Origin of the sequence: Halomonas sp. LES1 (genome assembly GCF_031846005.1) — a bacterium.
GTDB lineage: Bacteria > Pseudomonadota > Gammaproteobacteria > Pseudomonadales > Halomonadaceae > Halomonas.
In genome coordinates, this window is record NZ_JAVRGC010000010.1 from 1 (window position 1) to 57,102 (window position 57,102).

The 57,102-nt window shown below is 66.0% G+C and carries 51 protein-coding genes (1 of these 51 only partly in view); 20 read left to right on the top strand and 31 right to left on the bottom strand.

What is annotated here, in order from left to right:
- Nucleotides 1–354 precede the first annotated feature (354 nt).
- The 6 genes from RM463_RS16450 to RM463_RS16475 form a co-directional block, all read right to left on the bottom strand.
- Nucleotides 355–1,836, bottom strand: coding sequence for a bifunctional 2-methylcitrate dehydratase/aconitate hydratase (locus RM463_RS16450; protein ID WP_409229179.1), 1,482 nt, complete (start codon nt 1,834–1,836; stop codon nt 355–357).
- Nucleotides 1,837–2,016: 180 nt separating this feature from the next.
- Nucleotides 2,017–3,207, bottom strand: a complete 1,191-nt coding sequence (prpF, locus tag RM463_RS16455) for a 2-methylaconitate cis-trans isomerase PrpF (protein WP_311430649.1) — start codon at nt 3,205–3,207, stop codon at nt 2,017–2,019.
- The gene (gene acnD / locus RM463_RS16460; protein ID WP_311430650.1) at nt 3,204–5,828 is read right to left on the bottom strand and encodes a Fe/S-dependent 2-methylisocitrate dehydratase AcnD; all 2,625 of its coding nucleotides are present in this window, start codon (nt 5,826–5,828) and stop codon (nt 3,204–3,206) included. Before acnD ends, prpF begins: the two co-directional genes overlap by 4 nt.
- A 90-nt stretch (nt 5,829–5,918) precedes the next feature.
- Nucleotides 5,919–7,046: a 2-methylcitrate synthase gene (prpC, locus tag RM463_RS16465; protein WP_311430651.1), complete on the bottom strand. Its 1,128-nt coding sequence runs from the start codon at nt 7,044–7,046 to the stop codon at nt 5,919–5,921.
- Between the two features lie 70 nt (nt 7,047–7,116).
- Nucleotides 7,117–8,022 (bottom strand): methylisocitrate lyase, encoded by a 906-nt coding sequence (gene prpB / locus RM463_RS16470; protein ID WP_311430652.1) that lies wholly within the window; start codon nt 8,020–8,022, stop codon nt 7,117–7,119.
- A 32-nt stretch (nt 8,023–8,054) separates the two neighbouring features.
- Nucleotides 8,055–8,765, bottom strand: coding sequence for a GntR family transcriptional regulator (locus RM463_RS16475; protein ID WP_195688361.1), 711 nt, complete (start codon nt 8,763–8,765; stop codon nt 8,055–8,057).
- A 226-nt stretch (nt 8,766–8,991) separates the two neighbouring features.
- Here RM463_RS16475 and pabB point away from each other — a divergent pair, with 226 nt between their 5' ends.
- Both pabB and RM463_RS16485 read left to right on the top strand, forming a co-directional pair.
- A complete protein-coding gene (gene pabB, locus RM463_RS16480) occupies nt 8,992–10,368 on the top strand; it encodes an aminodeoxychorismate synthase component I (protein WP_311430653.1) in 1,377 nt (458 codons plus the stop codon).
- A 110-nt stretch (nt 10,369–10,478) separates the two neighbouring features.
- Nucleotides 10,479–11,099, top strand: coding sequence for a phosphoadenosine phosphosulfate reductase family protein (locus RM463_RS16485; RefSeq protein ID WP_311430654.1), 621 nt, complete (start codon nt 10,479–10,481; stop codon nt 11,097–11,099).
- A gap of 24 nt (nt 11,100–11,123) precedes the next feature.
- Here RM463_RS16485 and cysB read toward each other — a convergent pair whose 3' ends face one another.
- On the bottom strand, nt 11,124–12,095 hold the full coding sequence (gene cysB, locus RM463_RS16490; RefSeq protein ID WP_195688364.1) for an HTH-type transcriptional regulator CysB: 972 nt from the start codon (nt 12,093–12,095) through the stop codon (nt 11,124–11,126).
- Nucleotides 12,096–12,335: 240 nt separating this feature from the next.
- On the opposite strand from cysB, the gene trxA reads away from it, so the two are divergent.
- Nucleotides 12,336–12,659 (top strand): thioredoxin, encoded by a 324-nt coding sequence (gene trxA / locus RM463_RS16495; protein WP_195688365.1) that lies wholly within the window; start codon nt 12,336–12,338, stop codon nt 12,657–12,659.
- A 78-nt stretch (nt 12,660–12,737) separates the two neighbouring features.
- Here trxA and RM463_RS16500 read toward each other — a convergent pair whose 3' ends face one another.
- Nucleotides 12,738–13,832, bottom strand: coding sequence for an AI-2E family transporter (locus RM463_RS16500; protein ID WP_195688366.1), 1,095 nt, complete (start codon nt 13,830–13,832; stop codon nt 12,738–12,740).
- A 131-nt stretch (nt 13,833–13,963) separates the two neighbouring features.
- A complete protein-coding gene (gene serS, locus RM463_RS16505; protein ID WP_311430655.1) occupies nt 13,964–15,241 on the bottom strand; it encodes a serine--tRNA ligase in 1,278 nt (425 codons plus the stop codon).
- Nucleotides 15,242–15,620: 379 nt separating this feature from the next.
- Here serS and RM463_RS16510 point away from each other — a divergent pair, with 379 nt between their 5' ends.
- On the top strand, nt 15,621–18,857 hold the full coding sequence (locus RM463_RS16510) for an FAD-binding and (Fe-S)-binding domain-containing protein (RefSeq protein ID WP_311430656.1): 3,237 nt from the start codon (nt 15,621–15,623) through the stop codon (nt 18,855–18,857).
- Between the two features lie 291 nt (nt 18,858–19,148).
- Nucleotides 19,149–21,224 carry a TonB-dependent receptor gene (locus RM463_RS16515; protein ID WP_311430657.1) on the top strand — a complete coding sequence of 692 codons (2,076 nt, stop codon included), beginning with the start codon at nt 19,149–19,151 and terminating at the stop codon, nt 21,222–21,224.
- A gap of 172 nt (nt 21,225–21,396) precedes the next feature.
- Here the strand turns inward: RM463_RS16515 and trpC are convergent, their stop codons facing one another.
- From trpC to gph, 5 genes are all read right to left on the bottom strand, one after another.
- On the bottom strand, nt 21,397–22,206 hold the full coding sequence (gene trpC / locus RM463_RS16520) for an indole-3-glycerol phosphate synthase TrpC (protein ID WP_195688370.1): 810 nt from the start codon (nt 22,204–22,206) through the stop codon (nt 21,397–21,399).
- 25 nt (nt 22,207–22,231) lie between these two features.
- On the bottom strand, nt 22,232–23,251 hold the full coding sequence (gene trpD, locus RM463_RS16525; protein WP_311430715.1) for an anthranilate phosphoribosyltransferase: 1,020 nt from the start codon (nt 23,249–23,251) through the stop codon (nt 22,232–22,234).
- A 16-nt stretch (nt 23,252–23,267) separates the two neighbouring features.
- On the bottom strand, nt 23,268–23,876 hold the full coding sequence (locus tag RM463_RS16530; RefSeq protein WP_311430658.1) for an aminodeoxychorismate/anthranilate synthase component II: 609 nt from the start codon (nt 23,874–23,876) through the stop codon (nt 23,268–23,270).
- Nucleotides 23,877–23,895: 19 nt separating this feature from the next.
- Nucleotides 23,896–25,392 (bottom strand): anthranilate synthase component I, encoded by a 1,497-nt coding sequence (gene trpE, locus RM463_RS16535; protein ID WP_311430716.1) that lies wholly within the window; start codon nt 25,390–25,392, stop codon nt 23,896–23,898.
- Nucleotides 25,393–25,648: 256 nt separating this feature from the next.
- On the bottom strand, nt 25,649–26,449 hold the full coding sequence (gph, locus tag RM463_RS16540; protein WP_311430659.1) for a phosphoglycolate phosphatase: 801 nt from the start codon (nt 26,447–26,449) through the stop codon (nt 25,649–25,651).
- A gap of 104 nt (nt 26,450–26,553) precedes the next feature.
- Between gph and RM463_RS16545 the strand changes: the two genes are divergently transcribed.
- Nucleotides 26,554–27,852, top strand: coding sequence for an NAD(P)/FAD-dependent oxidoreductase (locus RM463_RS16545; protein ID WP_311430660.1), 1,299 nt, complete (start codon nt 26,554–26,556; stop codon nt 27,850–27,852).
- On the opposite strand, the gene RM463_RS16550 is transcribed toward RM463_RS16545, so the two are convergent.
- Entirely contained in the window at nt 27,844–28,182 is a 339-nt protein-coding gene (locus RM463_RS16550; protein WP_409229171.1) for a GIY-YIG nuclease family protein, read from the bottom strand. The two genes, RM463_RS16545 and RM463_RS16550, sit on opposite strands and share 9 nt — an antisense overlap.
- Nucleotide 28,183: 1 nt before the next feature.
- Nucleotides 28,184–28,885, bottom strand: a complete 702-nt coding sequence (gene rpe, locus RM463_RS16555) for a ribulose-phosphate 3-epimerase (RefSeq protein WP_311430661.1) — start codon at nt 28,883–28,885, stop codon at nt 28,184–28,186.
- A 184-nt stretch (nt 28,886–29,069) separates the two neighbouring features.
- Here rpe and cysP point away from each other — a divergent pair, with 184 nt between their 5' ends.
- From cysP to msrQ, 6 genes are all read left to right on the top strand, one after another.
- Nucleotides 29,070–30,080 (top strand): thiosulfate ABC transporter substrate-binding protein CysP, encoded by a 1,011-nt coding sequence (gene cysP, locus RM463_RS16560; protein WP_311430662.1) that lies wholly within the window; start codon nt 29,070–29,072, stop codon nt 30,078–30,080.
- A gap of 17 nt (nt 30,081–30,097) precedes the next feature.
- Nucleotides 30,098–30,949: a sulfate ABC transporter permease subunit CysT gene (gene cysT, locus RM463_RS16565; RefSeq protein ID WP_311430663.1), complete on the top strand. Its 852-nt coding sequence runs from the start codon at nt 30,098–30,100 to the stop codon at nt 30,947–30,949.
- The gene (gene cysW, locus RM463_RS16570; protein ID WP_311430664.1) at nt 30,949–31,776 is read left to right on the top strand and encodes a sulfate ABC transporter permease subunit CysW; all 828 of its coding nucleotides are present in this window, start codon (nt 30,949–30,951) and stop codon (nt 31,774–31,776) included. Before cysT ends, cysW begins: the two co-directional genes overlap by 1 nt.
- The gene (locus RM463_RS16575; protein WP_311430665.1) at nt 31,773–32,891 is read left to right on the top strand and encodes a TOBE-like domain-containing protein; all 1,119 of its coding nucleotides are present in this window, start codon (nt 31,773–31,775) and stop codon (nt 32,889–32,891) included. Before cysW ends, RM463_RS16575 begins: the two co-directional genes overlap by 4 nt.
- Nucleotides 32,892–33,103: 212 nt before the next feature.
- Nucleotides 33,104–34,120, top strand: coding sequence for a protein-methionine-sulfoxide reductase catalytic subunit MsrP (gene msrP, locus RM463_RS16580; RefSeq protein ID WP_311430666.1), 1,017 nt, complete (start codon nt 33,104–33,106; stop codon nt 34,118–34,120).
- On the top strand, nt 34,120–34,764 hold the full coding sequence (gene msrQ / locus RM463_RS16585) for a protein-methionine-sulfoxide reductase heme-binding subunit MsrQ (RefSeq protein WP_311430667.1): 645 nt from the start codon (nt 34,120–34,122) through the stop codon (nt 34,762–34,764). Before msrP ends, msrQ begins: the two co-directional genes overlap by 1 nt.
- A gap of 137 nt (nt 34,765–34,901) precedes the next feature.
- On the opposite strand, the gene RM463_RS16590 is transcribed toward msrQ, so the two are convergent.
- The gene (locus RM463_RS16590) at nt 34,902–35,330 is read right to left on the bottom strand and encodes a GNAT family N-acetyltransferase (protein ID WP_195688380.1); all 429 of its coding nucleotides are present in this window, start codon (nt 35,328–35,330) and stop codon (nt 34,902–34,904) included.
- A 115-nt stretch (nt 35,331–35,445) separates the two neighbouring features.
- On the opposite strand from RM463_RS16590, the gene RM463_RS16595 reads away from it, so the two are divergent.
- Nucleotides 35,446–36,036, top strand: coding sequence for a YajG family lipoprotein (locus tag RM463_RS16595; RefSeq protein ID WP_311430668.1), 591 nt, complete (start codon nt 35,446–35,448; stop codon nt 36,034–36,036).
- A gap of 4 nt (nt 36,037–36,040) precedes the next feature.
- On the opposite strand, the gene RM463_RS16600 is transcribed toward RM463_RS16595, so the two are convergent.
- Nucleotides 36,041–36,682, bottom strand: a complete 642-nt coding sequence (locus RM463_RS16600) for a thiopurine S-methyltransferase (RefSeq protein WP_311430669.1) — start codon at nt 36,680–36,682, stop codon at nt 36,041–36,043.
- 6 nt (nt 36,683–36,688) lie between these two features.
- Nucleotides 36,689–37,327 (bottom strand): TIGR04211 family SH3 domain-containing protein, encoded by a 639-nt coding sequence (locus RM463_RS16605; protein ID WP_195688383.1) that lies wholly within the window; start codon nt 37,325–37,327, stop codon nt 36,689–36,691.
- Between the two features lie 724 nt (nt 37,328–38,051).
- On the opposite strand from RM463_RS16605, the gene miaB reads away from it, so the two are divergent.
- From miaB to lnt, 5 genes are all read left to right on the top strand, one after another.
- Nucleotides 38,052–39,395, top strand: a complete 1,344-nt coding sequence (miaB, locus tag RM463_RS16610) for a tRNA (N6-isopentenyl adenosine(37)-C2)-methylthiotransferase MiaB (protein WP_311430670.1) — start codon at nt 38,052–38,054, stop codon at nt 39,393–39,395.
- Nucleotides 39,396–39,487: 92 nt separating this feature from the next.
- Nucleotides 39,488–40,573, top strand: coding sequence for a PhoH family protein (locus RM463_RS16615; protein ID WP_311430671.1), 1,086 nt, complete (start codon nt 39,488–39,490; stop codon nt 40,571–40,573).
- Nucleotides 40,570–41,058: an rRNA maturation RNase YbeY gene (ybeY, locus tag RM463_RS16620; protein ID WP_311430672.1), complete on the top strand. Its 489-nt coding sequence runs from the start codon at nt 40,570–40,572 to the stop codon at nt 41,056–41,058. Before RM463_RS16615 ends, ybeY begins: the two co-directional genes overlap by 4 nt.
- Nucleotides 41,055–41,933: a transporter associated domain-containing protein gene (locus RM463_RS16625; protein WP_311430673.1), complete on the top strand. Its 879-nt coding sequence runs from the start codon at nt 41,055–41,057 to the stop codon at nt 41,931–41,933. The genes ybeY and RM463_RS16625 overlap by 4 nt, the downstream gene beginning before the upstream one ends.
- A gap of 23 nt (nt 41,934–41,956) precedes the next feature.
- On the top strand, nt 41,957–43,426 hold the full coding sequence (gene lnt / locus RM463_RS16630) for an apolipoprotein N-acyltransferase (protein ID WP_311430674.1): 1,470 nt from the start codon (nt 41,957–41,959) through the stop codon (nt 43,424–43,426).
- A gap of 107 nt (nt 43,427–43,533) precedes the next feature.
- On the opposite strand, the gene phaC is transcribed toward lnt, so the two are convergent.
- From phaC to prmB, 5 genes are all read right to left on the bottom strand, one after another.
- Nucleotides 43,534–45,372, bottom strand: coding sequence for a class I poly(R)-hydroxyalkanoic acid synthase (gene phaC, locus RM463_RS16635; RefSeq protein ID WP_311430675.1), 1,839 nt, complete (start codon nt 45,370–45,372; stop codon nt 43,534–43,536).
- Between the two features lie 137 nt (nt 45,373–45,509).
- Entirely contained in the window at nt 45,510–45,932 is a 423-nt protein-coding gene (locus tag RM463_RS16640; protein ID WP_311430676.1) for a phasin family protein, read from the bottom strand.
- Between the two features lie 175 nt (nt 45,933–46,107).
- Nucleotides 46,108–46,593 carry a hypothetical protein gene (locus RM463_RS16645; RefSeq protein WP_311430677.1) on the bottom strand — a complete coding sequence of 162 codons (486 nt, stop codon included), beginning with the start codon at nt 46,591–46,593 and terminating at the stop codon, nt 46,108–46,110.
- Between the two features lie 84 nt (nt 46,594–46,677).
- Nucleotides 46,678–47,763: a chorismate synthase gene (aroC, locus tag RM463_RS16650; RefSeq protein WP_311430678.1), complete on the bottom strand. Its 1,086-nt coding sequence runs from the start codon at nt 47,761–47,763 to the stop codon at nt 46,678–46,680.
- 32 nt (nt 47,764–47,795) lie between these two features.
- On the bottom strand, nt 47,796–48,749 hold the full coding sequence (gene prmB / locus RM463_RS16655) for a 50S ribosomal protein L3 N(5)-glutamine methyltransferase (RefSeq protein WP_311430679.1): 954 nt from the start codon (nt 48,747–48,749) through the stop codon (nt 47,796–47,798).
- A gap of 143 nt (nt 48,750–48,892) precedes the next feature.
- Here prmB and RM463_RS16660 point away from each other — a divergent pair, with 143 nt between their 5' ends.
- The gene (locus tag RM463_RS16660; protein ID WP_311430680.1) at nt 48,893–49,465 is read left to right on the top strand and encodes a Smr/MutS family protein; all 573 of its coding nucleotides are present in this window, start codon (nt 48,893–48,895) and stop codon (nt 49,463–49,465) included.
- Nucleotides 49,466–49,468: 3 nt separating this feature from the next.
- Here RM463_RS16660 and RM463_RS16665 read toward each other — a convergent pair whose 3' ends face one another.
- Genes RM463_RS16665 through RM463_RS16675 form a run of 3 tightly spaced genes read right to left on the bottom strand, consistent with a single transcriptional unit; the run spans nt 49,469 to nt 52,244 of the window.
- A complete protein-coding gene (locus RM463_RS16665) occupies nt 49,469–50,545 on the bottom strand; it encodes a patatin-like phospholipase family protein (protein WP_195687286.1) in 1,077 nt (358 codons plus the stop codon).
- 23 nt (nt 50,546–50,568) lie between these two features.
- On the bottom strand, nt 50,569–51,438 hold the full coding sequence (locus RM463_RS16670; RefSeq protein ID WP_311430681.1) for an alpha/beta hydrolase: 870 nt from the start codon (nt 51,436–51,438) through the stop codon (nt 50,569–50,571).
- The gene (locus RM463_RS16675) at nt 51,435–52,244 is read right to left on the bottom strand and encodes an alpha/beta hydrolase (RefSeq protein WP_311430682.1); all 810 of its coding nucleotides are present in this window, start codon (nt 52,242–52,244) and stop codon (nt 51,435–51,437) included. Before RM463_RS16675 ends, RM463_RS16670 begins: the two co-directional genes overlap by 4 nt.
- A gap of 200 nt (nt 52,245–52,444) precedes the next feature.
- On the opposite strand from RM463_RS16675, the gene RM463_RS16680 reads away from it, so the two are divergent.
- On the top strand, nt 52,445–53,392 hold the full coding sequence (locus RM463_RS16680) for an AEC family transporter (protein WP_311430718.1): 948 nt from the start codon (nt 52,445–52,447) through the stop codon (nt 53,390–53,392).
- A 99-nt stretch (nt 53,393–53,491) separates the two neighbouring features.
- Here RM463_RS16680 and sixA read toward each other — a convergent pair whose 3' ends face one another.
- From sixA to RM463_RS16700, 4 genes are all read right to left on the bottom strand, one after another.
- Nucleotides 53,492–53,980, bottom strand: coding sequence for a phosphohistidine phosphatase SixA (sixA, locus tag RM463_RS16685; protein ID WP_409229160.1), 489 nt, complete (start codon nt 53,978–53,980; stop codon nt 53,492–53,494).
- Nucleotides 53,961–55,058 carry an NAD(P)H-dependent glycerol-3-phosphate dehydrogenase gene (locus tag RM463_RS16690; protein WP_311430683.1) on the bottom strand — a complete coding sequence of 366 codons (1,098 nt, stop codon included), beginning with the start codon at nt 55,056–55,058 and terminating at the stop codon, nt 53,961–53,963. The genes sixA and RM463_RS16690 overlap by 20 nt, the downstream gene beginning before the upstream one ends.
- Nucleotides 55,059–55,175: 117 nt before the next feature.
- Nucleotides 55,176–56,618, bottom strand: coding sequence for an NAD(P)(+) transhydrogenase (Re/Si-specific) subunit beta (locus tag RM463_RS16695; protein WP_195687290.1), 1,443 nt, complete (start codon nt 56,616–56,618; stop codon nt 55,176–55,178).
- 16 nt (nt 56,619–56,634) lie between these two features.
- A protein-coding gene (locus RM463_RS16700; RefSeq protein ID WP_311430684.1) for a Re/Si-specific NAD(P)(+) transhydrogenase subunit alpha crosses the window boundary here: on the bottom strand, nt 56,635–57,102 show its 3' end. 1,104 nt of this gene lie beyond the right edge of the window; 468 of the gene's 1,572 nt are visible here — the last part of the coding sequence; the start codon falls outside the window, past its right edge; the stop codon is at nt 56,635–56,637.

The window sequence follows — 57,102 nt, forward strand, 5'->3', positions numbered from 1 at the left end:
TTGAAGGGTCGTTTCGAGAGGATCGCCGCGGAGGCCGTGAGGCCGCCGTCACGAGTGGCGCACATTCTAGCGAATCTGCCGCGACTGTCAACCGGTGATTTTCGAAGCCTTCCGAAAAAAACCATTGCAGAACAGCCACTTCTGCCACATCCACCGCCTGCAACGTTTGCCCGTTGCCGGCAGCGGATGCGTACTTTACGGCTTTACCGGCGGGTCCGCAAGGCCTTCCTGTAAAAAAGTTTAGCTCATCAAAACCCGGCGCGAGAGGGCTTAACTTTCCCCACGGTAATATCCCGCAATTCCAGAGGGTTGGGGCCATGCCTGGCACGCGAGCCCATGGCCCCTCCCCCACCGTCAGATCACCAGAAGATCCATGAAGCGATGAACCGGTGTCGCCTCCAGCCCCTGCTGGTCCTGACAGAGCGTGACTATCCTCTCGCTGTGTGCCCGCGGGAAGCGTGTCTCGAGATTGCGCCGGAACTTCTCCTCCAGCACCGGAATCCCCTCCTGGCGACGCCGGCGATGGCCGATGGGATACTCCACCGCGACCTGCTCGGTAGAGGTGCCGTCGGTAAAGAAGACCTGAATGGCATTGGCGATGGAGCGCTTGTCGGGGTCCAGATAGTCACGGGTGTAACGCGGCTCCTCCACGACCTCCATCTTGCCACGCAGCGTGTCGATCTCGGGATGTGCAACATGGAAGTCATCCTCGTAGTGCTCCGCGTTCAGCTCGCCAAGCATCAGCGGCACGGCCACCATGTACTGCAGACAGTGGTCTCGATCCGCCGGATTGGCCAGGTCGCCCTCCTTCGAAATGATGCGAATCGCCGACTCGTGGGTGGTGATCACGATTCGCTCGACCTCGTCGAGCCGCCCCTTGACCCGGGGGTGCAGGGTCACCGCCGCCTCGCAGGCGGTCTGGGCATGGAACTCGGCCGGGAAGGAGAGCTTGAAGAGGATATTCTCCATCACGTAGCTGCCGAACTCGCGCTGAAAGCGGAAACGCCGCTCCCCCTCGGGCTTGGTGGCCAGATCACGATTGGTGTGACTGAAAAGCACATCATAGAACCCCCACTGGGTGGCGGTGAGTGCCCCAGGGACACCCATCTCGCCCCGCAGGGCGATATCCGCCAGGCGTACCGCCCGGGACGTGGCATCCCCCGCCGCCCAGCTCTTGCGTGAACCGGCGTTGGGGGCGTGGCGGTAGGTACGCAGGCTCTGGCCATCCACCCAGGCATGGGACAGCGCCGCGAGCAGCTGCTCACGGTCGGCCCCGAGCAGTCGGGCCGCTACCGCCGTTGAGGCCACCTTGACCAGCACCACATGATCGAGCCCCACCCGGTTGAAGGAGTTCTCCAGCGCCAGCACGCCCTGAATCTCATGGGCCATGATCATCGCTTCGAGAACGTCTCGCATCACCAGCGGCGCCTCGCCCTGGGCCACGCGTTTCTGGGAGAGGTGATCGGCCACGGCAAGGATGGCCCCCAGGTTGTCGGAAGGGTGGCCCCACTCTGCCGCCAGCCAGGTGTCGTTGTAATCGAGCCAGCGCACGATCGCCCCGATGTCCCAGGCCGCCTTGACGGGATCGAGCCGGAAGGAAGTGCCCGGCACCCTGGCCCCGTGAGGCACCACGGTCCCCTCCACCAGGGGCCCCAGGTGCTTGGTGCACTCGGGGAAGCGCAGCGCCAGCAACCCGCAGCCCAGGGTATCCATCAGGCAGAGCCTGGCCGTATCCCAGGCCTCGTCGCTTGCGATGCGATAGTTCAGGACATAGTCGGCGATCTTCTGCAGCTCGGCGTCATAGTCAGGCCGCACATTGGCTTCCACGGTACTCATGATCATCTCCTGCCGTCGCTTGAACCCCTACCCTACCATGACCATAGAAAACGCCCCGGATCCTGTCCTGGGATCCGGGGCGTAGGATGATGCCTCTTCGCGAAGTGCCGCCCCATCTACTATGTCAGACGCTGGTCAGACGATGGCCTGGCGACGGGATGGCACCTCGATCGTGGCTATCTAGAGGGTGTCGCCGGGCACGCGCACCCAGCCCTCCATCAGCACCCGGGCGCTGCGGCTCATCACCGCCTCGTCGATGACCCAGCACCCCTCCACCAGGCTCGCCTCGGCCCCCACCCGCAGGGTGCCTGAGGGGTGCCCGAAGGTGACGGCGTTGCGCTTGCCGCCGCCTGCGGCCAGATTGACCAGGGTGCCTTCGATGGCGGCAGCCGAGGCGATCGCCACCGCCGCGGTTCCCATCATGGCGTGGTGCAGCTTGCCCATGGAGAGGGCACGCACCACCAGGTCGATCTCGCCGGCCTCGACCCGCTTGCCGCTGGAGGCGACATAGTCGCTCGGCGACGCCACGAAGGCCACCTTGGGGGTGTGCTGACGGGTCGCCGCCTCGCCGACGTCGGTGATCAGCCCCATCTTCACCGCCCCATGAGCGCGAATGGTCTCGAACATTGCCAGCGCATCGGCATCGCCGTTGATCGCCTCCTGGAGCTCGGTACCGGTGTAGCCGAGTTCGGCGGCATCGACGAAAACGGTCGGAATGCCGGCGTTGATCAGCGTTGCCTTGAGGGTACCCCCCTCCACCACGTCGGCCGGCACCTCGAGGTCATCGACCAGGTTACCAGTGGGGAAGATGGCTCCCTCGCCGTCGGCCGGGTCCTTGAAGGCCACCGGAACCTCGGCGGCCGGAAAGGTCACGCCATCCAGCTCGAAGTCACCGGTCTCCTGAACCCGGCCATCGCGGATCGGCACCCGAGAGACGATCGTCTTGCCGATATTGGCCTGCCAGATGCGCACCTCGACCTCCCCGTTGTCCGGGATCCGCGCCGGGTCAACCAGGCCATTGCCGATCGCGAAGGGCCCCACCGCCGCGGAGAGATTGCCGCAGTTGCCGCTCCAGTCGACGAAGGCCTTGTCGATGGAGACCTGGCCGAACAGGTAGTCAACGTCGTGGTCGGGGCGCTCGCTGCGACTCACGATCACCGTCTTGCTGGTACTGGAGGTGGCGCCCCCCATGCCGTCGATCTGCTTCTGGTAGGGGTCCGGGCTGCCGATCACCCGCATCAACAGGCGATCGCGCGCTTCACCCGCCACCTGCGCGGCCTCCGGCAGGTCACTCAATCTGAAGAAGACCCCCTTGCTGGTGCCGCCACGCATATAGGTGGCGGGGATCCTGATCTGGGGTAGCTGACTCATGCGCTCGCCACCTCCTCACTCCCTACACCCTCCAGGAAGTCCTTGGCGAAGCGCTGCAGCACGCCACCGGCGGAGTAGACGGTGACCTCTTCCGCGGTATCCAGACGGCAGATCACCGGAACCCGGTCGACCTCGCCGGTCTTGCGATGGATCACCAGCTCGAGGGTCGCCCCCGGCGCCGGCGTCCCTTCCACGTCATAGGTCTCGGTGCCGTCGAGCTGCAGGGTATGGCGGGTGGTTCCCTCCTGGAACTGCAGCGGCATCACGCCCATGCCGATCAGGTTGGTACGGTGGATGCGCTCGAAGCCCTCGGCGGCAATCGCTTCGACCCCGGCCAGGGCCACGCCCTTGGCCGCCCAGTCACGCGAGGAGCCCTGGCCATAGTCGGCACCGGCGATGATGATCAGCGGCTGCTTGCGCTTCATGTGGGTCTCGATGGCCTCCCACATGCGCATCACTTCACCCTCCGGCTCGACCCGCGCCAGCGAGCCCTGCACCACCTCGCCGTTCTCGTCCCGCACCATCTCGTTGAACAGCTTGGGATTGGCCAGGGTGGCCCGCTGGGCCGTGAGGTGGTCGCCACGGTGGGTCGCGTAGGAGTTGAAGTCCTCCTCGGGCAGGCCCATCTTGTGCAGATACTCCCCGGCGGCGCTATCCATCATGATGGCATTGGACGGCGACAGGTGGTCGGTCGTGATGTTGTCCGGCAGGATCGCCAGCGGCCGCATGCCCTTGAGCTCACGCTCCGCCGCCATGGTGCCTTCCCAGTAAGGGGGGCGACGAATATAGGTGCTCTGTGGACGCCAGTCGTAAAGCGGGCTCTCGGCCTTCTCGGCGGCGTCCAGGTCGAACATCGGGATATAGACCTGCTTGAACTGCTCCGGCTTGACGTGCTCGGCGACAATGGCATCGATCTCCTCATCGGAGGGCCACAGGTCCTTGAGCGTCACCGGGTTGCCGTCCGCGTCGGTACCGAGCACATCCTTCTCGATATCGAAGCGCACGGTACCGGCAATGGCGTAGGCAACCACCAGCGGCGGCGAGGCCAGGAAGGCCTGCTTGGCATAGGGATGGATACGGCCGTCGAAGTTGCGGTTGCCGGAGAGCACCGCGGTCGAGTAGAGGTCGCGGTCGATGATCTCCTGCTGGATCTCGGGATCCAGGGCGCCGGACATGCCGTTACAGGTGGTGCAGGCGTAGGCGACGATGCCGAAACCGAGCTTCTCGAGCTCCGGCAGCAGGCCGGCCTCCTCCAGGTAGAGGCGCGCGACCTTGGAGCCCGGCGCGAAGGAGGACTTCACCCACGGCTTGCGAATGAGCCCCAGCGCGTTGGCCTTCTTGGCCAGCAGGCCGGCGGCCACGACGTTGCGCGGGTTGGAGGTGTTGGTGCAGCTGGTGATGGCGGCGATGATCACCGCACCATCCGGCAGCTTGCCCTCTCTCTCCTCCGCCTGGGCCTTTTCATAGTCGACCGCAATGCCACGCTCGACGAGATCGCTGGTGGCCAGGCGACGATGGGGGTTGGAGGGGCCCGCCAGGTTGCGCTCGACGGTGGAGAGGTCGAAGGTCAGCACGCGCTCGTACTTGGCACTCTCCAGGCTGTCGGCCCACAGGCCAACCTGCTTGGCATAGGTCTCGACCAGCGCGACCTGCTCCGGCTCGCGGCCGGTGATGGTCAGGTAGTCGAGCGTCTGCTCATCGATATAGAACATCCCCGCGGAGGCGCCATACTCCGGCGTCATGTTGGAGATGGTGGCACGGTCGCCGATGGTCAGGCTCCTGGCCCCCTCGCCGAAGAACTCCAGGTAGGCCCCCACCACCCGCTCCTTGCGCAGGAACTCGGTGATCGCCAGCACGATATCGGTGGCGGTGATCCCCGGCTGTCGCTTGCCGGTCAGCTCCACACCGACGATATCGGGCAGACGCATCATGGAGGGGCGCCCGAGCATCACGGTCTCGGCCTCGAGCCCGCCGACCCCGATGGCGATGACCCCCAGACAGTCGATATGCGGCGTGTGGCTGTCGGTGCCCACACAGGTGTCGGGGAAGGCAACGCCATCCCGCGCCTGCACCACCGGCGACATCTTCTCCAGATTGATCTGGTGCATGATGCCGTTGCCGGCGGGAATCACGTCGACGTTCTCGAAGGCGGTCTTGGTCCACTCGATAAAGTGGAAACGGTCCTCGTTGCGACGATCCTCGATGGCGCGGTTCTTGTCGAAGGCATCCGCCTCGAAACCGGCGTGCTCGACGGCCAGGGAGTGGTCGACGATCAGCTGGGTGGGCACCACCGGGTTGACCTTGGAGGGATCGCCCCCCTGCTCCGCGATCGCATCCCGCAGGCCGGCCAGGTCGACGAGGGCCGTCTGGCCGAGGATGTCGTGACACACCACTCGCGCCGGGTACCAGGGAAAGTCCAGGTCACGGCGACGCTCGATCAGCTGCTTCAGGGCGTCGGTCAACAGCGCCGGCTCGCAGCGGCGCACCAGCTGCTCGGCCAGCACCCGTGAAGTGTAGGGAAGGGTCTCATAGGCACCGGGCTGAATCTCCTCGACGGCGGCACGCACATCGAAGTAGTCCAGCTCGGTACCGGGGAGCGGTTTACGATAATCAGTATTCATGGCTTCGAGATCTCTTGCAGACGGCTGGCCGCGAGGCGGGGAAAGGCGACAGGACGGCTCGAGGAGCCGCCCTGCAATGCCCCTGGTCGATCAGTCACGCTGCTCGATGGGCACCCACTCGCTGTGTTCCGGGCCCACATAGTCGGCGCTCGGACGAATGATGCGGTTGTTGGCACGCTGCTCGAAGACATGCGCGGCCCAGCCGGTCACCCGCGACATCACGAAGATCGGGGTAAACAGCTTGGTGGGGATATCCATGAAGTGATAGGCGCTGGCATGGAAGAAGTCGGCGTTGCAGAACAGCTTCTTCTCGCGCCACATCACCGCCTCGACACGCTCGGAGACCGGGTAGAGCACGCTGTCACCGACGTCCTCGGAGAGCTTCTTCGACCACTCCTTGATGATGGCATTGCGCGGATCGGACTCGCGATAGATCGCGTGACCGAAGCCCATGATCTTGTCCTTGCGCTCGAGCATGCCGAGGGTTTCGCGCTCGGCCTCATCCGGCGACTGCCAGTTCTCGATCATCGCCATGGCGGCCTCGTTGGCACCGCCATGCAGCGGACCCCGCAGGGAGCCGATGGCACCGGTCACGCAGGAGTGCATGTCGGAGAGCGTGGAGGCGCAGACGCGAGCGGTAAAGGTCGAGGCATTGAACTCGTGCTCGGCATAGAGAATCAGCGAGACGTTCATGACCCGGGCATGCAGCTCGGAGGCCGGCTCGCCCCGCAGCATATGCAGGAAGTGTCCGCCGATGGAGGCATCATCGGTCTCGGTCTCGATGCGCACCCCGTCATGGCTGAAGCGGTACCAGTAGCAGATGATCGAGGGCAGGACGGCGAGCAGGCGGTCGGCGACATCCTGCTGCTCGTCGAAGCTCTGCTCGGTCTCGAGGTTGCCCAGCATGGAGGCGCCGGTGCGCATCACGTCCATGGGATGGGCATCCCTGGGAATCTGCTCGAGCACGCTCTTGAGTTCGGCCGGCAGGCCGCGAAGCCCCTTGAGCTTGGTGATATAGGCGTCGAGCTCGGCCTGGTTGGGCAGCTTGCCCTTGAGCAGCAGGTAGGCCACCTCCTCGAACTTCGCCTTCTCGGCCAGCTCCTTGACGTCGTAGCCACGGTAGGTCAGGCCGGAGCCGGTCTTGCCCACGGTGCACAGGGCGGTGGTGCCGGCACTCTGGCCGCGCAGGCCTGCGCCGCTAACGGGTTTATCAGCCATGTTATCTCTCCTCTTGATATTGTATCCGTGGTGCTGTTTCCGTGGTGCTGTTTCAAGCGCGGCACGCGCCTCAGGCGTCGCCGCCCTTCTCTTCAAGCTGACTCTGTGCGAACAGGGCGTCGAGCTTCCGCTCGAAGCTGTGGTAGTTGAGGAAGTCGTAGAGCTCATCGCGGGTCTGCATCATGTCGACCACATCACGCTGATGGCCATTGTCATGGATGCTCTGATAGACCTTGAGCGCCGCCGCGTTCATGGCACGGAAGGCGGACAGCGGATAGAGCACCATGCGGCAGCCCACCTCGGCGAGCTCCTGCTGGGAGAACAGCGGCGTGGCACCGAACTCGGTGATATTGGCCAGGATCGGCGCATCGACGCGCTCACAGAAGGCCTTGTAGTCGTCGAGGGTGTGGACCGCCTCGGCGAAGATGGCATCGGCACCCGCCTCGATGCACGCCTGGGAGCGCTCGATGGCGGCATCCAGCCCATCCTTCTGGAAGGCATCGGTACGGGCAATCAGATAGAAGTCCGGATCGATACGCGCGTCGGCGGCGGCCTTGACGCGGTCCACCATCTCCTGCTGGGAGACGATCGCCTTGTTGGGGCGGTGACCGCAGCGCTTCTGGGCCACCTGATCCTCCAGGTGGACCGCCGCCACGCCGGCGCGCTGCATCTCCTTGACGGTGCGCGCGATATTGAAGGCGCCGCCCCAGCCGGTATCGATATCCACCAGCAGCGGCAGGTCGGTGGCACCACAGATGCGGTGGGCATCCTCGACCACGTCGTTCATGGTGGTCATGCCCAGGTCCGGCAGGCCGAAGGAGGCGTTGGCCACGCCGCCGCCGGAAAGGTAGATGGCCTGGTGGCCCACGCGCTCGGCCATCATGGCGGTATAGGCGTTGATGGTACCCACGATGGAGAGCGGGCGACTGGCCTCGAGGGCAGCGCGGAAGCGGGCGCCGGGGGTCTGCTGGGTCATGGTGTTTCTCCTGGTGATATCGGGAAGATGGGTCAGGCCGGGGAGTCTTCCGACTCCCTCAGGGACGCGGCGTAGCGATCGACGACATTGGCTCGGGAAGCGCTGACGTGGCGGCGCATCAGCAGCTCGGAGAGCTCGGCATCGCCGGCCTCGATGGCATCGACGATGCGGTGGTGCTCGACGAAGGCGCGCTGGGGACGCGACCCACTGGCGCTGAACTGGGTGCGATAGAGCCGCACCAGGTAGTAGAGGTCATCGCAGAGCATGGTCACCAGCATGCGATTGTGGCTGCCCTGAACGATGCGATAGTGGAAGTCCAGGTCACCCTCGCGCTGGAAGTAGGCCTCGCCCTTCTTGAGGTCGGCCTGGCGTTCATGCAGCGCCAGCACCTCACGCAGGCCGGCAATCTCCTCGGCGGTCATGTGCTCCGCCGCCAGGCGGGCGGCCATGCTCTCGAGGGCCTCGCGGACATCGAACAGTTCCAGCAGCTCCTGTATGGAGAGCTTCACCACCCGGGCACCGACATGCGGGACACGCTCGATCAGCCGATGAGCCTCCAGCCGGCGCATCGCCTCGCGCAGCGGCCCGCGAGAGATGCCATAGGTCCTGGACAGGCCCGGCTCGGTGATCTTGCTGCCCGGTACGAGCTCGCCACGCACGATGGCATCCTGCAGCTGCTGGAAGACCCGCTCGGCGAGAGTGCGGACTTCGGGACTGGATGATTCGGCTTCGACTGGCTTCATGATGATTGTCGACAATTATTGGGTAAAGAAAGAGTAGCCATTGCCGGACTTCGGGTCAACACGGCGTAATGGGCGAGTGGTACGTCTTTGGTTGTAGACATTTTCCCCTTCTCGCTTCGAGATGTCGACAATGTTGTCGGCCACATAGAGCCCAATGGTGCATATCGACGAGGACAACGACGCCTTCGGCGCCTAGAATGGGCGCCCCGATTGCATAGGCCCAGCGATGACCGCCCAGCTCCAGATCACGCCGCACCCCTACCGGCCCACCCCGCTATCCGCCTTCGCCCGCCTGCGCCGAAGGCCGGGGGCCGTACTGCTGGACAGTGGCCGCCCCGAGGCCCCGGGCGGCCGCTACGACATATTGTCGAGCGACCCGCTGGCGGTGCTGACGGTGGATGAGTCGGGCCGGATGGAGGGTGTACCGGAGCTCCGGGACCTGGCGCCCTTTGACGCCCAGCTGGCCCTGCTCGAGGGCCTGACCGAGAGCATGACGGTACCGGAGAGCGAGCTGCCCTTCCTGGGCGGGCTGATCGGCTACTGGAGCTACGACCTCGGCTACCAGCTGGAGCGAGTGGGGAAGCGTGCCCGCCGTGTCGTGACCCTGCCTGACAGCCGGGTCGGCCTCTACGACTGGGCATTGATCCAGGATCATGAACGCAGAGAGGCCTGGCTGGTGGCCACCCCGGAGCGTCGCCAGCAGGCACTCGAGTGGCTGAACGCCGCCCCCGCACCGGAAGCCGCCTACCAGCTGACGGCCGCCTTCGCCGCCGAACTCGACCGCGACGCCTATCTGACACGCTTCGATGCCGTGCAGCGCTATATCCGTGCCGGCGACTGCTATCAGGTCAACCTGGCCCAGCGCTTCAGCGCTCCCTACCGGGGCGACCTGTGGAGCGCCTACCGGCGCCTGCGCAAGGCGACACCGACCCCCTTCGCCGGCTTCATGGCCTGGCCCTCCGCCAATGGCGAGCAGGCGATCCTCTCGCTCTCGCCGGAGCGCTTCCTGGAGTGCCGCAACGGCCAGGTGGAGACCCGCCCCATCAAGGGCACACGCCCGCGCGGTGACACCCCGACAAGTGATGCCCGCCTGGCCGCCGAGCTGACGCAGAGCCTCAAGGATCGCGCCGAGAATGTGATGATCGTCGATCTGCTGCGCAACGACCTGGGCCGACGCTGCCGCCCCGGGACGGTGCGGGTACCCCAGCTCTGTGGCCTGGAGAGCTACGTCAATGTCCACCATCTGGTCAGCGTGGTCACCGGCACGCTTGCCGACGGACGCACGCCGCTGGAGCTGCTGGCCGCCGCCTTCCCCGGCGGCTCCATCACCGGCGCTCCCAAGGTGCGTGCCATGCAGATCATCGACGAACTCGAACCCAGCCGGCGCAGCGTCTACTGCGGCAGCCTCGGCTACGTGGATACTCGGGGGCGGATGGACACCTCCATCGCCATTCGCACCGCCGTGGCGGACGGCGACCGCGTGCACCTGTGGGGCGGTGGGGGCCTGGTGGCCGACTCGGAGGGTGAAGCCGAGTATCAGGAGACCTGGGACAAGATTCGTCACCTGATGGCGGCGCTCGCCACAGAAGGAAACAAGGAATAAGAAAACAAACTCTTATTCTTAAATGATAATAACAACGCAAGAAATCGGTATTGGGCGCACGCCTTGCCGTTCCGCTAGGGTGGTCGACATACGCACCAGGAGCCCCCCCCATGATCGAGACCCTCGACATCATCAACCGCGACCTCGGCCAGGACCCGGAAGCGCTTATCCGCTGGGCCCTCGACCAGGGCAACCAGCCGATCTGCACCACCAACTTCCGCCCCTTCGAGGCGGTGATCCTGCATATGGTGGCCAGTCAGCGCCCCGACATCCCGGTGGTCTGGATGGACCATGGCTACAATACCGAGGCCACCTACCGCTTCGCCGACGCCCTGGTTCGACGCCTCGATCTCAACCTGATCAGCTTTCTGCCTATCCGCACCCGCGCTCACCGCGAAGCGCTGGAGGGCCCCTTCCCCGGCATCGATGATCCACGTCATGAAGCCTTTACCCAGGAGGTGAAGATCGAGCCCTTCGAGCGTGCTCTCGAGCAGATGGCACCGGATGTCTGGTTCACCGCCCTGCGTGCCGAGGACACTGCGCAACGTTCACGCATGGCCCCGGTCAGCCGCAACGCCGATGGCCTGCTGAAGGTGGCCCCCTTGCTGCACTGGACGGCGAAGGAGCTCCACGCCTACCTCCAGCGTCACGACCTGCCCAACGAGTTCGACTATTTCGATCCGACCAAGGTCGAGGCCAAGCGCGAGTGCGGCCTGCACCTGCAGCACTGAGCCCACCGCATGCGCGGCGGGCGCCTAGCGCAGCGGTAGCTCGATACCCTCGAAGAGACCGCGCTCATGGCGCGGCCCGGCGGCCAGGGCAGCATCCACGGTATCGCGATCCAGGTGAGGCGCGAAGCCCTGCAGGAAGTCATACATGTAGCCGCGCATGAAGGTACCGCGGCGAATGCCGATCTTGGTGGTGGAGCTCGCGAACAGGTGGCTGGCGTCCAGCGCCACCAGGTCGGTATCCTGCTCGGGGTCCACCGCCATGCCGGCAACGATCCCTACCCCCATCCCCAGCCGGACATAGGTCTTGATCACGTCGGCATCGGCGGCGGTCAGCACCACATTGGGAGTAAGCCCCTGCTCACGGAAGGCGTCATCGAGCTGGGAGCGACCGGTAAAGCCAAACACGTAGGTGACCAGCGGATGGCGCGCGATGGCCTCCAGGGTCAGCTCCTTCTCCTCCGTCAGCGGATGACCCTGGGGCACCAGGATGCAGCGGTTCCAGCGATAGCAGGGCAGCAGTACCAGATCGTTGAACAGCCCCAGGGATTCGGTCGCGATGGCGAAGTCGGCCTGACCATCGCTGACCATCTGGGCGATCTGCTTGGGCGTGCCCTGCTGCATATGCAGGGCCACATCGGGGTACTGACGGGTAAACTCCCGGATCACCGGCGGCAAGGCGTAGCGCGCCTGGGTATGGGTGGTGGCCACCGACAGACTGCCGCGACGCTCGTCGCTGAATTCCTGGGCCACCTCCTTGATGTTCTCGGTAAGGCGCAACACCTCACCGGCAAGCTCCACGATCGCCTGTCCCGCCGGAGTCACTCGCGTCAGATGCTTGCCGCTGCGGGCAAAGATCTCCACCCCCAGCTCGTCCTCGAGCAGGCGGACCTGCTTGGAGATGCCAGGCTGCGAGGTAAACAGGCTCTGAGCGGTGGCGGAGACATTGAGATTATGGCGGGTCACTTCCCAGATATAGCGCAGCTGCTGCAGCTTCATGACGACTCTCCCGTACCGCCCCATCCGTTGGAGGCGTCAAGGTAGCAAAAAGGAATATAAAACGAGATGTTAATTCATAACTAGCATATAATGCCAGACTTCGCACGAGTCGCCGATGCGCATTCTCGATTTGCCAGCACTCCAGTCGGCCGCTAACATCGTCCGACCGGCTGGGTGACCCACGCATGTCACCTGCCACCCCTGTCCGCTCGATGCAGCGCAACGAAACTGGAGAACCCCATGGCCAATAACGTCGATGTCACCAACGCCAACTTCGAGCAGGAAGTCCTCAAGGCCGACACCCCGGTGCTGCTCAAGTTCTGGGCTCCCTGGTGCGGTCCCTGCAAGGTGATGGCACCGGTAGTCGACGAGGTCGCCGAGGAGCGCAGCGGCAACCTCAAGGTCGTCAGCATCAATGTCGACGACGCCCCCGAAATCGCCGCCGAGCAGGGCGTGCGCGGCGTCCCCACCGTGATGCTGTTCAAGTCCGGTACCAAGATCGCCTCGCTGGTCGGCGCGCAGTCCAAGTCCCAGCTCAGCCAGTTCATCGAACAGAACGCCTGAGCAGCAGCGCCCCGCCCGATACATCGCCCCGGCCCAGGCCGGGGCGATGTCGTTTCAGCCCTCTCTACTTCTGCCCTCTCACTCCTCGTCGTGCCTGGCAGGCGGGAGCCCCTCCCTTACCCGTGAGGCCTCATTGCCAGGCCCCAGCAGGTGCGCGATCCAGCGCGTCTCGGGGTGGCTGTCCAAGGCAATCTTCAGGGTCATGGTCAGCACCACCGACAGCAGCATCCCCACCGCCCCGAAGATCCAGCCCCAGACCACCAGCGACAGGAAGGCGATAAAGGTCGACAGACCCAGCGCCTTACCCATCATGCGCGGCTCGACGATATTGCCGAGCAGGAAGTTGATGCCGAGATAGGCCGCGGCGAGCAGCAGCGCATCGAGCATGCCCCCATCGGGAGAGACCAGCAGCAGCAGCACCGGTGGCACCGCCGCAATGGCCGAGCCGATATTGGGAATGTAGTTGAGCACGAAGGCCAGCACCGCCCACAACAGGGGGAAGTCCACCCCCACCAGCAGACAGGCGATCCAGACCAGCCCCCCGGTTACCAGGCTGACCACCGTCTTCACCGCCAGGTAACGCTTGAGCCTCAGGCTGAACTCGCGAAAACGCTCAAGGCTCGCCGCCGGGTTTTCCAGTGCCTGGGAGACCTTGTCGCGGAAGCTGAGGGTCTCGAAGAGCAGGAATACCGCCAGCAGCCCGACCACCACACTCTGCATCAGCAGGTTGCCAACCTCGCCGATCAGCGACGGGATCCACCCCCCCAGCTGCTCGGCATCCAGCAGCTCCGCCAGGCGGTCGGTATCGATGGCCAGCCCCAGCCGCGACAGTCCATCCAGCAGTCTCAGGTAGTAGTCGTAGAGCTTCTGCTCGATGTCGGGCAGGGTGTCGACGAAGGTGCCGAAGCTGTTGACCAGCAACCCTCCCAGTAACAAGAACACGACACCGATCACCACCAGGGTCAGCCACACCGACAGGCGCAGCCCCAGACCGTGACGGTTGAGCCACAGCACCGGCGCCGTGCAGATCACCGCGACAAAGGCCGCCAGCAGCATGGGCACCAGCAGGCTGGCCCCGGCCCGCATCCCGGCCACGATGACCACCAGTGCCGCCAGGGCCAATACCAGATTCAGCGGTATGATGCCTGATGGTTCGTCGTTAGCGTCTCGCATCCTCATCTCCCAAGCCGTTGATGGCTTCTATCATGCCCCCTGGACGACGCCTCAACAATCGGCAACCCCCGCGATATAACGACAAACCCCCGCTGGCAGCGGGGGTTCGAGGGGCGTGGGTACCGGCCAGCCTATCGATTGATGCTCTCCTGGCCGCCCATATAGGGGCGCAGCACCTCGGGCACGGTCACCGAACCATCGGCCTGCTGGTAGTTCTCCAGTACCGCCACCAGGCAGCGGCCCACCGCCAGGCCGGAGCCGTTGAGGGTATGCAGCAGCTGCGGCTTCTTCTGCTCGGGGTGACGGAAGCGCGCCTGCATGCGTCGTGCCTGGAAGTCCTCGCAGTTGGAGACCGAGGAGATCTCGCGGTAGGTCTCCTGGCTGGGGATCCACACCTCGAGGTCATAGGTCTTGGCGGCGCCAAAGCCCATGTCGCCGGTGCACAGCGTCACCACGCGGTAGGGCAGCTCGAGGGCCTGCAGGATCGCCTCGGCATGGCCTCGCATCTCCTCCAGCGCCGCATAGCTCTGCTCGGGCATCACCAGCTGCACCATCTCCACCTTGTCGAACTGGTGCTGGCGAATCATCCCGCGAGTATCGCGCCCGTGGGAGCCCGCCTCACTGCGAAAGCAGGGCGAGTGGGCGGCCAGTTTCAGCGGCAGCCTCCTGGCATCGAGAATCTCGTCCCGGGCGAAGTTGGTCAGCGGCACCTCGGCGGTGGGGATCAGGTGGTAGCCGCGCTCGTCGTCCAGCTTGAACAGATCCTCGCCGAACTTGGGAAGCTGACCGGTCCCGCGCAACGACGCCTCGTTGACCATATAGGGCACATAGCACTCCTCGTAGCCATGCTCCCGGGTCTGCTTGTCGAGCATGAACTGCGTCAGCGCCCGGTGCAGCCGAGCGATGGGCCCACGCATCACCGCAAACCGCGCCCCGGTGAGCTTGGCCGCCAGGTCGAAGTCGAGATCCCCCTTCAGCTCGCCCAGGTCGACATGGTCGCGTACCTCGAAATCGAACTCCCGAGGCTGGCCCCAGCGATGCAGCTCGACATTGTCGCTCTCGTCGCCGCCTTCCGGAACGCTCTCGTGGGGGAGATTGGGAATGCCACTCACCGCGTCATCCCACTCGGCCTGAACTTCGGCCAGGCGTGCCTTGGCGCCATCCAGGCGCTCGCCCAGGTCACTGACCTCGTCGAGCAGCGGCTGAATATCCTCCCCCGATGCCTTGGCCTTGCCGATGGCCTTGGAGCGAGTGTTGCGCTCGTTCTGCAGCGACTCGGTCTCGGCCTGCAGCTCCCGACGGCGGGACTCCAGCGTCCCAAGGCGGTCGATATCCAGGGCAAAGCCCCGCTTGGCGAGTCGTTGGGCGACCGTCTCGAGGTCGCTGCGCAGCAGTTTGGGATCGAGCATGGCATCCGGTCCGTAGCAGTCGGTGATTGGGGTGTCGGCCGCGGGAAGCGGCGGCAGGAAACAGGCCGCCCATTGTAGGCAAAAGGCGATAGTGGCGCCACGCGAACCGGGCAGGGCTATCGCAGATAGCTTGACTGCTCGATAGCTCGGGGCTGATCTGGCGATAAGCCCCGGAGCGCCGGACCGACGAGGGGGCGCTGTGAACCCCTCCATGGGCGCTACCGACGCCTTCCCTGGCGTAGGACCCCCTCTTCGACTTATCCCCAGCGCCCCTTGGCTCCGATAACTGCGATAGCATTGGCGAACCGGGCAGCCGGGATGCGTCCTCAGGCCCCGCGCGGTAGAGTAGAGGCACCCTCGCCTGCCCTTGAAGATACCCATGATCGCACGACTGGATACCACCGACGCCGCCACCGCCCCTGGAGTCGCCACGCCCTACCTCCGTTTCCTCGAAGCCCTGAAGGTGGCCGGTTTCGAGGGCGAGGTCGCCCCCGACTACGCCGATCGCACGGTGCTCGCCACCGACAACTCCATCTACCAGCGCCTGCCCCAGGCGGTGCTCTATCCCCGCCACGGCGAGGACCTGCAGCGCATCGCCCATCTGGCCGGCCAGGTGGAGCACCGTCAGGTGGTCCTTACCCCCCGCGGCGGCGGCACCGGTACCAACGGCCAGTCGCTGACCGACGGCCTGGTGGTGGACGTCTCCCGGCATATGAACCGGATTCTCGATATAGACATCGAGAACCGCCGGGTTCGGGTCCAGGCCGGGGTGGTCAAGGACCAGCTCAATGCGGCGCTCAAGCCTTACGGGCTCTTCTTCGCCCCGGAGCTCTCCACCTCCAACCGCGCCACCATCGGCGGCATGATCGCCACCGATGCCAGCGGCCAGGGCAGCTGCGAGTACGGCAAGACCCGCGACCACGTGCTCGAGCTCGAGGTGCTGCTGCTGGGGGGCGAGCGGCTGGTGAGCCACCCGGTCGAGGAGAACGACCTCGAGGCGCTATGTGGCGGCGATACCGTCAGCGCCCACGCCTACCGCACCGCCCGTGAGATCATCGACACCCAGGGCGAGCTGATCGTCGAGAAGTTTCCGCCTCTCAACCGCTGCCTGACCGGCTATGACCTGGCGCACCTGAGAGACGCCCGGGGGCGCCTCGACATGAACAGCCTGCTCTGCGGCTCCGAGGGCTCGCTGGGCCTTCTCGACGAGGCGGTGCTCAATGTGCTGCCGATTCCCGGGCACTCGACCCTGGTCAATGTGCGCTACGCCACCTTCATGGATGCCCTGCGCGATGCCCAGACCCTCAAGAGCAGCCCCTCAGGCCCGACCTCCATCGAGACGGTGGATGACAGGGTGCTGATGCTGGCCATGGAGGATTTCGTCTGGGATAGCGTCGCGGCGTTCTTTCCGACCGGCGATCCGGCGACCGGCGATCCGGCGGCCAGCGCCCCGGTGCGCGGCATCAACCTTGTGGAGTTCAACGACGATGACCCCGAACGCCTGAGCCAGCGCGTCGACGCCTTCTGCCGCCACCTGGAGACGGACGGGGGCGTCGAGCGCCTGGGCTTCACCCTCGCCCGGGGGCGAGCGGAGATTCAGAAGGTCTACGCCATGCGCAAGCGGGCCGTGGGCCTGCTGGGCAATGCCAGGGTCGATGCCAGGGGCGAGAAACGCCCCATCCCCTTCGTCGAGGACACCGCGGTGCCGCCCGAGCACCTCGCCGACTTTATCGCCGAATTCCGTGCCGCCCTGGATGCCCGGGGCCTCGAGTACGGCATGTTCGGCCATGTGGATGCCGGTGTGCTCCATGTGCGCCCCGCCATCGACATGAAGGACCCCGAGCAGGAGAAACTGATCCGCGTGGTCTCCGACGAGGTGGCAGAGCTGACGAAGAAGTACGGCGGCCTGCTGTGGGGCGAGCACGGCAAGGGGGTGCGCTCGGAGTATGCGCCGACCTTCTTCGGCGAGCTCTATCCCAGCCTGCAGCGGATCAAGGCCGCCTTCGACCCCCATAACCAGCTGAACCCCGGCAAGATCGCCACTCCGCTCTCTATTCCGCCCGAAAACGCGGATAGAGCTCCCTTGGCCGAAAATGACGCCCAGGCCAATCAGTCCAGCCCCGAAGGGGGCGAAGACGAGCAGACCGTCAAGTGGGTCGACCCTGGCCTGCTGACCATCGACGGTGTGACCACCCGCGGTCAGCTCGACCGCACCATCGACGAGCAGGCATGGCAGGCCCATGCCGCCACCGTCTACTGCAATGGCAATGGCGCCTGCTACAACTACGATCCCGACGACGCCATGTGCCCGTCTTGGAAGGCTACCCGCGACCGCATCCACTCCCCCAAGGGGCGTGCCAGCCTGATCCGCGAGTGGCTTCGTCTGCAGGGCGAGGCCGGCGTCGATCTCGTCGAGGAGTCGCGCCGGAAGAGGGCCGAAGGCAGCTGGGGCTTTATCAAGGGCCTCCCCCGACGGCTCAGAAACACCCTGGCCAGGCGGCGCGGCGAGGCGGACTTCTCCCACGAGGTGTATGACGCCATGGCGGGCTGTCTGGCCTGCAAGTCCTGCGCCGGCCAGTGCCCGATCAAGGTCAATGTGCCCGACTCCCGCGCCCAGTTCCTGGAGGCCTATCACGGCCGCTACCTGCGTCCGCCGCGTGACTATCTGATCGGCGGCCTGGAGTTTATGGTTCCGACCCTGGCCCGCCTCGCCCCGCTCTACAATGCCGCCCTGGGCAACCGCCTGGTCGACCGCCTGCTGGCCGGCCCCATCGGCATGGTGGACAGCCCCCGGCTCTCCCGCGCCAGCCTGCAGAAGCAGCTGACGGCCTGGGGCGTCGCCGAGGCGACCCCCACCTCGCTCGGCCTGCTGACCGAGGCCCAGAAGGCGCGCAGCGTGGTGATCGTCCAGGACGCCTTCACCAGCTACTTCGAGGCCAGGCTGGTCATGGATATCGTCGAGCTGCTGAGTCGACTGGAGTTCCGGGTCTTCGTGGCCCCCTTCTCCCCCAACGGCAAGCCGCTCAACGTCCAGGGCTTTCTGGGCGCCTTCGAGCGCACCGCCGCCAGGCAGGCCGAACGGCTCAGGATGCTGGCCGAGGCCGGGGTAGCCCTGGTGGGCATCGACCCGGCCATGACCCTCACCTATCGCCAGGAGTACGTGAAGGCCCTGGGTCCGGAGGCGGTGCCCGAGGTGCTGATGCTCCAGGAGTGGCTGGTGACCCAGGCCACCACTCTGGCCCGACGACTCGATCGTCCCGAGGGCGAACCGAATGCCCCCGGATACCGGCTGCTTAGCCACTGCACCGAGAAGACCAACGCCCCGGGAAGCCCGAAAGCCTGGCAGCAGGTCTTCGCCGCCTTCGGCCTGGAGCTGGAGCTTCTCGCCAGCGGCTGCTGCGGCATGTCCGGTACCTACGGCCACGAGGCACGCAATCTGGAGACCTCCAGAACCATCTATGCCCAGTCATGGCAGCCGGTGGTGGAGGATGAAGCCAATACCGGGCGGCTGCTGGCCACCGGCTACTCCTGCCGCAGCCAGGTAACGCGGTTCTCCGAGACCGCCCTGCCCCACCCGCTACAGGCACTGCTGGCCGAGCTCAAGCGCCAGGGCTGACGCCAAGGGAGCGAGCGCCATGGAATGGCGCGGTGTCCGGCGCTCCTGGCGAGTGCTCCAGGCAGCCGGCCTTCTGAGGCGAAGCCACCAGGCTTCGCCGGGACAGCTTCGTTACCACACAGCGATACCCCCTCAGGACGCGAGGCGCCTCTTTCCGGAAGCAGCGTGTAAAGCCCGATGCTCTTTCTCGCCGGCGAGAATAGCCGGGATCACTACACTGTGCTCAGGCATCCCGTCGGCGGAAGACGCGAGCCAAGACCATGACAATCCGCACGGAAGAGGAAAGGCGCCATGAAAAAGGAGGTTCCACTGCTGATGTTGCTTGGAGGGATCGCCGCCGTTTCGGCCCATGCCCAGGAAAACAGCGCACCGGCAAGCGGTGACGAGGCGAATCGGCAACTACCCACCATCACCATCCGCGCACCGCGGCTGACGCGCAGCCTCTATGACACCCCCTCTGCCGTCTCGACCCTGACCCGAGAGGAGATCCAGCGGGGACAGCAAGGGGTGCGACTGGACGAGGCCCTTGACAGGGTGCCCGGGGTCTTCTTGCAGAACCGCGATAACTTCGCCCAGGGGCAGCGGATCTCCAGTCGTGGTTTCGGCGCACGCGGGACCTTCGGCATCCGCGGCCTGCACATCCGCGTCGATGGCATTCCCTACACCCTGCCCGATGGCCAGGCTCAGATCGATGCGGTGGACCTCGACAGCGCAGAGCGTATCGAGGTGATTCGGGGCCCCTCCTCGGTGCTCTATGGCAACGCCGCCGGTGGGGTGATCGACATCACCACCGGTGACGGCAGCGAGTTGCGCCGCTCGCCGGTGTTGCGTCTGCAGGGCGGCAGCGATGAATTCCGCAAGCTTTCGCTGCGCAACGGCGGCGAATCCGAAAATTGGGTCCATAGCGTCAGCATTTCGGCGCTGGATTTCGCTGGCTATCGGGAGCAAAGCAAGGTGGAGAAACGATTGCTCAATGCCAGGGTCGGCTACCGTCTGGATGATGACCGGAGCCTCTCCGCGCTGGTCAACCTCCTCGACATGCCCACCGCCGAGGACCCCAGCGCCCTGACGCTGGAGGAGGTCGCCGAGGACCCACGCCAGGCCCGCGATATTGCCATCGATCTCGATTCGGGACAGAGCGTGGAGCAGCAGCTGGTTGGGCTGCACTACGAGGACCGCGACGCCCTAGGGGGAGAAATCAATGTCCGCGGCTTCGTCAGCCGCCGTGACTTCGAGCAGCAACTCCCCTTCCCTGGCAGCAGCCTGATCGACTATCAACGGAACTACTATGGCGGCGGCGCCGATTACACCGGAGCGGCCACCCTGGGTGACATGCCGCTGCGCTATGTCACCGGGATCGACCTGGCCCGCCAGGAGGACGACCGTGGGCGTCGCTCGGTGGATTCCCGGGGAGAAACTACCGGTATCACCGCCGATGAGCAGCAGGACGCCACCTCCGCGGGTGTCTTCCTGCAGACGGAGCTGGGGCTGACCGACACACTCGACCTGAGTGCCGGCGTCCGCCACGACCAGGTTCGCATGACGATCGACGATCGTTTCCTCGATGACGGTCGCGACGACAGTGGGGAGCGCATCTTCCGCGAGTGGACAGGCAGCCTGGGACTGAGCTATCGCTACCACCCCGATCATCAGGTCTATGCCACGGTCGGCAATGCCTTCGAGACGCCGACCTTCACGGAGTTCGCGCGTGACGATGGGCGCGGTGGCTTCAATCCCGCAGTCCAGCCCCAGAAGGCGCTGAACCGCGAAGTTGGCGTGCGAGGCATCTTCGGCAACGGCCTGCGCTACGAGATGGTCGCCTTCTCGGTCGACGTCGACGACGAACTGATCGGTTACGAGGCCACCGATGGCAGGACCTACTACGAGAATGCCGGCAAGACCTCCCGCGACGGCATCGAACTGGGCATGGACTGGAGCTTCTCACTGGCCTGGCGGCTCACCAGTGCCCTGACCCTGGCCGACTACCGCTTCGACCGATTCAACGACGGCGCAAGCGACTTCACCAATAACCACCTGCCGGGGCAACCGAGGCAAGTCTGGCACAACGGCCTGACCTGGTACGGCAACGGTAACCGTTTCACCACCATCGAGGCCCAGTACACCGGCGACTATTACGCCGACAACGCCAACGAGGTGAAGATCGATGACCATTGGCTGTTCAACCTCAAGGCCGGAGACAGCTGGCGGCTTGGCAACGGTGAGACCCAACTGAGCGCCAAGCTGGGTGTCCGCAACCTGCTGGATGAGGAGTACTACGAGAACGTGCGCATCAATGCCTTCGGAGGGCGCTACTACGAACCCGCCGCGGGGCGCACCATCTACGCCGGCCTTGAGTTGAGCTTCTAGGCGACCCGCTCACCACCAGCTGCACCAGAATTGCCATCAGGGCGATAAGGCGCCGCTGACGGCCATCCGGGTCGCCAGCGAGGGATTTCCACCGGTGAAGCCGGCCTCCCGCTGCAGGAACCGGCTCACTATTCTTGAGCAGCCTCGCCCACGGGAGGGCCGAAATCAATGCTTAGAAGAACATTCCGCGCAGGGCTTCACCCGGGTCGGGCTGGCGCATGAAGGCCTCGCCGACGAGGAAGGCGTTGACATCATGCTCGCGCATGCGCAGCACGTCGCCGGGGGTGTGGATGCCGGACTCGGTGACCACGGTGACGCCTTCGGGGATGCGCGGCAGCAGCTCGAGGGTGGTATCGAGGGTGGTATCGAAGGTGTGCAGGTCGCGGTTATTGATGCCCACCAGACTGAGATCCAGCTTGAGGGCTCGCTCCAGCTCCAGAGCGTCGTGGACCTCCACCAGCACATCCATGCCCAGCTCCACCGCCTGCCGATGAAGGTCGGCCATCTGCCTGTCCTCCAGGGCGGCAACGATCAGCAGAATGCAGTCGGCCCCGATGGCACGCGCCTCGCTCACCTGATAGCCGTGAGTGATGAAGTCCTTGCGAATCACCGGCAGCGAGCAGGCGTCGCGAGCCTCGATCAGGCAGTCCTCATGGCCCTGGAAGAAGTCGGCGTCGGTGAGCACCGAGAGGCAGGCGGCACCGCCCGCGGCGTAGCTGGCGGCAATCTCGCCGGGATGGAAGTCCTCGCGGATCACCCCCTTGGAGGGCGAGGCCTTCTTGATCTCGGCGATGATCGCCGGGTCACCCTCGGCGATACGCCGCTCCAGCGCCGCCACGAAGCCCCGCGGAGAACCCTGCTCGGCGGCCAGGCGCAGCAGCTCCGCCTCCGACACGGCGCGGGCACGCTCACGGACCTCCTCGTCCTTGCGCTGCAGAATTCGGGTCAGGATGGTAGGGGTCGCCCCCGGGGATACACTCATGTTTTGACTCCTGGTGGGGGTACGCTTACTGCAGGAAGACACGGGTAAAGTTGGCCAGCTCCTTGAGCTTCTCGAGGGGCAGCTTCGAGGCCTGGGCATCCTGTGCCAGGGCCACCCCTTCCTTCAGGCTGTCGGCCACATCGGCGGCATAGAGGGCCGCACCGGCATTCAGCGACACGATATCGGCCGCCGGCCCCTCGCCTATCAGCGCCTGCTCCACCAGGCGCAGGCTGTCCTCGGCGGTCGCGACCCGCAGTGAGTCGAGAGACTGCCGCTGGATACCGAGCTCTTCGGGGGTGATCATGTATTCGTGAATCTCCCCCTCCTTGAGCTCGGCCACCCGGGTCGGTCGGGCCAGGGAGATCTCGTCCAGGCCATCCTCGGCATGCACCACCAGCACATGGTGACTCCCCAGGCGGCGCAACACCTCGGCCATCAGCGGCACCAGCTCCGGGGCATAGACCCCCAGCACCTGATTGGGAGCGCCGGCGGGGTTGGTCAGCGGCCCCAGGATATTGAACAGGGTGCGCACTCCCATCTCGCGGCGCGGCACCACCGCATGGCGCATCGCCGGGTGGTGGTTGGGGGCGAACATGAAGCCCACGCCCACCTGCTCGATGCAGCGCGCCACCTGCTCGGCATTCAGGTCCAGATGGATCCCCGCCACGGCGAACAGATCGGCGCTGCCCGAGGAGGAGGAGACACCGCGGTTCCCGTGCTTGGCCACGTGGCCGCCGGCGGCGGCCACCACGAAACTGGAAGCGGTGGAGACGTTGAACAGGTTGGCGCCGTCGCCACCGGTGCCGACGATATCGACAACATGGTCCGCCTCGAGGTGGACCGGGCGCATCAGTTCCCGCATCACCTGGGCGGCGGCACTGATCTCCTCGGCGGTCTCGCCCTTCATCGCCATGCCCATCAGGAAGGCGGCGATCTGGGGATCACTGACCTCACCGGTCATGATCTGACGCATGACCTGGTGGGTCTGGTCGAAGTTGAGGTCCTCGCGGCGCATCAGGGCACCGAGGGCATCTCGCATCTGCATCATGGATCTCCTCGAATCAGGCACGGCCCAGCGGCACCTGGGGGTGGCGCTTGAGAAAGTTGGCCAGCAGCTCATGGCCCTGGCGGGTCAGGATCGACTCGGGGTGGAACTGCACGCCTTCCACATCCAGCGCACGGTGGCGCAGGCCCATGATCAACCCGGGGGTAATATCGTCGTCGGCGATCCAGGCGGTGACCTCCAGGCAGTCGGGAAGTCCCTCACGCTCCACGGTCAGCGAGTGGTAGCGGGTGACGTCCAGCGGGTCGTCGAGACCGGCGAACACCCCCTGACCGGCATGACGGATGGCCGAGGTCTTGCCGTGCATCACCTCCGGGGCACGCACCACCCGGCCACCATAGACCTGGCCGATGGCCTGATGGCCCAGGCAGACGCCGAGTATCGGCAGCCTGCCGGCGAAGTGGCGGATGGCCTCCATGGAGATGCCCGCCTGATCGGGCGTGCAGGGACCAGGGGAGATCACCAGATGGGTCGGGGCCATGGCCTCGATCTCGGCCAGGGTGATCGCATCGTTGCGGTGGGTCTCGACCTCGGCGCCCAGCTCGGCGAGATACTGCACCACGTTGAAGGTGAAGCTGTCGTAATTGTCGATCATGCAGACTTTCATGAGTCTCTCCGCCACCGGGCTATTCGAGGTTGTCCAGGCCGTGCTCGGCCATGGCCACGGCGCGAAACAGGGCGCGCCCCTTGTTGAGGGTCTCCTGCCACTCCATCTCGGGCACCGAGTCGGCGACGATGCCGGCTCCGGCCTGGACATGCAGCTGGCCATCCTTGATCACCGCGGTGCGGATGGCGATGGCGGTGTCCAGGTTGCCGTGCCAGGAGAGATAGCCGACCGCCCCCGAGTAGATGCCCCGCTTGACCGGCTCCAGCTCGTCGATGATCTCCAGGGCGCGAATCTTGGGGGCACCGGAGACGGTGCCTGCCGGAAAGGTGGCGCGCAGGGCATCCATGGCGGTCAGCCCCGGCTTGAGCCGCCCGGTGACGTTGGAGACGATATGCATCACGTGGGAGTAGCGCTCCACCACCATCTCCTCGGTGACCCTGACCGAACCGGTCTCACTGATCCGGCCGACGTCGTTGCGCCCCAGATCGATCAGCATCAGGTGCTCGGCGCGCTCCTTGGGGTCGGCCAGCAGCTCCTCCTCCAGGGCGCGATCCTCCTCTTCGGTGCGCCCACGCTTGCGGGTGCCGGCAATGGGTCTCACCGTCACCTCACCCTCCTCCAGGCGGGTCAGAATCTCCGGCGAGGAGCCGGCCACCTGGTGGTCGCCCAGGTCGAGGAAGAACATGTAGGGCGAGGGGTTGAGACTGCGAAGCGCCCGATAGAGATCCAGCGGCGCGGCCCGGTAGGGGATCGACATCCGCTGGGAGGGGACGCACTGCATGACGTCACCGGCCAGCACATACTCCTTGATGGTCTCCACCGCCGACTTGAAGCCCGTCTCGGTAAAGCCGGAGCTGAAATCGCCCTCCTCCACCGCCGCACTGCCGGTACCGGGGCTGACGGTATTGAGGGTGGCGCTGCGCAGGCGAATCTCCAGCGCCTCGAGGCGCTCGACCGCGCGGACATAGGCCTCAGGTTCTGCCGGGTCGGCATGGGTCCAGAGGGCCAGGCGACCGGAGAGGTTGTCGAACACCACCAGCTCATCGCACACCATCAGCAGGATATCCGGCACCCCCAGCGGGTCGGGCTTGGCCGCGGCGGCCTCGCTGCGCAGGCGCGGCTCGATATAACGGATGGTGTCGTAGCCGAAGTAGCCCACCAGGCCACCATCGAAGCGGGGCTGATCATCCAGCCGCGGCACCTTGAAGCGCGCCTGGAACTGCTCGATCCACTCGAGGGGATCCTTGACCTCGGCGGCGCCATGCAACTCGCCGTCGACGATATGGCTGATGCTGTGATCTCGCACCTCGATGCGCTCGCGGCAGGGGAGCCCGATGATCGAGTAGCGTCCCCACTTCTCGCCGCCCTGCACGGACTCCAGCAGGAAGGTCCAGGGCGCATTGGCGAGCTTCATGTAGGTAGAGAGAGGCGTGTCGAGATCGGCCAGCACCTCGCGGGTGACCGGAATACGGTTGTAGCCGGCATCGACCAGCTGCTGAAAGCGTTCGGGGGACATCATGCCCGGACTCCTCGGTAAAACGGTTGACGGTGGTAAACGCAGGACGCCGGGGCGGGTCAAGGGGCCGCGGCTCAGAACGATATGAGCGTCACCATCGCCAGCCACAGGGAGCAGGCAGGCGGGCAGCGGCGCGGGCAGCGCTGATGTGAAGGGGTGTATCCGGCAACGTGCGGGTGGTCATCGGGTGGTGTCCGCGTCTTATAGTAATAACATATTGAAAAAGCTATTTCTTATAGCAATAGCCGAATTCACGTTAAACGAGTTCCGCCAGCGATTCAACCACGCTGTCCGGGTCGCTGTCGCGCACCGGCTCACCGTGGTTGTACCCATAGGGGACCGCCAGGGTGCGAAAGCCCGCCGCCTTGCCGGCGGCGATATCGTGGCGTGAGTCTCCCACCATCAGGCAGGCCGACGGAGACACCGAAAAATGGGCCGCAACATGCAGCAGCGGTGCCGGGTGAGGCTTCTTCTCGGCCAGGCTGTCGCCCCCCAGGCACAGCGAGAAATAGTCGGCCAGGCCCAGGTCATCCAGCAGGGGCGCAATAAAGGCCTCGGGCTTGTTGGTTACCAGCGCCAGGGGCAGGTCACGGTCGCGCAGCCCGTCCAGGCACTCTCGTACTCCCGGGTAGAGCCGGGTGTGGGCACCGGGGGCGCGGGCGTAGTGCGCGAGGAAGGCGGCGTGGGCGCGCTCCAGCAGGCCATCTGACAAAGGGCCAGCCGGCGAGGCGCCGGGGACTGATAGTAGAGGGGGTCCTATGCCAGGGATGGCATCGGTAGCGCCCAGGGAGGGGTTCACAGCGCCCCCTCGAATATCAGTCGCCGGATCAGCCTCGTCGACTCCTTCGTTCACTTGAGCAGTAAATCGCAACGCCCGCGCCATCAATACCAGCGAGCCATTGCCCACCCAGTCACGCACCCGTGCCCTGCCGACGGCGGGCAGGCCCAGCTCGGTCAGGGCGGCGTCCACGGCGATGGCCATGTCAGGCACCGAGTCGATCAGGGTACCGTCCAGGTCGAAGGTCACCAGTTCGATGCCTTCCAGAATGGGGTGCATGTGCTGACTCCAGGAGAGTGAAAGTCATATTGTGCCGCACGGGTCATGGGCAGGGAATGCCAGCCGGCCTATGCTGGTGCTTTTACGTGCCAAGGAGTGCCCTTATGAGCATACCGAGAATCGTGGTAGTGGGCGGCGGCGCCGGCGGCCTGGAGCTGGTAACTCGCCTGGGCCGGCGACTGGGACGACGCGGTCGGGCCGAGATCGTGCTGGTCGACCGTAGCCCAACCCACATCTGGAAGCCGCTGCTGCACGAGGTCGCCACCGGCGCCCTCGACTCGGGCCTCGACGAGATCGCCTATCCCAGCCATGCCCGCGCCAATGGCTATCGATTTCAACGTGGCACCCTGTGCGGTCTCGACCGACAGCGGCAGCGGCTGCAGCTGGCCGCCGTGCTTGACGATGACGGCCAGGAGATTCTGCCGGCTCGCGAGCTGGCCTACGACCGACTGATACTGGCGCTGGGCAGCGTCAGCAATGACTTCGGCACGGCGGGAGTGGCCGAACACTGCCACTTTATCGACTGCCCCGAGCAAGCCGAGGCCTTCCGGCGCGATATGCTCGATACCTTCCTGCGCTTCAGCGCCAGCACGCAGAACCAATCTCCGCGACTGAAGGTAGGCATCGTGGGGGGGGGCGCCACCGGAGTGGAGCTCGCCGCCCAGCTCTACGACGCCCTGCTGATGCTGTACAGCTACGGGGTCACCAGGCTGGAGCACCATCAGCTCGAGATATCTCTTATCGAGGCCGCCGATGACGTGCTGCCGGCCCTGCCCGCACGCATCCGCCAGGCGGTGCGTGACGAACTCCAGGGCCTCGGCGTCAAGGTGCACACCGAAACGCGGGTGACGCAGGTCGATGCCGACGCCATCCATACCGCCGACGGCCAGTGTATCGCCACCGATCTCGCTGTCTGGGCGGCAGGCATCAAGGCGCCCGACATCCTCGCCGAGCTGGACCTGACCCTGGCCAAGGGCCAGCGCCTCGTCGTCCACGATACCCTGCAGAGCGTCGACGATCCCAATATCTTCGCCCTCGGCGACTGCGCCAGCTGCCCCCAGGAGGACGGCGGCACGGTGCCGCCACGCGCCCAGGCCGCTCACCAGCAGGCCCAGCACCTCTACCGCAACCTGCGCGCCCTGATCGACGGCAAGCCGCTCAAGCCGTTCGTCTATCGCGACCGCGGCTCGTTGATCTCGCTGGCCCACTTCGAGGCGATCGGCACGCTGATGCGTGGCACCTCGGCTCGTCGCCTGTTCGTCGAGGGCCACCTGGCCAAGTTCTTCTATATCTCGCTCTACCGTCTGCACCAGCGAGCGGTTCACGGCAATCTGAAGACAGGGATCATCATGCTGGTAGATGGACTGAACCGGTTTATACGCCCGCGCCTCAAGCTACACTGAGACATCTTCGGTCCGCTGACGCAGCCAGGCCCGCTTGCGGGCGGCCGTGAGGCGCTTGATCTCGGCCTCACGGCGCAGCGCCGTGCCATGGTCACCGACTGGCTCGTGATGGCGCAGCGTCAGGGGCCCCTTGCCGCGCAGCGCCTTGGCCCCCCGCCCCGCCCGATGCTCGGCCAGGCGGCGGTCGACATCGGTGGTAATGCCGGTGTAGAGGGCCCCCGCGGCCGTCTCGATCACGTAGAGATACCAGCGGGGCGCCTTGGCTTGGGAAGTCTCGGCCTGGGGTATCTCGGCCTGGCGTGCCTCGGTGCCGAGCGAGTCGGCGCTCACCTCAGCGCACGCTGGCCAGCTGTTCGCGGAAGTCGCGAATCACACCATCGTAGCGATGCGGATCGGCCTCGTTGCGAGCCTTGAACACCGCCGAGCCGGCCACGAAGGTATCGGCCCCGGCACGCGCGATCTCGGCGATATTGTCCACCTTGACCCCGCCATCCACCTCGAGACGAATGTCACGGCCGGAGGCATCGATGCGCTGGCGTGCCTCGCGCAGCTTGTCGAGGGTGGCGGGAATGAATGACTGACCACCGAAGCCCGGGTTGACGCTCATCAGCAACACCATATCGACCTTGTCCATCACATAGTCGAGATAGGAGAGCGGCGTGGCCGGATTGAAGACCAGGCCGGCCCGGCAGCCGCCGTCACGAATCAGCTGCAGGGAGCGGTCGATATGGTCGGAGGCCTCGGGGTGGAAGGTGATGATGCTGGCGCCGGCGTCGATGAAGTCGCCGATCAGCTGATCGACCGGGCGCACCATCAGGTGAACATCGATGGGGGCGGTTACGCCGTGCTTTCTGAGCGCCTCACAGACCATCGGCCCGATGGTCAGGTTGGGCACATAATGATTGTCCATCACATCGAAGTGGACAATATCGGCGCCGGAGGCCAGCACGTCGCCCACCTCCTCGCCCAGTCGTGCGAAGTCGGCGGAGAGAATCGAGGGCGCAATCTGGAAGTCGCGGATCGGGTCAGTCATGGAGGGGGTCCCGGGTCGATGACGAGAGGCGGGATTCTATCAGACTGCCCCGCCCCGGGCAGGTGCGAGGATGCCTCGGGCGCAGAGATATATTCTAAAATAGAATAATAAACACTATTGTAATTACCTTTAACGGGTCATAACCTGCTTCCACTGCGATACACCTATGACCCGGAGCCTCGTCATGACCCTCGATCTGCGTTTTTCGCGCTCACTGCTCGCCCTTGCCCTGGGCGCCGGCCTGGCCGCGCCGGCGGCGGCCGCCGACCGGGAGCTGCTGAACTCCTCCTACGATATTGCCCGGGAGCTCTTCGCGGCGATCAACCCCGAGTTCATCGCCCACTGGCAGGAGAGCGAGGGCGAGGAGATCGCCATCCAGCAGTCCCATGGCGGCTCCTCCGCCCAGGCTCGCGCCATCCTTCAGGGATTGCGAGCCGACGTGGTGACCTACAACCAGGTCACCGATGTCCAGGTACTGGCCGACGACGGCCTGGTAGCCGAGGACTGGCAGCAGCAGCTGCCCAACAACGCCTCGCCCTACTACTCCACCACCGCCTTCCTGGTGCGCAAGGGCAACCCCAAGGGCATCGAGAGCTGGGACGACCTGGACGATGAAGGGGTGGAGATCGTCTTTCCCAATCCCAAGACCTCGGGTAACGGCCGTTATACCTACCTGGCCGCCTGGGGCTTCGCGGATCACCAGTTCGACGGAGACGAGGCCAGGATCCAGGACTTCATGGGTGACTTCCTGGGCAACGTGGTGGTGTTCGACACCGGCGGTCGCGGCGCCACCACCAGCTTTATCGAGCGTGGCATCGGCGATGTGCTGATCAGCTTCGAGTCCGAGGTCAACAACATTCGTGGCGAATACGGCAGCGATGACTACGAGGTGATCGTGCCGCCGGTCAGCATTCTGGCGGAGTTCCCGGTCGCGGTGGTCGAGCCCAATACCGAGCGCAATGGCACCGAAGAGCTGGCCCGCGCCTATGTGGAGTACCTCTACAGCGAGGAGGCGCAGCGCCAGCTGGCCGGCTTCAACTACCGTGTGCATGACGAGTCGGTGGCCGAGGAATTTGCCGATCAGTTCCCGGAAACCGAGCTGCTGCGTGTCGAAGAGGTCTTCGGCGGCTGGGATGAGGCCATGGAGACACACTTCGGCAGCGGCGGCCAGCTCGACCAGCTGCAGCGCCGCTGAGCCTGGAGGGAAGATCGATGAGCTCCCTGGCCCTCCGCCTGCCCCGGCGCCGCGTGCTGCCCGGTTTCGGTCTGTCGCTGGGCATCAGCCTGACATTCGTCTCGCTGGTGCTGCTGCTGCCGATGACCGGCCTGGTGGGCCAGCTCAAGGGGCTCAGCCTCGCCGAATACTGGGCGATCATCACCGATGGCCGGGTGGTGGCCAGCTACACGGTCACCATCGGCGCCGCCGCGGTGGCGGCACTGGCCAATGCCGTGTTCGGACTGCTGCTGGCCTGGGTGCTGGTACGCTACGACTTTCCGGGCAAGCGTCTGCTCGATGCCCTGATGGACCTGCCCTTCGCGCTGCCCACGGCGGTGGCGGGCATCACCCTGGCCACCCTCTACGCCGGCAACGGCTGGGTCGGGGGCCTGATCGAGCCGCTGGGCCTCAAGGTGGCCTACACCTGGGTCGGGATCGCCCTGGCCATGGCCTTTACCAGCATCCCCTTCGTGGTGCGGACGGTACAGCCGGTGCTGGAGGACCTGCCCCACGAGGTGGATGAAGCCGCCATGACCCTGGGCGCCTCGGACGCCACCGGCTTTCGTCGCGTGATCCTGCCCTACCTGTGGCCGGCACTGGTCACCGGCACCGGGCTCGCCTTCGTGCGCTCGCTGGGCGAATTCGGCGCGATCATCTTTATCGCGGGCAATGCCCCGTTCGAGACCGAGATCACCGCGCTGATGATCTTCGTCAAGCTTCAGGAGTACGACTATGCCGGCGCCTCGGCGATCGCCTCGGTGGTACTGGCCGTCTCCCTCGCCCTGCTGCTGGTGATCAACATCTGGCAGGGGCACTTCATCAAGCGGCTCCATGGAGGACGTGGCTGATGCAACGTATCGGTGATGCCCCCGCGGTGCGCCGCGCCCTGATCACCGCCGCCGTGCTTCTGGCGGCGCTGTTCCTGCTGCTGCCGCTGGCGGCCATCTTCGCCCAGGCCTTCTCCCAGGGTGTCGGGGTGTTCTGGCACAATATCAGCGACCGCTACACTCTGGCGGCGATCGGCCTGACCCTGTTTATCGCCGTCCTGACCATCCCCATCTGCCTGGTGTTCGGGGTGGCCCTGGCCTGGCTGGTGACCCGCTTCGACTTCCCCGGTCGGCGCCTGCTGCAGACGCTGATCGATATTCCCTTCGCGGTATCGCCGGTGGTGGCCGGGCTCATCTACCTGCTGCTCTACGGCCGTAACGGCTGGATCGGTGGCTGGCTCGATGCCCACGATATCCAGCTGATGTTCGCCTGGCCGGGCATCCTGATGGTGACGGTATTCGTGACCAGCCCCTTCGTGGCCCGGGAGCTGATCCCGCTGATGCAGGCCCAGGGCTCCCGCGAGGAAGAGGCCGCCGTGACCCTGGGGGCACCAGGCTGGACCATCTTCCGCCGGATCACCCTGCCCAATATCCGCTGGGCACTGCTCTACGGCGTGGTGCTGACCAACGCCCGGGCGGTGGGTGAGTTTGGTGCGGTCTCGGTGGTCTCCGGGGCCATCCGTGGCCAGACCATGACCCTGCCCCTGCATCTGGAGCAGCTCTATCAGGACTACAACGCCGTGGGCGCCTTCGCCAGCGCCGCCCTGCTGGCCCTGATCGCCCTGTTCACCCTGGCCGCCAAGGCCGGCCTGGAATGGCGTACCGCGCGCCAGGAGGTTACCCAATGAGCATCCGATTGACCGATATCGCCAAGCACTATGGTCACAAAGGGAAGGGTAGCCCCGGCCAGGCCGGGGGACGCGCCCTGGAGCCGGTGAATCTGGAGGTCGCCAAAGGCGAGCTGGTCGGCCTGCTCGGCCCCTCGGGCTCGGGCAAGACCACCCTGCTGCGCATCATCGCCGGCCTCGAGTCGCCGGACCGCGACCCGGCCGGGCGCATCCTGTTCGGTGACCGCGACGTCACCGACGTGCATGTGCGCGACCGCCGCATCGGCTTCGTCTTCCAGCATTACGCGCTGTTCCGCCATATGACGGTGTTCGACAACGTCGCCTTCGGCCTGACCGTGCTGCCGCGGCGAGAGAGGCCCTCCAGCGGCGAGATCCGCGCCCGGGTCCATCGCCTGCTGGAGATGGTGCAGCTCGAACACTTCGCCGGGCGCTATCCGGCCCAGCTCTCCGGCGGCCAGCAGCAGCGGGTCTCCCTGGCCCGGGCCCTGGCCCTGCGCCCTGATGTCCTGCTGCTGGATGAACCCTTCGGCGCCCTGGATGCCAAGGTCCGCCAGGAGCTGCGCCGCTGGCTGCGCCAGCTGCACGATGAGCTCGGCTTCACCAGCCTGTTCGTGACCCACGATCAGGAAGAGGCACTGGAGCTCTCCGACCGTGTGGCGGTGATGAGCCATGGCCGCATCGAACAGATCGACACCCCGGATGCCCTCTACCGCTCACCGGCCAACCGCTTCGTGTTCGAGTTTCTGGGCGACGTCAATCATCTGGAGGGCGAGGTGCGTGGCGGCACCCTGACCTGCGGCGAGGCGACGCTTGTGGTGGACCTTCCCGACGGCCACCAGGAACTGCTGCTGCGGCCCCATGAGGTGCGCCTGGCAGAGGCGCCCACGCCGGAGGCCCAGCTGCCCGTCACCGTCACCGCCATCTCCCCGGTGGGGGCCGAGGTGCGCATCGAGGTCGCCGCGGACTGGCTGGTCGAGCCCTGGCTGGCCACCGTACGCCACGCCGACTACGAGCGCCTGGCTCTCACTCGTGGCCAGCGACTGTATGCCATTCCGCGTCACTGGCACCGTTTCAGTGCCGAAGGCACCCAGCAGCGCCAGGCCATCACGGCCTGATGACGCCCTCTGTCCGCCGGGCGCCCACGGCGGACAGCCCCTCCTCCCATGGAGGTCGCCGACCGTTCTCGCATGAACTTTTCACGCCGCCGCCTCTCTGATGTCAGGAGTCCGCGCGATGCGGCGTAACGGACAGTCCCCGACGCCCAGCCCGACGCCCATCGGTGCCAGCGGCTCTCGTCCTCTCCCCAGCCCCCGAGCCGAGGCCCACGATGCTGATCAAGATCGCCAAACCGCATGACCTGCGCGAGTCCGATGTGACGCCTGAGTCCATCTATCTCTCCCGCCGCCGCTTCATGGGCGGCATGGCGGGGCTGGGGGCCGGACTTGCGCTTAACGGCCCGGCCCATGCCGATGCCGACTATGCGGATGTACCCGACGGTGACGGGCCGGCGTGGCTGAAGGAGAAGATCGACGCCACACGCTGGCAAGCGGTCACTCCTCGCGATCCCGAGAAGGACAAGCTGACCCCCTTCGACGACGCCAGCGGCTACAACAACTTCTACGAGTTTGGCTCCGGCAAGTCAGACCCCGCGCGCCGTGCCGGCAGCCTGGAGACCCAGCCGTGGAGCGTGGTGGTCGACGGCGAGGTCAACAACGGTGGCCGCTTCGCCCTGGAGGATCTCGCCAGCCCCTCGCGTTTCGAGGAGCGGATCTACCGGCTGCGCTGCGTGGAGGCATGGTCGATGGTAATTCCCTGGCTGGGCATCCCCCTCGCCGAGGTGATCAGGCGCGCGGAACCCACCAGCAGGGCCAGGTACGTGCGCTTCGAAACCCTGGTCGACCCGGAGCAGATGCCGGGGCAGCGTTCCGCGTTCTCGCTGATCGACTGGCCCTATGTCGAGGGACTGCGCCTGGACGAAGCCATGCACCCCCTCACTCTGCTCGCCCTCGGCATGTATGGCCGCGAGCTGCCCAACCAGAACGGCGCCCCCCTGCGACTGGTGGTGCCCTGGAAGTACGGCTTCAAGAGCATCAAGTCGATCGTGCGCATCTCGCTGGTGGAGGAGCAGCCGCTCAACTCCTGGCAACAGATTGCACCGGATGAGTACGGCTTCTACGCCAACGTCAATCCCCGGGTCGACCATCCCCGCTGGAGCCAGGCCACCGAGCGCCGGCTGCCCAACAGCCTGTTCAGCCCCAACACCATCGATACCCTGATGTTCAACGGCTACGCCGACGAGGTCGCCGACCTGTACGCGGGGCTGGATCTACGGACGCACTATTAATGGCCAACCTGAACCGCCTGATGACCCTCCCGAACCGCTGGCAACTCTGGCGCCTGGGGGTGTTTATGGCGGCCCTGACCCCACTGGTGATCTGGGGCTGGCAGGTGGCCAGTAACGCCGCCGGTCCCGAGCCGGGTCGCTACCTGTTGCTGAATATCGGCCTCGGCGCGCTGTGGATGCTGCTGCTCACCCTGAGCCTGACGCCGCTCTCCCGGCTCACTCGCTGGAAAGGCTTCGCGCTGATCCGCCGCCAGCTGGGGCTGTGGACGCTGGCCTACGCCAGCCTGCACATGCTCAGCTACGCCCTCTTCATCCTGGGGCTCGACTGGGGCATGCTGGGCAGCGAACTGGTGAAGCGCCCCTATATCATCGTCGGCATGCTGGCCCTGAGCGGCCTTGTCGCGCTGGGCGTGACCTCAAACCGCTGGTCGATGCGTCGACTGGGCAAGCGCTGGAAATCATTGCACCGCCTGGTCTACGGCATTCTCGGTCTGGCCCTGCTGCACTTCTTCTGGGTCGTGCGCGCCGACCTCGGCGAGTGGCTGCTGTATGCCGCGATCTCGGCACTGATCATGGCGACCCGTCTACCGCCGGTCGCCCGAACACTGCCCAGGCTGCGCTACCGCTTCGGCCGTGCGTCCTAGGCCGCCTCCTATTACTCCTCCTTCTATTGGCCCTTCTTCTATTGCCCCCTGACGCTTCCGGATAGGCCGCGCCGAACGGATATCGGCCATGCCGAACGGTCAGTGGTCCCGCCCGGCAGATCGCAGATACCCAGGGCCTATCGATCCCAGACCATCAGGGTCTCGTTCTCCCCGGTCAGTGGCTCGAGGCGCTCCTCCACCGCATGAAACCCCAGGCGGTGGTAGAAGGAGACGGCACGCACATTACGCGAATAGACACTCAGGGTGAGGCGCTTATGACCGGCCATGGCATGGGCCATCAGCCGTGAGCCATGGCCATAGCGCTGGACCCTGGGATCGATGAACAGCGCCTGCAGATGGTCGCCGTCGAGGGCGGTGAAGCCGATCACCCTGCCCTCCACCTCGAGCACCGTGACCTCCTCGGCCTGAGGCAGCCGCTCCTGCACCATGAGCTCGGCGCGGGATATCCAGAAGGTCTCGGGGATAAAGTCGTGGGCGCGCATCGAGGCACGCAGCCAGATATCGGCAAGCAGAGGGATATCCTCGGCGGTGGCGGGGCGAATCATCACACGGCTCCTGCTGGGCGTACCGACAGTGTAATCGAGGAGGCAAGGACGTACCCTGTGTGATCTCGAGGGCGCTATACTGCGCTTCGACATTCACCCTGGACGGGAGCTCCCCATGCTACGTCGACGCTTTCTTCGCCTCTCCCTGGCCCTGGTCACGGCTGGCTGGCTCGCCGGCTGCGCCGCCCCCCAGACCCTGCAGCTCGACCCCAAGCGCAGCGCCGCGGTACCGGTCGCCGGCAATGGGCAGGCCGTCACGGTGATCGCCGCGGATGGACGTGACGGCGAGGTGATCGGCACCCGTACCGGCAGCGCCATGTCCACGGCCACGATCACCGTCCATGCCCACGAGCTGATGCCGAAACTGCAGCGCGAGGCCGAGCGAGCCGTGCGGGAAATGGGCTTTACACCCACCACCCAGCGTGCCGAAGGCCGCCCCCACCTGACCCTGACACTCGATCACCTGGGCTACGAGCGCGGCAAGAGTCGGCCCGTGATCGGCGAGTCACGCCTGGAGGCCGTGTTTGTGGCCGAGGCGACCAATGGCGGCACCACCTACACCGGCACCTACACCTCACGACGCACCCAGAGCTACGCCGTTCGGCCGGACCAGCGGAGCAATACCCGAATGGTCAACGACCTGCTCGTCGACGGCCTGAACCGCGCCTTTCGTGACCCGGAGCTGGGCCGCCTGCTGGCCCGCTGAGGGGTCACTCGACGGGACCTCGGCGCACCATGGCCCAGACATGTTCCCGGAAGCCGCTGCCCGGCTCCGGGGCGCCTCTCTCCAGCAGCGTGATCCGGAAGTTGGGCTCGAACAGCTCCCGCACCTCCTCTTCCGGCACATGAAAGGGCGGCCCGGCCTGCTCCTCACCGGCCGCACGTTCAAGGCCGATAAGCAGCCCGCTGGCCCCCGGAGGTATCAGCTGCGCCAGATGGAAGGCGTAGCGCTGGCGGGTGGCGGGTGGCAGGGCGATCAGCGCGGCACGGTCATAGAAGGCGCCGATCTCGGCCGCCTGCTCGATATGGAAGTGAAAGAAGTCACCGCACCAGAGCTCGACATTGGCCTGGCGACTTATCTCGAACCCCGCCTGGTGGTAGCGGGAAACGGGCTCGCTCCCCTCGGCGAGAAACTGCTCGACCGCCTGGGGCGCCAGCTCGATACCCAGCACCGGATGGTCGCGATGGCCCAGCCAGCGCATGTCGTGGCTCTTGCCGCATAGCGGCACCAGCACCTTGACACCGGGGCTCACCCCCAGCAGCGGCCAGTGGTGGCACAGGACGGGGTGCGGTGCGTCGCGATGGAAACCGATACGCGCTTCACGCCAGCGGGTCAGCCATTCATTCACCATGACGGCTCAGAACCAGCGATCGCGCTTGCGACGGCGGCGCGGCAGATGGGGAACGATCAGGCCAACCAGCAGGCCGGCACCGGCCACGCCGCCGCCATACATGAAATAGCGCATCAGCAGGTCCTCCTCCTGGGTGTTGAGGCGAGCCTCCAGTTCACGCGCGGTCTGGCGGGAGTGCTCGGCTTCGCCATCCAGCTGGTGGTTGCGTGACTCCAGCTCGGCAACTCGCGCCTCGCGAACCTCGAGGGTCTCACGCAACGCGGCGGTGCGCTGCTCCCACGCCTCATCGATGCCGTCGAGTTCGGCCTCGAGCTCGGCCACCCGCTGCTCAAGCTCGGGCAGGCGCACCTGAGCACTGGGGACCTCCTGGATCTCGCGGCTGAGCACCCAGACGGCGTCGCCGCCGGGACCTCGAACGCGGGTGTAGTCGCCGCTGGTCTCCAGCCGCTCGACAGGCTCGCCGGCGGTAAGGGTGCCGACGATGCGGTAGCCGTCGGTGGGACCGCTGCGCACGTAGGTGGTCAGGGAGTCGGAGACCCAGACGGTGTCGCTCTGCTCCTGAGCCGCCAGCGGCAGCGCCAGCAGGCCGAGCAGGGTGCCCAGACATACGCCCAGACCGGTTCGTGTGCTGTGGTGTTTCGTCATGCCATGATCCTGACTGTAGAGTCCTTGCCTGAAGCGTCCTGGCTGAAAGGTGTTTCCTGGAAACATCCTGAAGGTGGCGCCCTGGCGGGGAAGCGCTGCGGCGCCCAAGGCCCTGGCGGCGATAACTGACGCTGCATCGACACACAGGTGACAGCCCACCAGCTCTCCGCAAGGGTTATGCACAGCTTCTGTGGACAACCCCCGGGACAACCGTGGGAAAGTCGTCCGCTGCGCCCGCCACACCTTGGCTCGACGACTGCTGGTCAGTGCATGACCAGTGTCATCCGACTCATCGAACACTCTTCAGGGCCCAGGCCCCGGCGCTATCCAGCCAGCCGGGGCTCGCTAGGTTAGCACACTCGTGCCACCTGGCAGGGCTACCGACCCAAGGGGCGCTGGGGACAAGCTGAAGAGGAGGTCCCACGCCAGGGATGGCGTCGGTAGCGCCCAGGGAAGGGTTCACAGCGCCTCCTCGCAGGCTTGTCGCCAGATCAGCCCCGGGCTACCGAGCTGTCGAGCTATCTGCAACAGCCCTGTGCCACCTGGCATCGGGCTGGCTCCCCGCGGTCACGGCACGTATAATATAGGGCTGTTTTCAACGATGGCCCAGGCGGCCACCGCCATCCATTGCCGTGCCTCCGGCGAACTTGAGCCGTGAGCGCCGCGCACCCCAGAACCCACCGGTGACAGACGTCGGGCGCCTGGCGCCACGACCCCTACTCTTATGGCGAAGAAACTCTTCATCAAGACACACGGCTGCCAGATGAACGAGTACGATTCCGCCCGCATGGCGGATCTGCTCGGCGAATCTCACCGTCTCGAACTCACCGACGACGAGCAGGAGGCGGATGTCATCCTGCTCAACACCTGCTCGATCCGCGAAAAGGCCCAGGAGAAGGTGTTCCATCAGCTGGGACGCTGGAAGAAGCTCAAGGAGAACAACCCCGACCTGGTGATCGGCGTGGGCGGCTGCGTGGCGAGTCAGGAAGGCGAGGCGCTGCGCAAGCGCGCGCCCCATGTCGATATGGTGTTCGGGCCCCAGACCCTGCACCGGGTCCCCTCCATGCTCGACTCGCGCCAGCAGGACCAGATCTCGGTCGTCGACGTGACCTTCCCTGAGATCGAGAAGTTCGATCACCTGCCCAAGCCCAGCTCCGACGGCGCCACCGCCTTCGTCTCGGTCATGGAGGGCTGCTCCAAGTACTGCACCTTCTGCGTGGTGCCCTACACCCGGGGCGAGGAGGTCTCGCGACCCTTCGAGGCGGTGATGGACGAGGTCATTCACCTGGCCGACCAGGGCGTGCGCGAGATCAACCTGCTGGGACAGAACGTCAACGCCTACCGTGGCCTGAACCAGCTGGGTGACGAGATCGACCTGGCCGAGCTGATCGGTTGCGTGGCGGCCGTTGAAGGCATCGACCGCATTCGCTTCACCACCTCTCACCCGGTGGAGTTCTCCGACAGCCTGATCGAGGCCTATGGCGAGATTCCGGAGCTGGTCAGCCATCTTCACCTGCCGGTACAGGCCGGCTCCGACCGCGTGCTCGCCGCCATGAAGCGCGGCCATGGCGTCGAGGAGTATGTCGAGAAACTGGAGCGCATTCGCGCGCTACGCCCCGACATCAGCTTCTCCTCGGACTTCATCATCGGCTTCCCGGGCGAGACGGAGGCGGACTTCGAGGCCACCATGAACCTGATTCATCGCATCGGCTTCGACCACTCCTTCAGTTTCGTCTACTCGGCACGCCCCGGCACGCCGGCGGCCAGCCTCGAGGATGACACCCCCGAGAGCGTCAAGAAGCAGCGCCTGGCGATCCTTCAGGAGCGCATCAACCAGCAGGCCATGCAGATCAGCCGGCGCATGGTGGGCACCACCCAGCGCATCCTGGTCACCGGCTTCGCGCCACGCGACCCGGGACAGCTCTCCGGCCGGACCGAGAACAACCGGGTGGTCAACTTCCGTGCCCCCAATCCCACCGAGCTGATCGGCTACTTCGTCGACGTCGAGATCAGCGAAGCATTGCCCAACTCGCTGCGTGGCGAGCTCGCCTCCCCGGCGATCTACTGAGAATCGACGCCTCTGCTCGACCAATGATTGCCGCGGTGGCCGCCGCGGCAGTATGCTGACGCCACACTCATCTTCCAGGGGATCCGCCCGCCTTGAGCCAGACAGCCTCCCAGGCCAACCGCATCATCACTCTGACCCTCGAACCCAACGACCCGCGCCGCCTGGCCAACCTCTGTGGCCAGCGCGACGAGAACCTCAAGCTGGTGGAGTCCCGTCTGGGCATCACCCTGCGCAACCGCGGCAACATCTTCCAGCTGGCCGGGCCCATCCATCGGGTCAAGGCCGCCGCCAACGTGCTCGAACACCTCTACCGCGAGACCGAGGCCAATGACCTGGAGCCGGATACCGTGCATCTCTTCCTGCAGGAGTCCGGTCAGCAGGCGCTCGAGGAGGATGAGGGCGATGCCGATGGCGCCGAGGTGCTGATCCGCACGCCGCGCACCCTGATCAAGCCACGCGGCCTCAATCAGCAGGGCTATGTGCAGAGCATCCGCTCCCACGACATCAACTTCGGCATCGGCCCGGCGGGTACCGGCAAGACCTACCTGGCGGTCGCCGCGGCGGTGGAGGCCCTCAATCAGCAGGAGGTTCGCCGCATCCTGCTGGTACGCCCGGCGGTGGAAGCCGGCGAGAAGCTCGGCTTCCTGCCCGGCGACCTGGCCCAGAAGATCGACCCCTACCTGCGCCCGCTCTACGACGCCCTCTATGAGATGATCGGCTTCGAACAGGTGGCCAAGCTGATCGAGCGCCAGGTGATCGAGATCGCCCCGCTGGCCTATATGCGCGGGCGCACCCTCAACAACGCCTTCATCATCCTCGACGAGAGCCAGAACACCACCCGCGAACAGATGAAGATGTTCCTGACCCGTATCGGCTTCGGCTCCACCGCGGTGATCACCGGCGACGTGACCCAGGTCGACCTGCCCCGCGGCCAGAGCTCGGGGCTGATTCAGGTCCTCGAGGTGCTCAAGGGAACACCCGGCATCGGCGTGACCCACTTCGCCGCCAAGGATGTGGTGCGCCACCCCCTGGTGCAGCGCATCATCGAGGCCTACGATAGCTTCGAGGCCGAGCAGGAGGCCGCCGAGCGGGCCCGCAAGGAGGCTCGGGAACAGGAGCGCGAGACCCTGCGTCAGGAGCGCCAGGAGCGCCTCGGCCGCGAGCGAGGCGAGTCATGACGTCTCCCCGGGTCGATCGCCAGGTCGCCCTCGAGGCCGAGGGCCTGCCGAGCCAGGCCGAGCTGGAGGCCTGGGTGGGGGCGGTACTGTCGCGCCATGTGGTGGAGGACGACAGCGAGCTCAGCGTGCGCCTGGTGGACGCGACGGAGAGCCAGACGCTGAACCGCGACTACCGCGGCCGCGACAAGCCCACCAATGTGCTCTCTTTCCCCTTCGAGAACCCGCCCGGCGTGACCCTGCCGCTGCTCGGCGACCTGGTGGTCTGCCATCCCGTGGTGGTGGCCGAGGCCACCGAGCAGGACAAGGCACTACACGATCACTACGCTCATATGGTGGTTCACGGTACGCTACACCTGCTCGGCTACGATCATCTGGAGGATGACGAGGCCGAGGCCATGGAGGCACTGGAGCGCGAGATCCTGGCCGAGCTTGGCATCACCGACCCTTATCGGACCGCACCCGAGGATGAGAGAGCCGATTCATGAGCGAAGATCGATCGAGTGGCCAGGGCAACCGTTCCTGGATCGAGAAACTGCTGGGGGCGCTCTCCAGCGACAGTGACGAACCCAGCTCGCGGGACGAGCTACTGGAGTTCCTGCGTCAGGCGGCAGGCCGTCTGAAACTCGAGCAGGACGCCATGATGATCATCGAGGGGGCGCTGAAGATCAGCGACCAGCAGGTTCGCGAGGTGCTTATCCCGCGCTCCCAGGTCACGGCCATCGCCATCGACCAGCCGCTGGATGAGTACCTGCCGGTAATCCTCGAAACCGGCCACTCCCGCTACCCGGTCATCGGCGAGAACCTCGATGAGGTCAAGGGGATCCTGCTGGCCAAGGACCTGCTGCCGCTGCTGCGCAACGGCCAGGAGAACGGCAGGCCCTTCCGTCTCGAGGAGGTGGTGCGGCCGACGCTGTTCGTGCCGGAGTCCAAGCGTCTCAATAGCCTGCTCAAGGAGTTCCAGAACACGCACAACCATATGGCGATCGTGGTCGATGAGTACGGCGGCACCGCCGGCATCGTCACCATCGAGGATATCCTCGAGGAGATCGTCGGGGAGATCGAGGACGAGCATGACGCCGACGACGACGAGGATATTCGCGACCTGGGCGAGGGGCGCTACGCCATCCGCGCCCTGACTCCCATCGAGGACTTCAACGAGCGCTTCGAGACACACTTCTCCGACGAGGAGTTCGACACCCTCGGCGGCCTGGTAATGCAGCGTTTCGGCCACCTGCCGGCACGGGGCGAGCATACCGTCATCCGCGGCTGGCGCTTCACGGTGCTGAATGCCGACAACCGCCGCATCCGACTACTGGAAGTCGAACCCAGCAACTCCGACGACGCTCTCGACGACGACTGACGCGCCTGCCACGGAGGGCCAAGATGTCTGTGTTTCGCCTGCCCGCACCCCTCGGCTGCCTGCTGGCAGCCGCGGCCGGTGTTCTTACCACGCTTACCGCCTCCCCCTTCGAACTGTGGTGGCTGGGCCCGGTAGCCGCGGGGCTTATCTACCTGGGTATCCACGCCCTGACACCCGGCCAGGCCGCCCTGCGCGGCTGGTGCTATGGTCTCGGGCTGTTCGGCTCCGGCGCCTCCTGGGTCTATGTATCGATCCACGACTATGGCTATACCGGCATCCCGCTGGCCCTGCTCCTCACCGTGCTGTTCGTCGCGGGGCTGGCGCTCTTCCCCGCCGTGACCCTCTGGCTCTATCGCCGCCTTACCGGCCCACGCCTGGCCTGGCTCAGCTTTGCCGGCGCCTGGGTCCTGGGCGAGTGGCTGCGCACCTGGCTGTTCACCGGCTTTCCCTGGCTGCTGCTGGGGACCTCGCAGGTGGACTCGCCCCTCGCCCCCTGGGCCCCGGTAGGCGGGGTCTATCTGCTCTCCCTGATCACCGCGCTGACCGGCAGCCTCGGCGTCGAGTTGCTCCGGCGGCGATGGTGGGCCGCGCTCCCTGTCGCCGCCCTGTGGCTCGCCCCCATGGCGCTGCCCGCCCAGTGGACGAGCCCCGCCGGTGAACCGCTACGCGTGGCGCTGCTGCAGGGCAACCTCGACCAGGCCATCAAGTGGACCCCAGCCGGCCAGCGCGAGGCCGCCAATCGCTACAGCGCGCTGACCCGAGCACACAGCGACGACGCCCCGGACCTGATCATCTGGCCCGAGGCGGCCCTGCCGATGTTCGAACGCGAAGCGCGACCCATCCTCGAGCGGGTGCAGTCCAATCTCGCCCCCGGCACCGCCCTGCTCACCGGCATCCTGCAGCGTGACGACGCCGGACTCTACTACAACAGCGTGATCGGCCTGGGTGATGTCGAGGGGGAGTACCGCAAGACGCATCTGGTGCCCTTCGGCGAATACCTCCCCCTGGAGAGCCTGCTTGCCGATACCATCGCCTTCTTCAATCTGCCGATGCCGGCCATGACGCCCGGGCCGGAAGGCCAGGCGCCGCTCAGGGCCGCCGGCACCACCATCGGCAACGCCATCTGCTACGAGATCATCTACCCGGATCGTGTCGCCGCCCAGGCGCGCCAGGCGGCGCTGCTGCTGACGGTCTCCAATGACACCTGGTTCGGCCGCTCCATCGGCCCCCTGCAGCATCTGCAGATGGCCCGGCTACGCGCCCTGGAGAACGGCCGCTACGTGATTCGTGCCACCAGCAATGGCGTCACCGCCATCATCGATGCCCAAGGGCGCATCACCACCCGGGCTCCCCAGTTCGAGATGACCAGCCTTGGCGGCGAGGCGATCCCCATGCAGGGGCTTACCCCCTTCACCCGCACCGGCAGCTGGCCCACCTGGCTGCTCGCCGCCCTGATGGTGCTGCCGGGGCTTCGGCTGCGCCGCAAGCGATAAACCGGACGCTGCACAAAAACGGCAGCAAAAATCAAGAAGCGCCCAGCCGATTCATCGACTGGGCGCTTCTACTGTTAGTTATAGCCTTCTACTTATAGCTTACAGCTTCAGGCTTCCGACGGAGTCGGGATTTCGCCCAGCACCTCGGGAATGGTCATTTTGACATAGCGCCCCGGCGCCGGCTCGATGATGGAGAGCTCGCCATCACCGGGCTGGCGTGCCGCCACCATCTTCTCGGCATCGACATAGCCATTGTCGGTCATCCACGCCTGCCAGTGGGGCCACCAGGAGCCCTCGTGCTGCTGGGCCCCGGCCAGCCACTCCTCGTGGGTCTCGGGCAACGAATCGTTGGTCCAGTAGCCGTACTTGTTCTTGTGCGGCGGGTTGACCACCCCGGCGATATGCCCCGACCCACCCAGCACAAAGGTCACCGGTCCCTTGGGCAGCAGCGCCCCATAGTAGGTACTGTTCCACTTGGCGATATGGTCCTCCCGGGTCGAGAGGAAGTAGCTGGGCGTGGAGATCTTGCGCAGGTCGATCTTGACCCCGTCGAGTTCGATGCCACCGGGCTCGACCAGCTTGTTCTCCATATACATATGGCGCAGGTACCAGCCATGGGTTGCTGCCGGCAGATTGGTGCCGTCGGTGTTCCAGTAGAGCAGGTCGAAGGGGGCCGGCACATCGCCCTTCAGGTAGTTGCTGATGTAGAAGGACCAGAACAGGTCGTTCTCGCGCAGCAGGTTGAAGCTGAAGGCCATCACACGACCATCCAGATAGCCGTCACGCTCCATCTTCGCCTCGATGCCCTCAAGCACCGGCTCGCTGAGGAAGGTGCCGATCTCGCCCGGGTCACGGAAGTCCTGCAGCGTCGTCATATAGGTAGCCGACTTGACCCGGCGCCCACGGCGAGTGCTGGTGAGATAGGCCACGGTGGAGGCCGCCAGGGTGCCGCCGACACAGTAGCTGAGCAGGTTGACCGACTTCTCGCCGGTGGCCTGCTCGATCGCTTCGATGGCGGCGATGGGGCCCAGCTGCATGTAGTCGGCCCAGGTCAGGTCGCGCTGGGCCGGGCCCGGGTTGCGCCAGGAGATCAGGAAGACACTGTGCCCCTGACCGACCAGCCACTTGACGAGGGAGTTGTCCTCGCGCAGATCGAGGATGTAGTACTTGTTGATCCAGGGCGGAACGACCAGCAGCGGCGTCTTGTAGACCTGCTCGGTGGTGGGGGCGTACTGGATCAGCTGGATCAGCTCGTTCTCATAGACCACCGAACCGGGCGTCACGGCGATGTTCCTGCCCACCTCGAAGGCGCTGCGATCGGTCATGGAGACATTGAGCCCCTCGGCGGAGTTGCTCAGGTCCTGGCGCAGGCGAGCCAGGCCATCGACCAGATTCTGGCCCCGGGTCTCCAATGTCTTGCGCATCACCTCGGGATTGGTGGCAACGAAGTTGGTGGGCGACATGGCATTGACCATCTGGCGGGCATAGAACCCCAGCCGGCTCTTCTGCTCGGCGGGCAGTTCCAGGCCATCGATCAGCTCCTCGACCAGGCGCGAGAAGAGCAGATACTGCTGCATGATCGCCAGATAGTAGGGGTCGCTGGTCCAGGCCTCATCCTTGAACCGACGATCGCCCTTGTTCGGCGTTACCAGCGGCTCGACCTGCTCGCCCGCCATGGCCCGCAGCCCGTTCTGCCACAACTGGACCTGATCCTGCATCAGTCGCGCCTGGGTCTGCCAGAGCTGGGGCGGATTGCTCATCAGCGACTCGGCCGCCGCCTGGAAGCTCTCCCGCATATCCCCATAGACCGAATCGGCGGCATCGCTGGGCACCATGCGCTCCAGCAGGTTGCCCATCAAATGCCGATACTCCTCGCCGATCTGCTTAAGCTGGGCATTCCACGCCTCCAGCTCGGCTTGTGTCGGTGCTTGAACCCCTGGCTGCATTGAACCCTCCTGGTCCGTCGACCATGTCATGCCGACATCGGATAAGATGCTCCGCCATCCTCGCAAAGGGGCGGCGGATTGGACAGCGACCCCGCAAGGAGCCGAATTGCGCCGGGTGACAGCGCCTGAACACTGTCTCAGCTCTTGCTGGAGCCACCCCGTGAGGACTTCGCCTTGGCCGGCTCGTCACTGTCCGCCGCGGACGTCTGCTTGGCAGCCTCACCCATGGCCTTGGCCTGCTCGGTAAAGAGCGTCTCCATCTCGGCCTTGAACTCCAGGCTCATCTCGGAGAGCGCCTTGGCATCCGCCATCATCTGCTGAGAGAGCTCGTTCATCATCTCGGCCTGGCGGGTGCCGAAATCACGCAGGCTGTCGGCATCCTGAACCTCGCTGGCATCCCGCATCCGCTCGGTGCCCATCTGGCTGTAGCGCTTCAATGATTCCATCTGATACTGGGAGAGCTTCTCCATGTTGTTCAGCATCAGGGAGTTGAGCTTGCGCATCGGCTCGAAGAGCTGGCGGGTCTGCTCGTTGAAGTTCTCGATCATCTTGTCCTGCATGACACATCCTCCCGAAGGGTGGTGCTAGGCGAGTGGCTCGCCCGGCCATGTTGCACTGCACAAAGACTAGTCTGCCTCCAGCGGTGTTGCAAGACCATGTTGCAAGGCCATGTTGAAAGTCCATGACGTCAGGGTGCGGCAAGACCTGGGGCTTATATCGGCATGGCGGCTTGCATCAGCTGTCGCGCTTGGTTCGTGAACGGGCGCTCGCGGCCCCCTTGGTGGACTTGGCACGGCCTGAGGAGTTGCCGCTGCTCGTCTTGGCGGAAACACTTCTGGAACCCGCATCGGCCTCTTCGCTCTTGCTGCCGGTCTTGGTCGCACGACTGTCCGCCCCCTCCTCGGGCTCGGACTGAGCGGCGGACTGACCGGCCTGCTTGAGCATGTCGAGCATCATCTGCTGATAGGTACCGAAGCTGGATAGCCCCTGGGAGAGCCCCTGGGACAAGCCCTGCGACAGCCCCTGGGTCATGCCCTGCCCCATGCCGGTCTGCTGCAGGAACGGCTGCATCAGGCTCATCGGGTCATAGCCCTCCACCCCGGACTCCATCTGCTTCTGGATTCGATCCAGCAGATCCTTCTGGAAGGCCGCCACATCCGGCAGCCCCAGTGCCTGGCGGAACTCATCGGGGGTAAGGTCAAACTCGACGTTGATCTTCATGGTGTCAGCCCTGTCCGTTGGTCTGCCTCGCAGTGTAGCAGCCTCCCCTGGCCTGCCCTCAACGAGATGGCCCTCAACGCGCCCTCATCGCAGTGTCGGGGTCTCGACGCTGACATCGGCGTTCTGGCCACGCTGACGCAGCAGGTGATCCATCAGGGTAAGCGCCATCATCGCCTCGGCGATCGGCGTGGCCCGAATGCCCACACAGGGGTCATGGCGCCCCTTGGTAATCACCTCCACCGGGTTGCCCTGTATATCGATGCTGCGCCCGGGGGTGGTGATGCTGGAGGTCGGTTTGAGCGCCAGATGCGCGATGATCGCCTGTCCGCTGGAGATACCGCCCAGCACACCGCCGGCATGGTTGGAGAGAAAGCCTTCGGGCGTCATCTCGTCGCGGTGCTCACTGCCACGACTGGCCACGGCGGCGAAGCCGTCACCGATCTCCACCCCCTTAACCGCATTGATGCTCATCAGACCATGCGCCAGCTCGGCGTCGAGCCGGTCGAACACCGGCTCGCCGAGCCCCGGCGGCACCCCCTCGGCCACCACCGTGATCTTCGCCCCTACCGAGTCCTGGTCGCGACGCAGCTGGTCCATGTAGGCCTCGAGCTCCTCCACTCGACTGGCATCGGGACAGAAGAAGGGGTTGGCCTCGACCGCCTCCCAGCTCCTGAAGGCGATCTCGATGGGGCCAAGCTGGCTCATGTAGCCGCGCACGGTGATGCCCCGAGACGCGAGGTACTTCTTGGCGATGGCCCCGGCGGCCACACGCATCGCGGTCTCACGGGCGCTGGAGCGCCCCCCACCGCGGTAGTCACGGATACCGTACTTGTGGTGATAGCTGTAGTCGGCGTGGGCCGGGCGGAACTGGTCCTTGATCTTCGAATAGTCCTTGGAGCGGTGATCGGTATTCTCGATCAGCAGGCCAATGGCGGTACCGGTGGTCTGCCCCTCGAAGACCCCCGAGAGGATACGCACCCGATCGGGCTCGCGGCGCTGGGTGGTATGGCGCGAGGTGCCGGGGCGACGACGATCCAGGTCGCGCTGAAGGTCCTCCTCGCTGAGCGGCAGGCCAGGCGGGCAACCGTCGACGATGGCGCCCAGCGCCGGGCCATGGCTCTCGCCGAAGGTGGTGACGGTAAACAGCTTGCCGAAGGTATTGCCGGACATGGGCGTTCCTCGAGTGATCGGAAGTCGGTGAATCAGGCGAAGGACGCCGCATGGGCGTCGAGTTCATCGGCGGTCAGGGCGAATACCCCCTGGCCACCGCGCTCGAAGTCGAGCCACAGGAAGGGCACCTCGGGGAAGGCCTCCTCCAGATGGTGATCGGAGTTGCCCACCTCGACGATCAGCACGCCGCGCTCGGTCAGATGGTCGCGGGCCTCGCGCAGGATACGCCTGGTGATATCCAGGCCGTCCGCGCCGGACCCCAGTGCCAGCGCAGGCTCGTGGCGGAACTCGGCGGGCATGATGGCCAGATCGCGGGCATCCACATAGGGCGGATTGGAGACGATCAGGTCATAGCGACCGGAAAGCGCATCGAACAGATCCGATGCCACTGCCCTCACCCGGGCGCCGACATCATGACGGCTGATGTTCTGCCGGGCCACCGCCAGCGCCTCCTGGCTGATATCGGCGAGGTCCACCTCACTGGTGGGCAGATGCAGCGCCGTGGCGATGCCGATACAGCCGGAGCCGGCGCACAGGTCGAGCACCCGGTGTGGCGGCTCCTCGGGGAACCAGGCGTCGAAGCCCGACTCCACCAGTTCGGCGATGGGCGAGCGCGGGATCAGCACCCGCTCGTCGACATCGAAGGGCAGGCCGGCGAACCACGCCTCACCCAGCAGGTAGGGCAGCGGTCGCCGGTGGACGATGCGTTCGCGTACCAGGGCGACGATACGACTGCGCTCCATGGGCAGCAGGCGAGCGTCGAGCACCGCCGGGTCGACATTCCAGGGCAGATGCAGCGCGCCCAGGGTCAGGGCCACCGCCTCGTCCCAGGGCGAATCACCGCCATGACCATGAAACAGCCCGGCCAGATGAAACTCGCTGGCCGCCCAGCGCAGGCAGTCGCGCAGGGTCAGGAGCTCGGCGGCGAGCCGGTCATCGGTAAGCGTCAGAGTGGAGGTCGCGCGCGGGGCGTGCTGATCGGCCAAGGGGGCACCTGAACGTCGTGAAATAATGGGTCAATGATTGTAACCCGGCCCGCCGGTTCACAGCCACGCCACGCCGGGTATACTGGTCCCCCTCGCCAACCAGCCGATACTGACCATAAGCCCTGCCCCATGAGCCCTGCCCCATGAGCCAAAACCGCCACCGCCTGGACGATGACGAGATCAGCGCCTTCCGCCAGGCCCTGCAGCAGGCCGGCGTCAAGCCGATCAAGCGCAATCGCGCCGACCCGGGTCGCCCGCGCCGCGAGGAGGCCGCCGCCGCCGCGCGGCGAGCCGCCGCCCAGTCGGCGGGTGACGACAGCACCAGCGGGCGAACCTCGGATGGCCGCGTGGAGGCGGTGCGTCCCTCGGAATATCTCGACTTCGCCCTTCCCGACCTGCCATGGCGTACCCGTAGCCGCCTCAAGCGCGGCGAGATGGCCTGGGAGGCGGGGCTCGACCTGCACGGCTACACCCTGGAAGAAGCCCGCGAGCAGCTGGAGGGGTTCCTGCGTGATGCTGCCGTGGAGCGACGCCGCTGCCTGCTGGTGGTGCATGGCAAGGCGTGGGGCACGGACGGCAACTACCCGGTGCTCAAGAGCCACGTCAATGCGTGGCTGCGCGAATGGCCCGGGGTGCTGGCGTTCTGCTCGGCCGTGGAGGCCGAAGGCGGCACCGGCGCCGTCTATGTGCTGCTGCGCCGGCGGGGGGAACGCTGAGGGTTATTCGGACGACCGCGTGTCGCCCGGCAGACGTGGCCCGACGATGATGCCACGCCCCCCCCAGCTCGGATGGCTACGGCCTTCGTAGCGATCCAGGGCCTCCACCGCCAGCTGGCGCCCCAGGGTGATCAGCGCCTCGGCACGATGAAACTCATAGGCGCCACATACCGTCTTGGGCACCTCGATCAGTACATCCGGTGGATAGCCCGCGACCTTGTACTTGGCCAGCGCCGCCTGGGTAATATCGAAGGACGCCAGCGCCATGTCCAGGCGCCCCCACTGACGGCGACGGCTGCTCTCCTCACTCTGATCGCTCTGCTCGTCCTCCTCGCCCTCGGCGCCATTGGCGCCCCCCCGCCGACCATCGATCCAGCGCCCGGCGGCACGCTTCACCTCCTCGATCCAGGCGCCGAACTCCTTCCCCGACGCCGTTTCAGCGGCCTCGCGCTCCAGGCGTGCGGCCTCGGGGGGAAGCAGCTCCTCCAGGGTCACCGGCCGCGGACTGTGGGCCGTCACGTTCACCGCCAGTACCAGGTCCGCCGCCGCCGAGACGGAGGGGGTGATCGGCAGCGGGTTGAGCAGTCCCCCGTCGACCAGCACCTGCTGGCCACGATGCACCGGCGTGATCACCCCGGGGACGGCAATGGAGGCACGGATCGCCTCGAGCAGCGGGCCACTCTGAAACCACACCTCGCGCTGATGGGTCAAGTCGGTGGCCACTGTCGTCACCGGGATCGCCAGATCCTCGATGCGGGTATCCCCCACCAGGCTCTCCAGCTTGCTCATCACCTTGTTGGCCTTCATGGCGCCCATGGCACTCCAGGAGACATCCACCAGCCGCAGCACATCGAAGTAGTCGAGGCGACAGACCCAATCGCGATAGGCGGCCAACTGCCCCGCGGCATAGACCCCCCCGACCAGCGCTCCCATGGAGCAGCCGGAGACCGCCACGACTTCGTAGCCGCGGCGCTCGACCTCCTCGATCACGCCGATATGGGCATAGCCGCGCGCCCCACCGCTGCCCAGCACCAGTGCCACGCGTTTCGTCTCACCGGAGGCTGCCGACCTGTCGTTCATACCCCTGCGACTCCTCATCTGTCTTACGGCTCCCTGCCGCTCACCGCCCATCTAGCGATGGTCTCGGCCACCGCCGATACCGCCTCGGGCTCCAGGTGCAGGTGGTGTCCACCCGCCAACACTCGACGCTCGAGCCCGGGCATCGCCGTACGAGCCGAACGCGCCCGCTCTGTCTCGCCCAGGATGCCCTCCTCCCCTTCGATCAGCAGCGTCGGGCAGGCGATCTCGGCCAGGCAGGCCACCACCTGCTCGGGGGTCAGCCGCACCGGCGAGGGGCGCACCAGGCGAGGGTCGGTTCGCCACCCCAGCCGCCCGTCCGCCCACTCCTTTAGGTTACGGCGCACCACGGGACGGATGGCCTCGGCACTCACCGGCGTGGCTCCCCCCTTGACGCGTGCGTTCACGGCCTCCTCTTCGTCAGCATAGCGCGCCGGACGCGAGGGCGAGCGACGGTGTCCCAACAGGCCTCGACGCAGCTGCCGCGGGGACTCCTCGGCCGCAGTGGTCACCGCTCCGAGCCCATCGATCAGCGCCAGCCGCGCCACCCGTTCCGGCAGGGCGGCGGCCAGCAGACAGGCCACCCCGGCCCCCATGGAGTGAGCCAGCAGGGTCGGGCGCGTGGCGCCCAGGGCATCTGCCGCATCGAGCACATCGTCGCAGTAGTCCCAGATGGCATAGTCACCGGGCGTATGCCATGAGTGACCGTGGCCTGCGAAGTCGATGGCGACGATGCGCACTCCCAGCTGGCTGGCAAGCACGGGAGCCAGGCGCGAGAAGCTGGCGGCATTGTCCAGCCAGCCGTGCAGGGCCAGCCACGGCGGGGCCTCCGGCTCGCCCCAGGCCAGTCCTGCCAGGCGCCCTTCGGCCAGGCTCAGGATCCGTGGCGAGGTCATGACGCCTCCCCCAGCAGCTCGTCCAGCGCGGCAAGCAGTCGCTGGCGCACCTCGACAGGATGCTCCATGGGAAACATATGGGTGCCAGGCACCAGCCGCACCTTGACCCCATGGCGGATCAGCCGGCGTCGACGGCGCGGCGTCAGCAGGTCGGAGTCCTCGCCGGCCAGGATGGCGTGGGGCACCCGCAGCCGCCGCGGCAGGTCGCCCAGGTGGTCCGGCAGGTGGCGGAAGATCTCCACCTCGATATCGGGGTCGTAGGTCAGTAGAGCCCGGCCGTCATCGAGCAGTCGGGTTCCACCCTCGACGTAGTCGTCCAGGGCCTGCTCGGTGAACCGCCGAAACAGGCCTCGTCGGCGCAGGTAGTGGCGCATCGCCTCCCGGTCCGGCCAGGTGGTGCGGCGGCCCAGGCTCTTGCCAGCCGGCGTCACCCGGTCCACCAGTCCCAGCCACTTGGCCGCCTTCATTCCCCAGGCGTCGATACCCAGCATCAGCGGCGGGTCGAGCATCACCACACTGCGAAAGCGTTCCGGCGCCGTCTCGGCGGCCATCGCCATCAGCACGCCGCCCATGGAGTGGCCCACCCCGATCACCGGGGCGTCGAACCGGGCCACGACGTTCAGCAGCTCATCGCGCAGTGCCTGCCAGTTATGCCCCACCGGAAAGTCGGGATGGTGGCCGAGGCGATCCACGGGATGGAGGTCGAAACGCTCCCCCAACGGCGCCAGGAAGCTGTGATAGCAGGCCCCGGGGAAGCCATTGGCATGGGCGAACAGCAACGTGGGTCGGTCGGTGTTGGTGGACATGGTCTCTTTCCTGTGACGGGGCAGTTCAGGCACGGATGGCGGTAGCAGGCTAACGGGATTACCATGTTTCGCCAAGTCGACATCCATCTACCAGGAGCTCCCGTGACCACCCGCAAGCCCCGTGATACCCGCCTTCGCAATCGACTCTTCTTCGCTACCGTGCTTGCCGCCATGCTGGTCGGCTTCTGGTTGCTACGGTGATGGAGGCCCTGGCGACCTTCCAGGCCACCCTGGAGATCACCCTGCCGGTCTTCGCCATGGTGTTTATCGGCCTGGGACTCAAGCGCGCTCGCTGGATCGATTCGGCCTTCGTCACCACCGCCTCACAGCTGGTGTTCAAGGCAACCCTGCCCACGCTGATCTTCCTGAGCATCATCCGCGCCGACCTCGAGGCGACCCTCAACCCGCGGATGCTCGGGGTGTTTGCCCTGGCCACCCTGGGCAGCTTCCTCCTCGCCTGGGGCTGGGCCCGGCTTCGCGTCCCCCTGGCCGACCGCGGCAGCTATATCCAGGGCGCCTTTCGCGGCAACTGCGGCATCGTCGGCCTGGCCCTGGCGGCGGGGATGTACGGCGACTACGGTCTCTCCGCCGGCGGCCTGCTGCTGGGTGTGGTGATCCTGACCTACAACGCCTTCTCGGTGATCGCCCTGGCCACCCATCAGGAGGAGGTCACGACCGACTGGCGCCAGATGCTGATGCAGATCGTGCGCAACCCGCTGATCCTGGCGGTCGTACTGGCCATGCCGGTGGCACTGTCGGGGCTGGGTCTGCCCGACTGGGTGATCACCTCGGGGGAGTACTTCGCCTCCCTGACCCTGCCGCTGGCGCTGATCTGTGTCGGTGCCACCCTCTCGCTGGAAGCCATTCGCCGCTCGGGGGGCCTGGCGGCCGGTGCCAGCATGATGAAGATGGTGACGATCCCCGTGCTTGCCACCACGACGGCCTGGCTCGCCGGCTTCGAGGGGCGCGAGCTGGGGGTGATGTTCCTGTTCTTCGCAAGCCCCACCGCGGCGGCGGCCTTCGTGATGGCCAAGACCATGGGCGGCAACGCCGTGCTTACCGCCAATATCATCGCCCTGACCACCCTGATGGCCAGCGCCACCATCACCCTGGGCGTGTTCGGCCTACAGATGGCCGGGCTGATATAGCCTTAGCCCCGGAGCGCCAAGGGCTCCATCGTTGGGAGCCGGCTTCTCGGAAAGCCTCAGCTCCCCTCGCGTTCTGCCTAGCCCTACCCTGGCCCCAACTCAGTCCAGTTCGGCCGGCGTCACAAACCTTGCCAGCCGCGCACAGCCCGCCGCCCAGGCATCGGCCTCGAGCTCGGCCACGGCAGCAGTGGGGAAGCCCAGGCCGCCATCCTCGCGTCCCTCCACGAGCACGCCCGCCAGCGCCCCCACCAGCGGCATATGGCTGACCAGCATCAACGGTCGCCCCTGGGGCAGCTCGAGCAGCCAGTCGGTCACCGCGTGGGGCGAGTCATCCGGCGTGATGATCGACAGGGTCTCGACCTCGACACCCAGCGCCTCGCCCAACACCGCGGCGCTCTGGCGGGCGCGTCGATAGGGGCTGGCCAGCAGGCGCAGTCCCGCCAGGTCGTCGCGGCGGCTTAGCCACTCCGCCACGCGACGCACCTGCTGCAGCCCCCGAGGGGTCAGTTCACGCTCGGCGTCGGGACTCCCTAGCCCCGCCTCGCCGTGGCGCATGATCAGCAGCCGCTCACTCATGCTCATGTTCATCACCCCCTCCTCTCCGCCTCTGTCCACTCTGCTCGCGGTGGGCGCGCTGCACATCCTCCCGGGCCAGCACGAACTCCACGTCGCTGCTCTGCTCACCCAGCATCAACAGTCGCGCCATCTCCTGGGCCGGCACTCCCTTGAACAGCACCTGATAGAGCCCCTCGGCCAGCGGCATGTAGATCCCTTCATCGCGGGCCTTGTCGCGCACCAGGCGTACGCTGTTGACACCCTCGGCCACCTGCCCCAGGGCCTCGACCGCCTCGTCCAGGCTGTGCCCCTCGCCCAGCGCATAGCCGACCCGATAGTTGCGCGACAGCTGCGATGAACAGGTGACGATCAGATCCCCCACCCCGGCCAGTCCCAGGAAGGTCATGGGATTGGCCCCCAGGGAGACGGCGAAGCGGCTCATCTCGGCCAGCGCCCGGGTCATCAGCATGCTGCGGGTGTTCTCGCCCATGCCCAGGGCCGCGGCCATGCCGGCGGCGATGGCGTAGAGGTTCTTCAGTGCCCCGCCCAGCTCAACGCCATAGCGGTCGTTGCTGGCATAGACCCGGAAGTAGTCACAGCCAAGCGCCGCCTGTACCCGGGTACGGGTCTCGGGGTCGTCGCTGGCGATCACCGTGGCGGTGAGCTGCTTGTCGGCCACCTCGGAGGCGAGATTGGGCCCCGAGATCACCCCGATATGGGGGAAGCCGGTCTCCTCCTCGAGAATCTGGCTCATCAGCTTGAAGCCCTCTTCCTGGATCCCCTTGGTGGTGCTGACCAGGATCTGATCGGGGCTCAGATGCGTGCGTGCCTGTCGCACCACATCGCCGAATGCCTTGGAGGGGATCGCCACCAGCACCAGGCCGGCGCCCGGCAGCACCTCGGCCATCTCGGTGGAGGCCACCACCGCCGGATTGATGGCGTAACCGGGCAGGTAGCGTCCGTTGACATGCTCGCGGTTGATCTGCTCGGCCAGCGCCGGGTCGCGCAGCCACTGACGCACCTCGGCCCCGTTGTCGGCGGCGATGCTGGCCAGGGCGGTGCCGAAGCTGCCCCCCCCGAGCACCGCCACCCGCATGCGTTCTTCTGCCATGATGCACTCCGCAGGAGTTGATTGAATGGGGGGATTGTAGCGAAAAAGACGCCCGGACCGTGACCGGTCCGGGCGTCTCGAGATGCGGCCCGAGACGGGCCGCGGAGGGAGGGCGTGTCAGTCGACCAGATGCAGCAGCGAGTCGATGCTCTCACGCGCATCGCCGTAGAACATCCGGGTGTTCTCCTTGAAGAACAGCGGGTTCTCGATACCGGAATAGCCGGTACCCTGGCCACGCTTGCTGACGAACACCTGCTTGGCCTCCCACACCTTGAGCACCGGCATGCCGGCGATGGGGCTGTTGGGATCCTCTTCGGCGGCCGGATTGACGATATCGTTGGAGCCGATGACGATCACCACATCGGTGGAGGCGAAGTCATCGTTGATCTCGTCCATCTCCAGCACGATGTCATAGGGCACCTTGGCCTCGGCCAGCAGCACGTTCATGTGCCCGGGCAGGCGGCCTGCCACCGGATGGATACCGAAGCGAACGTTCTTGCCCGCGGCGCGCAGCTTGCGGGTCAGCTCGCTCACCGCATTCTGGGCCTGGGCCACCGCCATGCCGTAGCCCGGCACGATGATCACGCTGTCGGCATCGTTGAGCGCACTGGCCACGCCACCCGCGTCGATGGCGACCTGCTCGCCCTCGATCTCCGCCGCCGGCCCCTGGGTACCACCGAAGCCGCCGAGGATGACGTTGAGGAAGTTGCGGTTCATCGCCTTGCACATGATGTACGACAGGATGGCACCGGAGGAGCCCACCAGGGCACCGGTGACGATTAGCAGGTCGTTGGAGAGCGTGAAGCCGATGGCCGCCGCGGCCCAGCCGGAGTAGCTGTTGAGCATCGACACCACCACCGGCATGTCGGCACCGCCGATGCCCATGATCAGGTGATAGCCGATGAAGAACGCCAGGGCGGCGATCAGCAGCAGGGTCCAGAAGCCGGCACCGTTGAGATAGAGGATGGCGAGCAGCAGCGAGAGCGCCGCGGCACCGGCATTGAGCATATGACCGCCGGGCAGCTGCCGCGGCTTGCCGTCGATCTTGCCGGCCAGCTTGCCGAAGGCGATGATCGAGCCGGTGAAGGTCACCGCACCGATAAACACGCCCAGCACCACTTCGATCTGCAGGAACATCAGCTCGTCCGGCGCCTTGGTGGCCACCAGGCCGGCAAAGGCCGAGAACTGATCGGTGCTCGCCTCGATGGCACGAGCCGCCAGCACGCGGCGACGCTCCAGGTCGGCGCTCCAGCCGACGAACACCGCGGCCAGGCCGACGAAGCTATGCAGCGCCGCCACCAGCTGCGGCATCTCGGTCATGTCGACCTTCTTGGCCACATAGACACCGATGCCGGCGCCGATGACCATCATCGGAATCATCCAGCCATAGGCGCCGATTCCCGGCCCCAAGGCGGTAAAGAACACCGCCACGGCCATGCCGACGATGCCGTACCACACCGCCCGCTTGGCCTTCTCCTGATTGCTCAATCCCCCCAGGGAGAGGATGAACAGTACACTCGCCGCGATCGCCGCGGCAGACACGAATCCTTGACTCAGCATGGGTTGTCTCCGCGGATCACGATTTCTGGAACATGGCCAGCATCCGGCGTGTCACCAGGAAGCCGCCCACAATATTGATGGTCGCCACCAGCACCGAGATGGCCGCCATCAGCGTTACCAGCCCGCTGCCCGAACCGATCTGCAGCAGTGCCCCCAGGATGATGATCCCGGAGATGGCATTGGTCACCGCCATCAGCGGGGTATGCAGCGAGTGGCTGACGCCCCAGATCACCTGGAAGCCCACGAAGCAGGCCAGCGCGAAGACGATGAAGTGCTGCATGAACGAGGCCGGTGCCACCTGGCCGAGCAGCAGCATCAGCGCCCCACCGACGCCCAGCAGGGTTACCTGACGCTTGGTCTGGGCCTTGAAGGTGGCCAGTTCGGCGGCCTTCTTCTCCTCCGGCGTCGGCTCCTTCTCCTTGGGCTTGGGCTTGGCCGCGGCGATCGCCTTTACCTTGGGCGGCGGAGGCGGGAAGGTGACTTC

Coding starts and splice junctions, on each gene's coding strand:
- RM463_RS16575 (WP_311430665.1), top strand. CDS start 31,773: ATGAGCATCCGATTGACCGATATCGCCAAGCACTATGGTCACAAAGGG.
- RM463_RS16595 (WP_311430668.1), top strand. CDS start 35,446: ATGCTACGTCGACGCTTTCTTCGCCTCTCCCTGGCCCTGGTCACGGCT.
- trpE (WP_311430716.1), bottom strand. CDS start 25,392: ATGTCCCCCGAACGCTTTCAGCAGCTGGTCGATGCCGGCTACAACCGT.
- serS (WP_311430655.1), bottom strand. CDS start 15,241: ATGCTCGATCCCAAACTGCTGCGCAGCGACCTCGAGACGGTCGCCCAA.
- RM463_RS16510 (WP_311430656.1), top strand. CDS start 15,621: ATGATCGCACGACTGGATACCACCGACGCCGCCACCGCCCCTGGAGTC.
- prpF (WP_311430649.1), bottom strand. CDS start 3,207: ATGAGTCAGCTACCCCAGATCAGGATCCCCGCCACCTATATGCGTGGC.
- RM463_RS16670 (WP_311430681.1), bottom strand. CDS start 51,438: ATGACCTCGCCACGGATCCTGAGCCTGGCCGAAGGGCGCCTGGCAGGA.
- RM463_RS16695 (WP_195687290.1), bottom strand. CDS start 56,618: ATGCTGAGTCAAGGATTCGTGTCTGCCGCGGCGATCGCGGCGAGTGTA.
- trpC (WP_195688370.1), bottom strand. CDS start 22,206: ATGAGTGTATCCCCGGGGGCGACCCCTACCATCCTGACCCGAATTCTG.
- RM463_RS16690 (WP_311430683.1), bottom strand. CDS start 55,058: ATGGCAGAAGAACGCATGCGGGTGGCGGTGCTCGGGGGGGGCAGCTTC.
- RM463_RS16475 (WP_195688361.1), bottom strand. CDS start 8,765: ATGAAGCCAGTCGAAGCCGAATCATCCAGTCCCGAAGTCCGCACTCTC.
- cysT (WP_311430663.1), top strand. CDS start 30,098: ATGAGCTCCCTGGCCCTCCGCCTGCCCCGGCGCCGCGTGCTGCCCGGT.
- msrP (WP_311430666.1), top strand. CDS start 33,104: ATGCTGATCAAGATCGCCAAACCGCATGACCTGCGCGAGTCCGATGTG.
- aroC (WP_311430678.1), bottom strand. CDS start 47,763: ATGTCCGGCAATACCTTCGGCAAGCTGTTTACCGTCACCACCTTCGGC.
- RM463_RS16500 (WP_195688366.1), bottom strand. CDS start 13,832: ATGCGAGACGCTAACGACGAACCATCAGGCATCATACCGCTGAATCTG.
- RM463_RS16645 (WP_311430677.1), bottom strand. CDS start 46,593: ATGAAGATCAACGTCGAGTTTGACCTTACCCCCGATGAGTTCCGCCAG.
- trxA (WP_195688365.1), top strand. CDS start 12,336: ATGGCCAATAACGTCGATGTCACCAACGCCAACTTCGAGCAGGAAGTC.
- cysW (WP_311430664.1), top strand. CDS start 30,949: ATGCAACGTATCGGTGATGCCCCCGCGGTGCGCCGCGCCCTGATCACC.
- msrQ (WP_311430667.1), top strand. CDS start 34,120: ATGGCCAACCTGAACCGCCTGATGACCCTCCCGAACCGCTGGCAACTC.
- gph (WP_311430659.1), bottom strand. CDS start 26,449: ATGCACCCCATTCTGGAAGGCATCGAACTGGTGACCTTCGACCTGGAC.
- prpC (WP_311430651.1), bottom strand. CDS start 7,046: ATGGCTGATAAACCCGTTAGCGGCGCAGGCCTGCGCGGCCAGAGTGCC.
- RM463_RS16515 (WP_311430657.1), top strand. CDS start 19,149: ATGAAAAAGGAGGTTCCACTGCTGATGTTGCTTGGAGGGATCGCCGCC.
- ybeY (WP_311430672.1), top strand. CDS start 40,570: ATGACGTCTCCCCGGGTCGATCGCCAGGTCGCCCTCGAGGCCGAGGGC.
- cysP (WP_311430662.1), top strand. CDS start 29,070: ATGACCCTCGATCTGCGTTTTTCGCGCTCACTGCTCGCCCTTGCCCTG.
- RM463_RS16450 (WP_409229179.1), bottom strand. CDS start 1,836: ATGAGTACCGTGGAAGCCAATGTGCGGCCTGACTATGACGCCGAGCTG.
- cysB (WP_195688364.1), bottom strand. CDS start 12,095: ATGAAGCTGCAGCAGCTGCGCTATATCTGGGAAGTGACCCGCCATAAT.
- RM463_RS16625 (WP_311430673.1), top strand. CDS start 41,055: ATGAGCGAAGATCGATCGAGTGGCCAGGGCAACCGTTCCTGGATCGAG.
- sixA (WP_409229160.1), bottom strand. CDS start 53,980: ATGAACATGAGCATGAGTGAGCGGCTGCTGATCATGCGCCACGGCGAG.
- pabB (WP_311430653.1), top strand. CDS start 8,992: ATGACCGCCCAGCTCCAGATCACGCCGCACCCCTACCGGCCCACCCCG.
- lnt (WP_311430674.1), top strand. CDS start 41,957: ATGTCTGTGTTTCGCCTGCCCGCACCCCTCGGCTGCCTGCTGGCAGCC.
- acnD (WP_311430650.1), bottom strand. CDS start 5,828: ATGAATACTGATTATCGTAAACCGCTCCCCGGTACCGAGCTGGACTAC.
- RM463_RS16545 (WP_311430660.1), top strand. CDS start 26,554: ATGAGCATACCGAGAATCGTGGTAGTGGGCGGCGGCGCCGGCGGCCTG.
- RM463_RS16485 (WP_311430654.1), top strand. CDS start 10,479: ATGATCGAGACCCTCGACATCATCAACCGCGACCTCGGCCAGGACCCG.
- RM463_RS16600 (WP_311430669.1), bottom strand. CDS start 36,682: ATGGTGAATGAATGGCTGACCCGCTGGCGTGAAGCGCGTATCGGTTTC.
- RM463_RS16680 (WP_311430718.1), top strand. CDS start 52,445: ATGGAGGCCCTGGCGACCTTCCAGGCCACCCTGGAGATCACCCTGCCG.
- RM463_RS16590 (WP_195688380.1), bottom strand. CDS start 35,330: ATGATTCGCCCCGCCACCGCCGAGGATATCCCTCTGCTTGCCGATATC.
- RM463_RS16640 (WP_311430676.1), bottom strand. CDS start 45,932: ATGCAGGACAAGATGATCGAGAACTTCAACGAGCAGACCCGCCAGCTC.
- RM463_RS16660 (WP_311430680.1), top strand. CDS start 48,893: ATGAGCCAAAACCGCCACCGCCTGGACGATGACGAGATCAGCGCCTTC.
- miaB (WP_311430670.1), top strand. CDS start 38,052: ATGGCGAAGAAACTCTTCATCAAGACACACGGCTGCCAGATGAACGAG.
- RM463_RS16665 (WP_195687286.1), bottom strand. CDS start 50,545: ATGAACGACAGGTCGGCAGCCTCCGGTGAGACGAAACGCGTGGCACTG.
- RM463_RS16675 (WP_311430682.1), bottom strand. CDS start 52,244: ATGTCCACCAACACCGACCGACCCACGTTGCTGTTCGCCCATGCCAAT.
- trpD (WP_311430715.1), bottom strand. CDS start 23,251: ATGCAGATGCGAGATGCCCTCGGTGCCCTGATGCGCCGCGAGGACCTC.
- RM463_RS16605 (WP_195688383.1), bottom strand. CDS start 37,327: ATGACGAAACACCACAGCACACGAACCGGTCTGGGCGTATGTCTGGGC.
- rpe (WP_311430661.1), bottom strand. CDS start 28,885: ATGACTGACCCGATCCGCGACTTCCAGATTGCGCCCTCGATTCTCTCC.
- phaC (WP_311430675.1), bottom strand. CDS start 45,372: ATGCAGCCAGGGGTTCAAGCACCGACACAAGCCGAGCTGGAGGCGTGG.
- prpB (WP_311430652.1), bottom strand. CDS start 8,022: ATGACCCAGCAGACCCCCGGCGCCCGCTTCCGCGCTGCCCTCGAGGCC.
- RM463_RS16530 (WP_311430658.1), bottom strand. CDS start 23,876: ATGAAAGTCTGCATGATCGACAATTACGACAGCTTCACCTTCAACGTG.